Origin of the sequence: Streptomyces sp. CB03238 (assembly GCF_002099185.1) — a bacterium.
Lineage (GTDB): Bacteria > Actinomycetota > Actinomycetes > Streptomycetales > Streptomycetaceae > Streptomyces.
The window spans coordinates 1-56048 of record NZ_NBCN01000038.1; the positions used below are offsets into that span (position 1 = coordinate 1).

The window sequence follows — 56048 nt, forward strand, 5'->3', positions numbered from 1 at the left end:
ACCCGCCGCAAACCCGCTCTGGCCTGCCCGAATACAGCCTTCTGCAACACGCTTTAGATAGGCGCGCGGGTGGCACCCAGGAACGTAACGGCGCCCACGGGAGTATCCGGCGCCAAGCCGCCGCCTTCGGGGGCGGGCTGGTATCGGCCCCGGGGGTGCGGGGTGGTACGGGCTCGGGGGCGGGCTGGTACCCGGCCCCGGGGGTGCGGCCCGGGGCGGTGCCTTGAGTTCACCGTTCCGGGGGTGAGGGGGTGGGAGCCCCCGTCAGGCGGGGCGGCGGCCGTGGTTGGCGCGGTGCTTACGGATGCGCCACTTCCGTTTGCGGGTCCTCTTCGACATGGGCGGTCCCTTCCGACGGCGTTCCTACGGTCGTAGCCGAGGACGGGACCGCCGTCGAGGGGTTACGCGCGGCCGATCGGCGCCAGCACCGCGTCCGTCAGGGCCGCGAGGTCCGACGGGGCCAGCTCGACCTCCAGGCCCCGGCGCCCCGCCGAGACGCAGATCGTGTCGTGCTCCGACGCCGACGCGTCCAGCACCGTACGCAGCCGCTTGCGCTGGCCCAGCGGGGAGATGCCGCCTCTGACGTACCCCGTCGTGCGTTCCGCCGCCGCCGGGTCGGCCATCGTCGCGCGCTTGCCGCCCACCGCCGCCGCGAGGGCCTTCAGGTCCAGCTGGCCGGCGACCGGGACGACCGCGACCGTGAGCTCGCCGTCGACGTCAGCGACGAGGGTCTTGAAGACCCGGTCGGGGGAGACCCCGAGGGCCTCGGCGGCCTCCTCGCCGTACGAGGGGGACGCGGGATCGTGGTCGTACGCGTGCACCGTGAAGGGTGTGCCCACGGCGGTGAGCGCCACCGTCGCCGGGGTACCGTTCGCCTGCTTCTTGGGCTTCTTCGCCAACGTCTCGTGCTCCTCGCGTCAGTTGGGGCTCGTCGGCGCACGGGTCAGGTCCACCGCCGGCAACGACGGCAGGTGCCGCAGCACCGCCGTCTCCGCGCGCAGCAGGTGCAGCTCCTCGCGCAGCCGCGTCGCCGTGTCCGGTGCCTGGAGGAGCCGCTGCTTGGCCGGGGTGTCGAGCACCGCCGCCGCGGCCACCAGGTAGGAGACGACCGACGGCTCGTCCGGCAGTTCCTGACTCGCCGTCATGGACCGCTCGCGCGCTCCCGCCAGCCGCTTCTGGTAGGCGCGGAACGCCCGCAGGACCCCCTCGGCGAGCGCGCCCGCCCCGTCGCCCTGCTCCTCCTCCAGCTCCTCCAGCTCCGCCGTCAGGAACGGTCCGCTCGCGTCGACCGACAGCAGTTTGACCCGTGTCGTCCCGGTCGCCAGCACCTCGAAGCTGCCGTTCTCCCGCTCCCGGATCGTCGCCGCGTCGGCGATGCACCCGACCCGGTGGAACGCCTGGATCGGGTCCGGTCCGAAGCCCGCGGCGGGGCCCTTCTCCGGCAGCGCGGTCTGGTCGGGCATCCCGGGCGCGGTGGGCGCGACCTCACGCCCGTCGCGGATCGCCACGACGGCGAAGCGGCGCGGCTCCGACTCGTCGGTCTTCAGCAGCTCGCGCATCATGGCGCGATAGCGCTCCTCGAAGACGTTCAGGGGCAGCACGAGGCCCGGGAACAGCACCGCGTTCAGCGGGAAGAGTGGCAGGCGAGCGGTGGTCACAGCGGTCAAGCGTAATGGCCGCCCGAACGGCCGCGTCCGGCCCGTCCGCGCAGCGGGACGCTCGCGGCCACCTCCAGGCGTACGCCGTGGCGGGCGTCGAGGAACCGGCCCAGCGGATCGTCGCTTCCCCACGACCACGGAAACGACGTCGCGTACGGGCCGATCAGCCGGAACTGGTCCAGCGCCGCCGCCCACCGCGCCCGGCCCACCAGCACGTACACCAGCACGTTGCGCACCTCGGCCGGCCACGGGTCGGCCACCGCGTACCGCCCGGACAGTTCGATCGCCAGGTCCGCCGCCGCGTCCATGCGGTCCTCCGGTACGGAGCCGGCGTCACCGCCCGCCGTCAGCCGGGCGAACGCCGCCCGCACCGGCAGCGCCCTTATCAGCGACCCGGGCAGCGCGTCGGTCGCGGCCTGCTCGGCGAAGTCGAAGCAGAAGTCGAAGCACTCGCGGTGCGAGCCGCGCCGTTGCGTCGACAGGTACTTCAGCGCGGCCACATGGCATCCGTAGTGGTGCGCGGCGCGGCACACCGCCTGCTCCCACAGCGTCTCGAAGGCGGTGTGCGTGGCGTGCGTGCCCCGCGCGTGGTCCAGCGCCAGCCGCCACGGCACCGGATCGCGCGGCGCGGCCTCGGCCGCCGCGTCGATCAGCGGCCCGAGCTCGCGCAGCCGCTCGGCCCGCGCCGGGGACTCCCACGCCTTGCGGACCGCGACCTCCGCCTTGACCAGCAGCGCGTCCGGGTCGCGCGGCGCGTCCGCCAGCCAGCCCGTCAGCCACGCGTCCCGGCTGTGCGCGAAGGCGGCCAGCCGCGTGACGTACCGGTCACGGCTCTCCCACTCGGCGGCCCCGCGCGTCGCGGCCAGCAGCTTCGCGGCCGGTTCGGGGTCCCCGAGGGCGGCGGCGACCAGCGCAGGTGCCAGCCGCTCGTCCGGCGCGTCGAGCAGCACCGCATGGTCCGGCGGCAGCCCGTCGGCGAGCTGCGGAGTCTGCCGGACCGCACGCGCGGTGCTGAGCAGTGCACGGAGCAATGACATGGTGCGGACCATTGAAAACCGCAGGTCGGAGCCGCGCCAGAGGGCTGCTGTGAAGCTTTGGTAGCGGCGGAATGGTTGCACGGACGAATACCAAGAGAACGTAAAGAAAGCGGTGTACGGGTGTGTCAGCTGCGCCGGAGGAGGCGTGAGGCACCCGCCGCGACCGTAGTGGCGAGGATCCAGCCCAGCAGGATCAGCGCGGTCGACGCCCACTGCCATATGCCTCCCAGCCGCCAGTACCCGTCCTGGCCGAGATTGATCACCGGCAGCAGCAGATCCAGCGCGTACAGGGCCGCGTTCCAGTGCGGATGCTCGCCCGGCTTGATCGCCGGCGGATCACACCGCGAGAAGGCCAGCGTCCCCGCGGCCCACAGCACCGCCATCCACAGCGCGGCCCGGCCCGGCCGGTAGCCGTACGCCACCGTCCAGTCCTGGATGTAGCCCCACATCTTCGCCGCCAGCGGCAGCGTCTCGCGCCGCCGGCGCTGCTTGGCCAGCAGCACCTCCCGCGCGTCCGCGTCCTCGCCGCTGTTGCGCAGCACGGTCGCCAGCCGCTCGTACGGCTCCGGGGCGAACTCCGGGGTCGCCGCCGCCACCCACTCCAGGCGGCGGGTGAGCGGGAAGTGCCCGTACGGCACGAGGTTCTCGTACACGAACCCGCCCATCGCCAGCCCGCCGGGCCCCGGCCAGCTGGTCGACAGGTCGATCAGCGTCACCACCTTCGCGCCGTTGAGCACCACCCGGCCCTCCTCCGGGCGCTCGCCGTTGAAACGCAGCTCAGGGGTGACGATCCGGCGCAGCGACAGCTCCTCCCGCCGCTCCGACGACAGCAGGAACCGCGCGTGGTGGAAGTCCACCGCGTCCCCGAACCGGCCGTCGTCCAGCCGCACCCCGCCCCGGCACTCGAACGGCTGCACACGTGTGCCGCGCATCGGCGTGTTGAAGTTGGCCAGCCCGCCGGGCGGCGTCGCGCCCGCCGCGTTCCCCGTCCGGTCGCTGACCCACGCGTACGTCATGTACAGCGTCCGCTCCACGGTCAGCTGCGGCGCGTTCAGCGCCCGGCGGCCCTCCGCGCCCCGCAGCCGGCTGCCGCGCAGACTCAGGGAGACGCCGACCTTCGCGCCGCGCAGCGAGAACTCGCCGTGCGTCTCGATCAGCTCCGCCGTCAGGTCCTGCGCCACCGACATGCCGTCGGCGACGATCGCCCGGCCGCGCCGGTCCGGCCCCACATGGATCTGGCTGATCAGCAGGTCGGTGCCTATCTGGGCGTCCGTCAGCCGCATGCCGTGGTCGATCCGGCAGCGCGGCAGGTGCAGATCACCCTCCGTGTGCAGCCGCGCCGCCTCCAGCCGCGGTATCGCGCACTTGACCATCCGCAGGGTGGTGAACCGCGACTCCGGCAGCACCACCTCGTTCTCGAACCGGCAGCCGTGCAGCTCCACGTACGGACCGACCGTGCCGCCCGCCAGATCCAGCGTCCCGGTGATCTGCACCCCGCGCAGCTTCAGCGCCGAGACCCGCCCGGCCAGCGCGGGCGGCCCGTCCAGCAGCAGTAACGCCACCTTGTCCGCCCGCACGCACCGCTCCGGCGGCCAGACGCGCGGCGAGAAGGGATCGTCCAGCATCGCGTTGCCCGCGCTCAGGTCATAGGTGGCGCCGATCCGGAACGCCTGCCACATCCCCACCTCGGACGGGGTCAGGTCGTCCGGTACGTCGTCGTCGTGCGGCTCGGTCACTGCCGCCCCCTCCGCTTCCCCTGTTTCGTACTGCAGTTCTTCCCGCTGTGTGACGGACTGAACGCTAACGGTCAGGTGTGACAATCCCGGCCGCTCGTGACGTGTATCAGCCAGTGATACGGACGTCCGGCCCCGGGAAACCGTCTGCGAGAATTGACCTGTGATCTCACGAATCGATCTGCGCGGCGACGCCCTCCCGAAGGGCGGCGCTCTGCGCGACCTGCTGCCCCGTGCCGAGTTCGACGTGGAAGCCGCCCTGGAGAAGGTGCGGCCGATCTGCGAGGCCGTGCACCATCGGGGAGACGCGGCGCTGATCGACTACGCGGAGAAGTTCGACGGTGTGGTCCTGGACCAGGTGCGGGTTCCGGCCGCCGCGCTCACGCGCGCGCTGGAGGAGCTCGACCCGGCCGTCCGCGCCGCCCTGGAGGAGTCGATCCGGCGCGCCAGGATCGTCCACCGCGAGCAGCGCCGTAGCGAGCACACCACCCAGGTGGTGCCCGGCGGCACGGTCACCGAGAAGTGGGTCCCGGTCCAGCGCGTCGGTCTGTACGCGCCGGGCGGCCGCTCCGTCTACCCCTCGTCCGTGATCATGAACGCCGTACCGGCGCAGGAGGCGGGCGTCGAGTCGATCGCCCTCGCCTCCCCGCCGCAGAAGGAGCACGGGGGGCTGCCGCACCCCACGATCCTCGCCGCCTGCGCCCTCCTCGGCGTCGACGAGGTGTACGCGGCCGGAGGCGCCCAGGCCGTCGCCATGTTCGCGTACGGCACCGAGTCCTGCGCCCCCGCCAACATGGTCACCGGCCCCGGCAACATCTGGGTCGCCGCCGCCAAGCGGTACTTCACCGGCCGGATCGGCATCGACACCGAGGCCGGCCCGACCGAGATCGCCGTCCTCGCCGACGACACCGCCGACCCGGTCCACATCGCCGCCGACCTGATCAGCCAGGCCGAGCACGACCCGCTCGCCGCCGCCGTCCTGGTCACCGACTCCGTCGACCTCGCCGAGGCCGTCGAGAAGGAGCTGGAGCCGCAGGTCGCCGCCACCCGCCACATCGAGGACCGGATCGTGCCCGCGCTGCGCGGCAAGCAGTCCGCGATCGTGCTGGTCGACGGCCTGGAGGAGGGCCTGCGGGTCGTCGACGCGTACGGCGCCGAGCACCTGGAGATCCAGACCGCCGACGCCACCGCCGTCGCCCAGCGCGTACGCAACGCGGGCGCGATCTTCGTCGGCCCGTGGGCGCCGGTCTCGCTCGGCGACTACTGCGCGGGCTCCAACCACGTCCTGCCCACCGGCGGCTGCGCCTGCCACTCCTCGGGCCTGTCCGTGCAGTCGTTCCTGCGCGGCATCCACATCGTGGACTACACGCGCGACGCGCTCGCCGAGGTGGCCCACCACGTGGTGACCCTCGCGGAGGCGGAGGACCTGCCGGCGCACGGCGCGGCGATCAAGGCCCGGTTCGGCTGGAAGGTGCCCGGCCAGTGAACGTGAACATCGACGACCTGCCCATCCGCGACGAGCTGCGCGGCAAGTCCCCCTACGGCGCGCCGCAGCTCGACGTACCCGTACGCCTCAACACCAACGAGAACCCGTACCCGCTGCCCGAGCCGCTCGTCGAGCGGATCGCCGAGCGCGTCCGGGACGCCGCCCGTACGCTCAACCGCTACCCCGACCGGGACGCCGTCGAGCTCCGCACGGAACTGGCCGCCTACCTCACCCGCACGACCGGGTACGAGGTCGGCCTCGCCAACGTCTGGGCCGCCAACGGCTCCAACGAGGTCATCCAGCAGCTGCTCCAGACCTTCGCGGGACCCGGCCGCATCGCGATCGGCTTCGAGCCCTCGTACTCGATGCACGGCCTGATCTCGCGCGGCACCGGCACCGGCTGGATCTCCGGACCGCGCAACGACGACTTCAGCCTGGACATGGACGCCGCAAAGGCGGCCATCGCCACGCACCGCCCCGACGTCGTCTTCATCACCTCCCCCAACAACCCCACGGGCACCGCCGTCGAGGCGGACACGGTCCTGGCGCTGTACGAGGCCGCACAGGCCGCCAAGCCGTCCCTGGTCGTGGTCGACGAGGCGTACGTGGAATTCAGCCACCGCCCGTCCTTGCTGCCCCTCATCGAGGGCCGCCCCAACCTGGTGGTCTCCCGGACCATGTCCAAGGCGTTCGGCGCCGCCGGACTGCGCCTCGGCTACCTGGCCGCGCACCCGGCCGTGGTCGACGCCGTGCAGCTCGTACGCCTGCCGTACCACCTGTCGGCCGTCACCCAGGCCACCGCGCTCGCCGCCCTGGAGCACACCGATACGCTGCTGGGGTACGTCGAGCAGCTGAAGACCGAGCGGGACCGGCTGGTCGCCGAGCTGCGCGCCATCGGCTACGAGGTGACCGAGTCCGACGCCAACTTCGTCCAGTTCGGACGCTTCACCGGCGAGGGCGGCGCTCACGCCGTCTGGCAGCAGATCCTCGACCGGGGCGTCCTGGTCCGTGACAACGGCGTACCGGGCTGGCTGCGGGTCACCGCCGGCACACCGCAAGAGAACGACGCGTTCCTGGATGCGGTTCGCGCACTGAAGAAGGAGCAGAGCTCATGAGCCGCGTAGGACGGGTCGAGCGCACCACCAAGGAGACGTCCGTCGTCGTCGAGATAGACCTCGACGGCACCGGAAAGGTCGACGTGTCGACCGGCGTCGGCTTCTACGACCACATGCTCGACCAGCTCGGCCGCCACGGACTGTTCGACCTCACGGTCAAGACCGACGGCGACCTGCACATCGACTCCCACCACACCATCGAGGACACCGCCCTCGCGCTCGGCGCCGCCTTCAAGCAGGCGCTCGGTGACAAGGTCGGCATCTACCGGTTCGGCAACTGCACCGTGCCGCTGGACGAGTCCCTCGCCCAGGTCACCGTCGACCTCTCCGGCCGCCCCTACCTGGTGCACACCGAGCCGGAGAACATGGCGCCGATGATCGGCTCCTACGACACGACGATGACCCGGCACATCCTGGAGTCGTTCGTCGCCCAGGCCCAGATCGCGCTGCACGTCCACGTCCCGTACGGGCGCAACGCCCACCACATCGTGGAGTGCCAGTTCAAGGCCCTCGCCCGCGCCCTGCGGTACGCCTCGGAGCGCGACCCGCGCGCGGCCGGGATCCTGCCCTCCACGAAGGGCGCGCTGTGACAGGTCTTTCGACCATCCTGATCGTCGTCGGCCTCTTCCTGGCGGGAGGCGTGTACTCCTTCAGCAAGCAGAAGATGCCCAAGGGGCTCATCGTCCTGCTGACCATCGCCTCGGTGATGTGCCTGGCGGCGGGCGTCCTGCGGCTTCAGGGAATCTGGGAATGAGTGGCATGAGCACTGCGAAGAAGGTCGTGGTCTTCGACTACGGATTCGGCAATGTCCGCTCCGCCGAGCGGGCCCTCGCCCACGTCGGCGCCGACGTCGAGATCACCCGCGACTACGACAGGGCCATGAACGCCGACGGGCTCCTCGTCCCCGGCGTCGGCGCCTTCTCCGCCTGCATGACGGGCCTGAAGGAGGCCCGCGGCGACTGGATCGTGGAGCGCAGGCTGTCCGGCGGCCGTCCCGTCATGGGCATCTGCGTCGGCATGCAGATCCTCTTCGGGCGCGGCATCGAGCACGGCGTGGAGACCGAGGGCCTGGACGAGTGGCCCGGCACGGTCGGGCCGCTGAAGGCCCCGGTCGTCCCCCACATGGGCTGGAACACCGTCGAGGCCCCGGAGGACAGCGAGCTGTTCGCCGGCCTCGACGCCGACGCCCGGTTCTACTTCGTGCACTCCTACGCCGTGCACGACTGGAGCCTGGAGATCACCAACCCCGCGATGCGCGCGCCCAAGGTCACCTGGTCCACGCACGGCGAGCGGTTCGTGGCGGCCGTCGAGAACGGGGCGCTGTGGGCGACCCAGTTCCACCCCGAGAAGTCCGGCGACACCGGCGCCCAGCTGCTGACCAACTGGCTCAACACCTTCTGACCGTCCCCCTTGAGAATCTAGGACCCGCTGAGATGAGCAAGCTCGAACTCCTCCCCGCCGTCGACGTCCGGGACGGCCAGGCCGTACGGCTCGTCCATGGCGAGTCCGGTACGGAGACGTCCTACGGCTCTCCGCTGGAGGCGGCCCTCGCCTGGCAGCGCGCGGGCGCCGAGTGGCTGCATCTCGTCGACCTCGACGCCGCGTTCGGCACCGGAGACAACCGGGAGCTGATCGCCGAGGTCGCGAAGGCCATGGACATCAAGGTGGAGCTGTCCGGCGGCATCCGGGACGACGCGTCGCTCGCGGCCGCGCTCGCCACCGGCTGCACCCGCGTCAACCTGGGCACCGCCGCCCTGGAGACGCCCGAGTGGGTCGCCAAGGTCATCGCCGAGCACGGCGACAAGATCGCGGTCGGCCTGGACGTACGCGGCACGACGCTGCGCGGCCGCGGCTGGACCCGCGACGGCGGCGACCTGTACGAGACGCTGGCCCGCCTCGACTCCGAGGGCTGCGCCCGCTACGTGGTCACCGACATCGCCAAGGACGGCACCCTCCAGGGCCCCAACCTGGAGCTGCTGCGCAACGTCTGCGCGGCCACCGACAAGCCGGTCGTCGCCTCCGGCGGCGTCTCGTCGCTGGACGACCTGCGGGCTCTGTCGGAGCTCGTCCCGCTCGGCGTCGAGGGCGCGATCGTCGGCAAGGCGCTGTACGCCAAGGCGTTCACCCTGGAGGAAGCGCTCGCGGCGGTGGCCGAATGACCGACTCCGTACGAAAGGTCGTGACCGGCGCGCCCTGGGAGGAGCAGTTCGGCTACTCCCGCGCGGTGGAGCTCCCCAACGGCCTGGTCCTGGTGTCCGGCTGCACCTCCATCGTCGATGGGCAGATCGCCGGCGGGGGGCCCTACGAGCAGGCCGTCAACGCCTTCAACGTGGCCTTCGCCGCGCTGGAGCAGCTCGGCCTCGGCGCGGCGGACGTGGTCCGCACCCGCATGTACATCACCCACGCCCGGGACGTGGAGGAGGTCGGCCGCGCCCACAAGGAGCTGTTCGACGCCGTCCGCCCCGCCGCGTCGATGATCATCGTCGAGGGCTTCGTCGACCCCAGCCTGGTCGTCGAGGTGGAGGTCGAGGCGTACCGGGCCGAGACGAACCGGGCCGACACGAACCGAGGAGGTGCCGCGTCATGACCCTCGCGGTCCGAGTGATCCCCTGCCTGGACGTGGACAACGGCCGGGTCGTCAAGGGCGTCAACTTCCAGAACCTGCGCGACGCGGGCGACCCCGTCGAGATGGCCAAGCTGTACGACGCCGAGGGCGCCGACGAGCTCACCTTCCTCGACATCACCGCGTCGTCCGGTGACCGGGAGACCACCTACGACGTGGTGCGCCGCACCGCCGAGCAGGTCTTCATCCCGCTGACCGTCGGCGGCGGCGTGCGCAGCGCCGACGACGTCGACAAGCTGCTGCGCGCCGGCGCGGACAAGGTCGGCGTCAACACGGCGGCCATCGCCCGGCCGGAGCTGATCCAGGAGATCGCCGAGCGCTTCGGCCGCCAGGTGCTGGTCCTGTCGGTGGACGCCCGTCGCACCGACTCGGGCACGCCCTCGGGCTTCGAGGTGACCACGCACGGCGGCCGCCGCGGCACCGGCATCGACGCCGTCGAATGGGCCCACCGGGCCGCCGAGCTGGGGGCGGGGGAGATCCTGCTCAACTCGATGGACGCGGACGGCACCAAGGACGGCTACGACACCGAGATGATCGCGGCCGTCCGCAAGCACGTCACCGTCCCGGTGATCGCCTCCGGCGGCGCGGGCAAGCTCGCGCACTTCCCGCCCGCGATCGACGCGGGCGCGGACGCGGTGCTGGCGGCGTCGGTCTTCCACTTCGGCGACCTGCGGATCTCCGAGGTGAAGGCCACCCTGCGCGAAGCGGGCCACCCGGTCCGCTGACGCCCCCCGGGAGCCTCAGCCGAGCGGCTGGGCGAGCTGTATGAGGTTGCCGACGGTGTCGTCCAGCACGGCCGTCAGCACCGGCCCCTGCCCCGTGGGCGGCTGGGTGAACCTCACGCCCAGCCCGCTCAGCCGCTCGTGCTCGGCCCCCAGGTCGTCCACCCCGAGGACGATGCACGGCAGCCCGGCCTCCCGCAGCCCCTTGCGGTACTCCTCCGCCACCGGGCTGTCCCCGGGCTCCAGCAACAGCTCCACGTCCTGGCCGGGGGCGGCCACCGTGATGAAGCGCGCCTCACCCAGATCGAGGTTCGTCCGGGTCTCGAAGCCGAGCACGTCCGTGTAGAAGGCGTGGGCCTTCTCCTCGTCGTCGACGTACACGCTGGTCATCGCGATCCTGATCATCGTGATCCTCCTGCCCGGCTGCGCACGAGCCGCGTACGTCCGATGATGCCCGCCCCCACTGACAACGGCCGGTCCACCCCGGCCCGCCGCCGGTGAATCCGGGGCGGTCGGCCCCCTGTCCGCCGCCGGGCCGCCGACGCCTCCGGCCGACGCCTCCGGCCGACGCCTCCGGATGGTGTCCGGCCCGCTGTCCGCCGCTGGGCCGCTGCCGGAGGCATACGGCCGGGCGCCGTACGCCGGGCACGCACCTGGGCCGGACAGCGGGCGCGGGCGCCGTCGTGACCTCGCCCGCGTACCGCACCACGCTGTGGCGGCGGGGCGTCGGGGCGGCCCTCCCGGACGGGTCCTGACGCGGCTGAGCGGCGTCCTGTGCGGCGGTCGGCCCGCGAGTTCCGCACGCGGCCGTCCGTACCGCAAGCGCAGCCTGTGCGCCGCCGGCGGCGGCCCCGGCCCGAGGCGCCCCGGCCCTAGATCCCCAGCTGCTTCGTCCCGTGCAGTCGCTCCACGGCGTCCTTGTCGCCCTCCACCTCGACGTTCGCCGCGTCCTGCCGGCCGAACGCGAACATCGTCAGCTCGCCCGGCTCACCCGTCACCGTCACCACCGGCGTGCCCCGGCGCGCGACCGTCGTCTGGCCGTTGGGGCGGCGCAGGACCAGGCCGACCGGGACCTTCCGGCACAGCATGCGGGCCGCCTTCTCCAGGCGTACCCACAGCGCCTCCGTGAAGACCGGGTCCAGGTCGCGGGCCGTCCAGCCCTGCTGCGCCCGGCGGACGTCCTCGGTGTGCACGTAGAACTCGACCGTGTTGGCGCCCTCGTCGACCTGCTTGATCGCGTACGGGGACATCCGGGGCGGCCCCGTACGGATCAGCTGGATCAGCTCCTCGTAGGGCTTGGACGCGTACTCCGCCTGCACCTGCTCCAGGCGCCCCCGCAGCGGACCCAGCAGTATTCCCGCCGCCGCGTCCGGGCGGCGCTCGCGCACCACCACATGGGCCGCCAGGTCACGGGTCTTCCACCCCTCGCACAGGGTCAGGGCATCGGGGCCCGCCGCCTCCAAGAGGTCGGCGAGCAGGAGCCGTTCACGCTTGGCATGGGTCGACATGGAGGCCAGAGTACGGCCGTCCGGTGTGGTCCGCCCAGTGGACGCACCACGGAGAAGACCCCGTGGTCACGGCACAATGGCGACATGACCAGCAACCTTGACCCGGCCATCGCCGCCCGTCTCAAGCGCAGCCCCGACGGGCTGGTCCCGGCCATCGCCCAGCAGTACGACACCGGCGAGGTGCTCATGCTGGGCTGGATGGACGACGAGGCCCTGCACCGTACCCTCACCACCGGCCGCTGCACCTACTGGTCCCGCAGCCGCCAGGAGTACTGGGTCAAGGGCGACACCTCCGGACACGTCCAGCACGTCAAGTCGGTCGCCCTCGACTGCGACGCCGACACCGTCCTGGTCAAGGTCGACCAGGTGGGGGCCGCCTGCCACACCGGCGCCCGCACCTGCTTCGACGCCGACGTACTGCCGCTGGGAAAGTAGGCGACCATGGATCTCGAGACCTTCCGCAAGCTGGCGGCCGACCGCCGCGTCATCCCCGTCAGCCGCCGCCTCCTCGCGGACGGCGACACCCCGGTCGGCCTCTACCGCAAGCTCGCCGCCGAACGCCCCGGCACCTTCCTCCTGGAGTCCGCCGAGAACGGCCGCTCCTGGTCGCGGTACTCGTTCATCGGCGTACGCAGCGCCGCCACGCTCACCGCCCGTGACGGTCAGGCCCACTGGCTCGGCGTCCCGCCCGTCGGCGTGCCCGTGGACGGCGACCCCCTGACGGCGCTGCGCGCCACCGTGGACGCCCTGCACACACCGCGCGACCTCGCCTCCGGGATGCCGCCCTTCACCGGCGGCATGGTCGGCTACCTCGGGTACGACATCGTGCGCCGCCTGGAGCGCATCGGCGACCACGGCCGGGACGATCTCCGGCTGCCCGAGCTGACCATGCTGCTCACCTCGGACCTCGCCGTGCTGGACCACTGGGACGGCACGGTGATGCTGATCGCCAACGCCATCAACCACAACGACCTGGACACGGGCGTCGACGACGCGTACGCGGACGCCGTCGCCCGCCTCGACGCCATGGAGGCCGACCTCGCAGAGCCGGTGCGGACGGAACCCGTCGCCCTGCCGTCCTCCGAGCCCCCGCCGTACACCGCCCTGTGGGGCGGCGAGGCCTACCAGGAGGCCGTCGAGGACATCAAGGAGCGCATCAGGGCCGGCGAGGCCTTCCAGGTGGTGCCCTCGCAGCGCTTCGAGACCGCCTGTACGGCGAGCGCCCTCGACGTCTACCGGGTGCTGCGGGCCACCAATCCGTCCCCGTACATGTACCTCTTCCGCTTCGACGGTTTCGACGTCGTAGGGTCCAGCCCCGAAGCCCTCGTCAAGGTCGAGGACGGGCACGCGATGGTCCACCCCATCGCAGGCACCCGCCCGCGCGGGGCCACCCCGCAGGAGGACCAGGCCCTCGCCGACGAGCTCATCGCCGACCCCAAGGAGCGCGCCGAGCACCTGATGCTCGTCGACCTCGGCCGCAACGACCTGGGGCGGGTCTGCGCGCCCGGCTCCGTCGAGGTCGTCGACTTCATGTCGATCGAGCGGTACTCGCACGTCATGCACATCGTCTCGACCGTCACCGGGCGCGTCGCCGAGGGCCGTACCGCCTTCGACGTCCTGACCGCCTGCTTCCCCGCCGGAACCCTCTCCGGCGCCCCCAAGCCGCGCGCCATGCAGATCATCGAGGAACTCGAGCCGACCCGGCGCGGGCTGTACGGAGGCTGCGTCGGCTACCTGGACTTCGCCGGCGACTCCGACACCGCCATCGCCATCCGTACCGCCCTGCTGCGCGACGGCACGGCGTACGTCCAGGCCGGCGCGGGAGTCGTCGCCGACTCCGATCCGGTCGCCGAGGACACCGAGTGCCGCAACAAGGCGGCCGCCGTCCTCCGCGCCGTACACACCGCCAACCGGATGAACGGCGCATGAGGGCATAAGGGATAGTGGTGGCGTGAGTGCCGCATCCGTACCCCAGCCCCGTGCCACCCGCGCGGACGAGACGGCGGCCGCTTCCGGCGGCCGCCGCAGCCTCGCCGCCGCCCTCCTCCTCGGCGCCGTGGGCGCGGCCGTCGTGCTGCTCGCCTCCGGCCAGACCTGGGCCGAGGGCACGGTCGCCGTCGGCGGCGGCACCGTGCCGCTCGACGCCGCGGGCGGTGATGTCACCGGCGTACCCACCGCCCTCGCCATCGTGGGCCTGGCGGCCCTCGTCGCCGTCTTCGCGGTACGCCGCGCGGGCCGGTACGTCGTGTCGCTGCTGCTCACCCTGAGCGGGGCGGGCGCGGCCGCCGCCGCGTACCTGGGCGCCTCCGACAGCGCGGCGCTCGACGAGAAGGCCGCCACCACCACCGGTGACGCCGCAGCCCGGGTCGAGGCCCTCACACACACCGCCTGGCCCTACGTCACGGCCGTCGGTGCCCTGCTGATCCTCCTCGCCGGGCTGCTCGCCCTCCGCCACGGCCGGACCTGGCCCGCCATGTCCGGGCGGTACGAGCGCGACGGCGGCCCCCGGCCGCGCAAGGCCGGCCGCGCGGCCGGACCCGCCGACCCGGACCGGCCCGAGGACCTGTGGAAGGCCCTGGACCGCGGCGAGGACCCCACGCGCGACGCCTGACGGGTGCCCTGTCGGCTGATCCGGGGTGACCCCCCGGATCACCCCGCACGCGCGCGTGCGGGACAATGACGCTGAGCGTCCGCACCCGGCGGGGCCGTACACAGAGCAACAGCAACGAGGAGCAATTCATGGCGGGCAGCGACCACGGACACACCCCGGCCGCCTGGACCGGAGTCACCATCTCCTTCATCGGCTTCTGCGTCGCCGGTGCTTTCATGGTGGCGGCCAACCCGCTCGGCTTCTGGGCGGGCACGGCCGTCATCCTGCTCGGCGGTGTCGTCGGATTCGCGATGAAGCTCGCCGGCCTCGGCCAGAAGCCGTCGCCGGAGCTGGACCGGGCGCGCGAAGAGGCCGCCCGCAAGGACCACACGCCGGAGACCGCCCGCGCGGACGTCCACGCCTGACCCGTCCGGGCGCATCCACGGCACGAGGCGCGGTCCGGCACCAGCCGGGCTGCGCCTTTCCGCATGACCGGCGACAATCACCCGGTGGACCCCAAGCCGCCCCCGCCCCCACCCGCCGCCTCCGCCCCGCCGGAGTCCGGCGCGCCCACGCCCATGGATCCCGACGCCCTCACCCCGGCGCAGGGCACCGGTCCCAGCGCGTACGCGACGCGCACGGCGCCGCCCATGGGGCCCGCCCCCGCCCCGGCGCAAGGCACCGGTCCCGGCGCGTACGAGACCCGCGTGGTGCCGGGCACCGGCCGCCGCCCGCCTGTGCACACGGGGCCGGCCGGAGGATTCGGCGCGGCGCCGCCCCCGCCCCCCGTCCCGTCGTCACTCGTGCGGCGGCTGGCGCCGCCCCTGGGGGTGCTCGCCGCGGTCGCCGGGGGGTTCGCGTACGTAGGGGCGGTCGATCCGAACGAGCCCGGGCACTACCCGGTCTGCCCGCTGCTGCGCTTCACCGGGATCCTCTGCCCCGGCTGCGGCGGACTGCGCAGCGCCCACGCGTTCATCCACGGTGACCTGGCCACCGCGCTCGGCGCGAACGCGTTCGCCGTCGCCGGGTACGTGGTCTTCGCGGTGGCGATCGTGTTCTGGCTGGTGCGGGCCGTCCGGGGACTGCCCGTACGGATCACTCTCCGGCCCGCCTGGTGGTGGTCGGCCGGAGCCCTGCTGGCGGTGTTCTCCGTCGTCCGAAACCTTCCGTTGGGCTCCGCTCTCGCTCCGTGAAACCCCAGGTCACGGCGGTGCGGTCGGGCGGATGAAGACTCTGGGCCCCGGTACGGATACCATCAAGGTGACTGATCCTGAATCCAACATCACCGTCCTGGAAGGGGGCCTCTCGCGTGAGTGTGCTCGACGAGATCATCGAAGGCGTTCGCGCCGACCTCGCAGAGCGACAGGCGCGGGTCTCCCTCGACGAGCTCAAGGAGCGGGCGGCCAAGGCGCCCCAGGCCAAGGATGGCGCTGCGGCGCTGCGTGGCGACGGCGTCAAGGTCATCTGCGAGGTGAAGCGCTCCAGCCCCTCCAAGGGCGCGCTCGCCGCGATCGCGGACCCCGCAGGGCTCGCCGCGGACTACGAAGCGGGCGGTGCCGCCGTCATCTCCGTACTGACCGAGCAGCGGCGCTTCGGCGGCTCCCTCGCCGACCTCGAAGCGGTGCGCGCCAAGGTCGACATCCCCGTCCTGCGCAAGGACTTCATCGTCACCGCCTACCAGCTCTGGGAGGCCAGGGCGTACGGCGCCGACCTCGCCCTGCTGATCGTCGCCGCCCTGGACCAGCCCGCCCTGGAGTCGCTGATCGAGCGGGCCGAGTCCATCGGCCTCACCCCGCTGGTCGAGGTGCACGACGAGGAAGAGGTCGAGCGGGCCGTCGACGCGGGCGCCCGCGTCATCGGTGTCAACGCGCGCAACCTGAAGACCCTCAAGGTGGACCGCTCCACCTTCGAGCGGGTCGGCCCCGAGATCCCCGCCGGCATCGTGAAGATCGCCGAGTCCGGTATCCGCGGCCCGCACGACCTGATCGCGTACGCCAATGCCGGTGCCGACGCCGTGCTCGTCGGCGAGTCCCTGGTCACCGGGCGCGACCCCAAGTCCGCCGTGGCCGACCTGGTCGCCGCCGGCGCCCACCCGGCCCTCCGGCACGGACGGGGCTGAGCCTCCCCCATGACCGCCGCCCGTACCGCCGTGGAGCCGACGCCGTCGTCGGTGTCGTCGGTGACCACGTGTACGGGCACCGGCGCGGTGGACGGTTCCACGCGCGCGTACCCCGGTCCGGGAGCCGACCTCGGCATGCGGGCCCCCGCCATGGGCGGCAGCCGCGCGTACCTGGCCGTACCGGCGGCGGACGCCGTCGCGTCCCGCGACCCGTACGCCCGCCTCGCCCGCGGCTGCCGTCCGCGCGGCTGCCGGGCCCCGGCGCGGCGCGTGCACGGGCGTCGCGTCCGGTACGTCATCGGCGACGAGCCCGGCCAGGTCAACGGCATGCGATGGCGGGCGCGCACCGCGCGCCTCCGCCACCGCTGAACCCACCCCCCGTCCCGACGGACGGGGTGGGCAGCGGTCGACCGGTGGCGTCGGCGCATACCGTGACCACCGTCAAGCCGAGACATCCGGGGGCGAACGCCGCCCCCGTAGAGGAGCATGTCGCATGCCCAGCGAGTTCTTCATTCCCGATCCCCAGGGCCAGGTCCCGAGCGCCGAGGGCTACTTCGGCGCCTACGGCGGCAAGTTCATCCCCGAGGCGCTCGTCGCCGCGGTCGACGAGGTGGCCGTCGAGTACGACAAGGCCAAGAACGACCCCGCGTTCGCCGCCGAGCTCGACGACCTGCTGGTCAACTACACCGGCCGGCCGAGCGCCCTCACCGAGGTGCCCCGGTTCGCCGAGCACGCGGGCGGTGCCCGGGTCTTCCTCAAGCGCGAGGACCTCAACCACACCGGCTCGCACAAGATCAACAACGTGCTCGGTCAGGCCCTGCTCACCAAGCGCATGGGCAAGACCCGCGTCATCGCCGAGACCGGCGCCGGACAGCACGGCGTCGCCACCGCCACGGCCTGCGCCTTGTTCGGCCTTGAATGCACCATCTACATGGGCGAGATCGACACCCAGCGCCAGGCGCTGAACGTCGCCCGGATGCGGATGCTCGGCGCCGAGGTCATCCCCGTCAAGTCCGGCAGCCGCACCCTCAAGGACGCCATCAACGAGGCGTTCCGCGACTGGGTCGCCAACGTCGACCACACGCACTACCTCTTCGGCACGGTCGCCGGACCCCACCCCTTCCCCGCCATGGTGCGCGACTTCCACCGCGTCATCGGGGTCGAGGCCCGCCGCCAGATCCTGCAGCGGGCCGGCCGGCTGCCTGACGCGGCCGTCGCCTGCGTCGGCGGCGGCTCCAACGCCATCGGCCTCTTCCACGCGTTCATCGAGGACGCCGACGTACGCCTGGTGGGCTGCGAGCCCGCCGGACACGGCGTCGAGACCGGCGAGCACGCGGCCACGCTCACCGCCGGCGAGCCCGGCATCCTGCACGGCTCCCGTTCGTACGTCCTCCAGGACGACGAGGGCCAGATCACCGAGCCGTACTCGATCTCCGCCGGCCTGGACTACCCGGGCATCGGCCCGGAGCACTCGTACCTCAAGGACAGCGGCCGCGGCGAGTACCGCGCGGTGACCGACGACGCGGCCATGCAGGCGCTGCGCCTGCTGTCCCGCACCGAGGGCATCATCCCGGCCATCGAGTCGGCCCACGCGCTGGCCGGTGCCCTGGAGCTCGGGCGCGAACTCGGCAAGGACGGCCTCATCGTGGTCAACCTGTCGGGCCGCGGCGACAAGGACATGGACACCGCCGCGCGCTACTTCGGCCTGTACGGCACCGACGCCGCCCCGGTCGAGGCCGACGCCTCCGCCGACGACGGCGCCGCCGAGATCCAGACGGACACCGACATCCAGGGGGGAACCAAGTGAGCGGCAACATCCAACTCCTCCAGCACACCCTGGAGCAGGCCAAGGCCGAGGACCGGGCCGCGCTCATCGCGTACCTCCCGGCCGGATTCCCGACCGTGGACGGCGGGATCGAGGCCATCAAGGCCGTCTTCGACGGCGGCGCCGACGTCGTCGAGGTCGGCCTGCCGCACAGCGACCCGGTCCTGGACGGCCCGGTCATCCAGACCGCCGACGACATCGCGCTGCGCGGCGGCGTGAAGATCGCCGACGTCATGCGCACGGTCCGCGAGGCACACGAGGCCACCGGCAAGCCGGTCCTCGTCATGACGTACTGGAACCCCATCGACCGGTACGGCATCGAACGGTTCACCGCCGAACTCGCGGAGGCGGGCGGCGCCGGCTGCATCCTGCCCGACCTGCCGGTCCAGGAGTCCGCCGTATGGCGCGAGCACGCCGAGAAGCACGGCCTGGCGACCGTCTTCGTCGTCGCGCCCAGCAGCAAGGACGAGCGGCTGGCCACCATCACGAAGGCGGGCTCCGGCTTCGTGTACGCCGCGTCCCTGATGGGCGTCACCGGTACCCGTGAGTCGGTCGGCGAACAGGCGGCCGACCTGGTGCGGCGCACCCGCGCCACCTCCGAGCTGCCGGTCTGTGTCGGCCTCGGTGTCTCCAACGCCGAACAGGCCGCCGAGGTCGCCTCCTTCGCGGACGGCGTCATCGTCGGCTCGGCCTTCGTCAAGCGGATGCTCGACGCCGACGACCACGCGGCCGGCGTCGCGGCCGTACGGGAACTGGCGGGCGAACTGGCACGCGGGGTACGGCGAGTTTCGTAGCTCGTACGGGTGGAAGTGGACCGGGGAAGCGCGCGGGCGCCTCCCCGGTTCGTTGCTGTGGGCGTGAGCGAGAAGAACAGTGCAGGAAAGCGGAGCGCGCGAGAACGGCTCCAGGAGGAACGCGAGCGACAGAAGGCCCGCGAGAAGCGCAGGCGCACGCTGATCGTCTCGGCGGCCGTCGTCGGCGTGCTCGGGCTGGCCGCGGTCGTCGGGCTCATCGCCGCCAACACCGGCGACAAGGGCGACAGCTCCGGCACCGGCCCCGTCGCCGCCCCGACCGGCGCCACCGGCAAGGACCAGCTGGCGATCCCCGTCGGCGCCACCGACGCACCGTCCACGCTCACCATCTGGGAGGACTTCCGCTGCCCGGCCTGCGCCCAGTTCGAGAACGCCGTCCGGGACACCATCCACCAGCTGACCGACTCCGGCCAGATCAAGGTCGAGTACCACCTCGCCACGATCATCGACGGCAACATGGGCGGCAGCGGCTCGCTCAACGCGGCGAACGCCGCGGCGTGCGCCCAGGACGCCGGCAAGTTCGTGCCGTACCACGACGTGCTCTACCAGAACCAGCCCCCGGAGCCGGACGACGCCTTCGCCCGGGACGCCAAGCTCTTCGAGCTGGCGGCGAAGGTACCCGGCCTGGACACCCCCGCCTTCCGCTCCTGCGTCTCGGAGGGCACGCACGACAGCTGGGTGAACAAGTCCAACGAGGCCTTCCGCAGCGGCGACTTCCGTGGCACGCCGACCGTGCTGCTCAACGGAGAATCGATCTTCCCGACCAAGGGCAAGGAGCAGATCTCCGTCGAGAACCTGAGGAAGTGGGTGGCCGAGGCGAACAAGGGCAAGAAGCCGGGCACCGCGTTCCCGTCCCCGGCCGCTCCGGCCACGCCCCCGGCCCCCGCGTCTCCCACGGGGCGCTGAGCGCGCGCTGTTATGCACTCTTTGCCGGGCGGGTTGCCCCGTCTCCCGCCCGGCAGGGTAGCGTCGGTCCTGCCATGGACCTTGCCTACATTCCCAGCCCGTCGACCGGTGTCTTCTACCTCGGACCGGTCCCGCTACGCGGCTATGCCTTCTGCATCATCATCGGTGTCTTCGTCGCCGTCTGGTACGGCAACAAGCGCTGGCTCGCCCGGGGCGGCAAAGCCGGCACCGTGGCCGACATCGCCGTGTGGGCGGTGCCCTTCGGCCTCGTCGGCGGCCGGCTGTACCACGTCATCACCGACTACCAGCTGTACTTCAGCGAGGGTGAGAACTGGGTCGACGCCTTCAAGATCTGGGAGGGCGGCCTCGGCATCTGGGGCGCCATCGCGTTCGGCGCGGTGGGCGCCTGGATCGGCTGCCGGCGCCGGGGCATCCCGCTCCCGGCGTACGCGGACGCCATCGCGCCCGGCATCGCCTTCGCCCAGGCGATCGGCCGCTGGGGCAACTGGTTCAACCAGGAGCTGTACGGCAGGCCCACCGACCTGCCGTGGGCGCTGGAGATCAGCACGGGCGACAACCGCGAGGCCGGGCTCTACCACCCGACGTTCCTCTACGAGTCGCTCTGGTGCGTCGGCGTCGCCCTGCTGGTGATCTGGGCGGACCGCAGGTTCAGGCTGGGCCACGGCCGGGCCTTCGCGCTGTACGTCGCGGCGTACTGCGCGGGGCGCGGCTGGATCGAGTACATGCGCGTCGACGAGGCGCACCACGTCCTGGGCCTCCGGCTCAACGTGTGGACCGCGATCCTGGTCTTCCTGCTGGCAGTGACGTACATCGTCGTCTCGTCGCGGACGCGGCCGGGGCGCGAGGAGGTCGTGGAGCCGGCGGTGCTCGCGGACGTGGCGAAGGCGGACGCGGCGAAGGCGGACGACGCCAAGACGGACGCGGCGAAGACGGATGCCGGGGAGACCGAGGTGGCCGACTCGGCCCGGCCGGTCGACGACGGGGACGCGGGCACGTCCGGGGCCGATGCGGGTGCGAAGCCGGAGTCGGCGGAGAAGAGCTGACCCGTCCGTGGTGCGAGGCGGCCGTCGGGACCGGGAGGTTCCGACGGCCGCCTCGTTTTCATGTGCGGTGGGCCCTGGCCAGGGACAGGGTGCGGTGGGCGGCCGCGACGACCGCCGCGTCGACGAACCGGCCGTCCGGCAGGGCCAGCGCGCCGGCGTCGGTGGCGGCCGCCTTGACGATCTCCTCCGCCGCCGCGATCTCCTCGGGCGCCGGCAGGTACGCCTGCTCGATGACCGGCAGCTGGCGGGGGTGGATGGCGGCCCGGCCGAGGAATCCCAGCGCGCGGCCGTGGGCGCACGACGCGGCGAGTCCGTCGAGGTCGCGGATGTCCGGGTGGACGGACTGCGCGGGCGGCGGGAGGTCCGCGGCGCGGGCGGCCACCACGACGCGGCCGCGTGACCAGTCGAGCCCGCTGTCGTCGCCTACGCCCAGGTCGGCGCGGAGGTCCGCCTCGCCGATGGCGATGCCGTGGACGGCCGGGTGGGCGGTGGCGATGGTGTGGGCGTGCTCGATGGCCAGGGCGGATTCGAGCAGCGCGTGCAGCGGGACGGCAGGTGCGAGGGCCGCGATCCGCTGAATGTCAGTGCCGTGTGTCACCTTGGGGATACGCAGAGCAGCGAGGCCGGGCAGCGGGGCCAGCGCTGTGATGGCCGTGGTGTCGTGCGTGCTGGGGAGGCGGACATGGATCGGTACGGGGTGGGGCGAGGAGAGCAGGTCGGTGGTGGCGTCGAGGGCGTACGCCTTGCGCTCCGGGGGCACCGCGTCCTCCAGATCGACGATCACGACGTCGGCGCCGGACGCGAGGGCCTTCGCGACGACGTCGGGGCGGTCGCCGGGGGCGTACAGCCAGGTCAGAGGCCAGGTGACCGGGGTGGTGGGCGGGGAGGTCATAGCGCGCCCTCGGAGCGCAGAGTGGCGATCTCGGCCTTGGTCAGCCCGAGTTCGGTGAGGACCGCGTCGGTGTCGGCGCCGTGGGGGCGGCCGGCCCAGCGGATGGCGCCGGGGGTCTCGGAGAGGCGGAAGAGGACGTTCTGCATACGGAGGGGGCCGAGTTCGGGGTCGGGGACTTCGGTGACCGTGTCCAGCGCCTGGTACTGGGGATCCGCCATGACGTCGCGGATGTCGTAGATCGGGGCGATCGCCGCCTCGGCCTTCTCGAAGGCCGCCATGGCCTCGTCGCGGGTGTGCCGGGCGATCCAGCTGCCGACCGCTTCGTCGAGGACGTCCGCGTGCTGGGCGCGGGTGGTGCCCTCGGCGAACCAGGGCTCGGTGATCAGGTCGGGGCGGCCGACCAGGCGCATCACGCGCTCCGCGATGGACTGGGCGGAGGTGGAGACGGCCAGCCACGCGCCGTCGGCCGTGCGGTAGGTGTTGCGGGGGGCGTTGTTGCGGGAGCGGTTGCCGGTGCGGGGCTGGACGTAGCCGAGCTGGTCGTACCAGAGCGGTTGCGGGCCGAGGACGGAGAGGATCGGTTCGATGATCGCCATGTCGATGACCTGGCCGTGGCCGGTGGTGGTGCGGGCGTGGAGGGCGGTCATCACCGCGTACGCGGTGGCCAGGGCCGCGATGGAGTCGGCGAGACCGAAGGGAGGGAGCGTGGGCGGGCCGTCGGGTTCGCCGGTGATCGCCGCGAAGCCGCTCATGGCCTCGGCGAGAGTGCCGAAGCCGGGGCGGCGGGCGTACGGGCCGTACTGGCCGAAGCCGGTGACGCGGGCCAGGACCAGTTGGTCGTTGGCGGCGGAGAGGTCGGGCCAGCCGAGGCCCCACTTCTCCAGGGTGCCGGGGCGGAAGTTCTCGACGACGACGTCGGCGGTGGCGGCGAGGCGGAGCAGGGTGTCCCGGCCGCCGGGGGTGGACAGGTCGAGGGTGATGGTGCGCTTGTTGCGGCCGAGCAGCTTCCACCACAGTCCGACGCCGTTCTTGGCGGGGCCGTGGCCCCGGGACGGGTCGGGCTTGCGGGGGTGCTCGATCTTGATGACGTCGGCGCCGAAGTCGCCGAGCATGGTCGCCGCCAGGGGGCCGGCGAAGAGGGTGGCGAGGTCCAGGACGCGCAGTCCCTGGAGGGGAGGAGTCCCGTGAACGGTGGTGGTCATAGGGCGTCGATCTCCGTGCGGTACGGCATCGAGGAGGTGGCACCGGGGCGCTGGACGGACAGTGCCGCCGCCGACGAGGCCCAGGCGAGGGCGTCGGGTACGGGCCTGCCCTCGCCGAGTGCGACGGCCAGGGCGCCGACGAAGGTGTCGCCCGCGGCGGTGGTGTCGACCGCCTTGACCCGGGGTGCGGGCACCGTGACGGGCGCGGCGCCCCGGGCCGCGTAGAGGCTGCCGGACGCGCCGAGGGTGATGACGACCTCGGGGACGTGCCGGAGCAGTTCCTCGGCGGCCGCGTGCGGGTCGGCGAGGCCGGTGAGGGCCGCGGCCTCGTGCTCGTTGGGCACCAACAGGTCGGTGGCGGCAAGCAGTTCGGGAGGCAGGGGTTGAGCGGGGGCGGGGGTGAGGATCGTACGGACGCCATGGCGACGGGCGGCTTCGGCGCCGGCGGTGACGGCGGAGAGGGGCAGTTCGAGCTGGAGCAGCAGGGCGTGGGCGGTGGCGATGAGCGTTTCGTCGCCGGGGGAGAGGGAGGTGACGGTGCCGTTGGCGCCGGGGATGACGACGATCGCGTTGCTGCCCTCGTCGTCGACGACAATGTGGGCGGTGCCGGAGGGGCCGTCGACGGTGCGGAGGAGGTCGGTGTCGACGCCGGCGGCGGTGAGACCGGCCCGGAGCCGGGTGCCGAACTCGTCGGAGCCGACGGCGCCGATCATCGACACCTCGGCGCCGGCGCGGGCGGCGGCGACGGCCTGGTTGGCGCCCTTGCCGCCGGGGACCGTACGGAACTCGCGTCCCGTGACGGTCTCGCCGAGCTTGGGGGCACGGCTCACATAGGCGACGAGGTCCATGTTGGTGCTGCCGAGCACCGCGATATGGGTCATGGGCGGTGTGCCTCCTGGTGGGTGAGCCGGTGCGTGAGCCGGTGGGTGAGTTCGGCCAGTGTGTCGAAGCCGATGCCGTCGAAGGTGTGGACGGAGGTGGCGAGGCGGTTCTTGAGGGGGGAGGTCCAGCGGTCGGGGATCCGGTCGGGGTGGCCGGCGAGCAGACCGGCGACGGAGCCGGCGGTGGCGCCGTTGGAGTCGGTGTCCCAGCCGCCGGAGACGGCACGGCAGATGGAGAGGGCGAAGTCGCCGTCGGCGTGGGTGAGCGCGGCGGCGAGGAGGGCGGTGTTCGGGACGACGTGTACCCAGTGGTAGGAACCGTAGGCGGCGTGGAGCCGGTCGGCGACGGTGTCGAAGCCGGTGTGCGCGTGGGCCGTCGCGATGCCGAAGCGGACCGCGCGGGCCAGGCGTGAGTCGGACGGGACGACCGTCAGCCCGGCGGCGAGCGCCTGGTGGACGTCGGCGGTGCCGGAGGCGGCGGTCGCGATGACGGCCGCGGTGAACATCGCGCCGTACACGCCGTTGGCGGTGTGGGTGAGGGCGGCGTCCCGGTGGGCCTGCTCGGCGGCCGCGGCCGGGTCGCCCGGGTGGGTCCAGCCGTGGACGTCCGCGCGGATCTGGGCGCCGATCCACTCGCGGAACGGGTTGCGGTGGGTGGCGGTGAGCGGCGGTTCGAGGCCGGAGAGGAGGTTGCGGTAGGCGACGCGCTCGGCGGTGAAGGTACGGCCGGCCGGGAGCTCGTCCAGCCAGAGGCGGGCGACGTCGGCGGTGGTGAAGCCGGGGCCGTACCGCTGGAGGAGCAGCAGGTTGAGAAGGGGGTAGTTGAGGTCGTCGTCCTCGGGCATGCCGTCGATGTTCTCGGCGAGCGAGGTGGCGGCGGAGCGGCGGTTCCAGGGGTGCGCGGCGGCGAGCGCCGGGGGCACACCCTTGGCGGTGAACCAGGAGGTGAGCGGCCAGTTCCCGGTGGCGCGGGCGAGGGCCCGGATGGCGGAGAGGGGGAGTTTCTCGACGGGCTTGCCGAGCAGACACCCGGCGGCACGGCCGAGCCAGGCGGCATGCAGCCGGGCGCCGAGCCCGGGTGTGACGGCCACTGGTGCGGGCGGGGGATCGGCCCGGGGCGATGCGCCCGCCGCCCGTACACCCTCCGGCGCGGGGCGCGGGGCGCGAGCCGAAGCCGGTGCGGACGGGGGGCCGGCCTGGTGGAGCGGTGCACCTGGGGCCTGTGCTCCCTGTGGGGCGGGGTGAGGGGCGCTGGCGGGCGCTGAGGCCGGCGGCGGGCCGGACTCGTGGGGCGATCGACCGGGCGTGTGGCCCCCGGCCGATGTGTGGGGCGGCGCGGTGGTGAGTGCGGGGCCGCCCCCGGTGGGCTCCGGCGCGGCGGCCGAGCTCGGCGGTCGCGGCGGGCCCGCGGTTCCTGGCGGGGCGCCGGCCGCCCGTACGCCTTGCGGCGTGGGGCTCGGTGTGGCGGCTGGGCCGTGCTCGGCCGGGGCCGGTGGGGGGCCGCCGTCGGGCGGCGCTCCGCGCGGGGCGGCCGGTGGGGTGTCCGGGTGGGCGCCGGGCCAGTGGGGGCACAGGCGCCTGATGTGGGAGAGGGAGGTGGGTTCGGCGGGGGCCAAGGGGGAGGGGAGGGCGGCCAGTTCGTCCAGGAGGTGTTCCGCGAGAGCGCGGAGGTGCGGGGGCGCGGGGGTGGGCGATGCGCCGGCCGCGGTGGGGGCGGGGGTGCCGCCGGCGGCGCGCCAGCGGGCCTCGACGGCCGAGGCGTCGCGGCCGTCCTCCGCGGCCTGGCGCAGTTCGTGGCCGATCAGGTCCTCGGGCTGGACCCAGGTGAGCCGCACGTTCACCGGAGCACTCCGGGGGCGGGGGAGAGGGCGACGAAAACCCGCTCGTGGGCGCGGCGGCGGGCCGTGTCGCGCATGAAGATCTCATGGGTGACGTCGGCCAGCACCGCCGCCGGGGCGTGCAGGTCGAGGCGGCTGGCCTCGGCGACCTGTTTCGCCCAGTCGGCGGGGACCGCGGCCTCTCCGTGCAGGGCGCCCGCGATCGCGCCCGCCATGGTGGCGATCGAGTCGCAGTCCCGGCCGTAGTTGACGGCGCCCAGCACCGTACGGCGGTAGTCGCCCTCACCGACCAGCAGCATGCCGAGGGCGATCGGGAGTTCCTCGATGGCGTGCAGCCGGGAGGGGCGGCGCGCGCCGAGGGAGGGGGAGCGGTAGTCGGGGCCGACCGTGTCGAAGGGGGTGACGGCCTCGCGGAGGGGGCGGAGAGCGGACTCGAAGTCCGTGTGGTGCGAGGCCACTTCGGCCACCGCCTCGATGGCCGACCGGGTGCCGTCCTTGGCGAGGGCGATGGCCGTGTCGACGACCGTGGCCGGAGTCGCGCCCGGCAGGCAGGCCGCGGCGACCGCCGCCGCGAACACGCCGGCCGCCTCACGGCCGTACGAGGACTGGTGCGGAGCGGTGACCTCGAGGGCCTCGGTGTAGGCGGCGGCCGGGTTCGCGGCGTTGACCAGGCCGACCGGTGCCATGTACATCGCGGCGCCGCAGTTGACGACGTTTCCGGTGCCCGCCTCGCGCGGGTCGACGTGGCCGTAGTGGAGGCGGGTCACCAGCCACTTCTCGGCGAGGAAGATCCGCTGGAGGGGCAGCGCCTCGGTTTCGAGTTCGGGGATCCAGCGGGGGGTGGAGATCAGGTCGGGTACGAGATGGTCGGCGACGGCGTACGCGTCGAGGTGGTCGCGGACCGTGTCGTACACCCGGATCAGCGCGTGGGTCATGAGGGTGTCGTCGGTGACGTGTCCGTCGCCCTTGTGGTACGGGGCGATGGGGCGGGCGGTGCGCCAGTCGTCGCCGTTCCAGGGGCCGACGATGCCGGTGACACGGCCGCCGTGGCGTTCGGCGATCTGGTCGGGGGTGTAGCCCTCGACCGCGCCGCCGAGGGCGTCACCGACGGCTGCTCCGACGAGGCTGCCGGTGATCCGGTCCTCGAGTGTAGGTTTCGGCGTCATGTCGGAATTGTCCACCCCGGGTGGTGAGTTCCGTGTGTGCGAGCTGCTCGGCGAGTTCCACGAGGTCGGTGCCCGCGAGGCGGGGCAGTGCGCAGCCCGCGAGGGTGCGGCAGGCGTCGCGCCAGGTGGCGGGGATGCCGGCGCCGCCGCTGAGGGCGCCGGTCAGGGCGCCGGCGAGGGCGGGTGCGGAGTCCGCCACGCGGGAGAGGCAGGCGGCGGCCGGTACCGCCTCGGTGACCCTGCCGTGGGCGGCGGTGGCGAGCGCGAGGGCGACCGGGACGGTCTCGGCGGCGGCGATGCCGTAGCTGTAGACGTGGTCGACGATCTGGTGCTCCAGGAGCGGGACCAGCTCGAAGGCGCTGTCGGCGGCGCGGGCGAGTTTGGTGGCGTGCCGGGCGTTGCGGCCGATCTCGGTGGCGGGCGGGAGCTGGCCGAGCGCGGCGCCCACGGCGTCGTCGACGTCCGCCCCGCCGAGGGCCGCGGCGACGGCGGCGGCCATGGCGCGGGCGCCGTGCACGCCGTCGCCGTCCTGGGTGTACCGGGCGTCGAACTCGGCGAGTTCGGCGGCGGCGCGGGGGTCGCCCGGGTGGGCGACGGCGAGGACGGCGGCGCGGACGCAGGCGGCGTCGTCGAAGTAGTGCGGGTTGTCGTGGCCGGTGGCGGGCGGGCGCAGACCGGTGGCGAGGTTGCCGAGCCCGGCGCGTACGGAGATGCGGGCGCGGAGGGGCAGGACGGCGGACTCGACCTCGGGGGCGCGGTCGGAGGCCGCGGCGATCTCGGCGGCGAGGGAGTTCCAGGCGAGGTCGACGGCGGCGCACATGCGGCGGGCGGCAGGGAGGGAACGGAAGAGTCCACCGGCGGCGGTGAGCAGGGTCTCGGCGGTGAACGCCGCCCACTCGGCGTCGTCGGAGGGGCCGAGACGGAGGGGTTCGGGGGGCTGGTTCAGGGCGATGGGGACGGGGAGGGTGGTGGTGGCGTTCTGCTCGGCGAACGTGTCCAGTTCGCGGGTGAGACGGCGGGTCCACTCGGGCATGCGGGCGGCGCGGTGCCGGGCGGCCGGCCACCCGGCGGCGTCCCCGGCGGCGAGGCCGAGGAGGAGCCCCTCGACGCGGCGGGGTTCGCGGGGGCGGAAGGTTTCGGCGCGGTGCGCGGCCCCCGGCTCCCGAGTCGGGGGCGGGGCCCCGGATCCGGGGGGATGGTCGGGGGCGTCACCCTCGGGGTGCGGACGGGCCTCGTCGGGTGTGCAACCCGGGGCCGTCGGGGGTGTGGGGGCGTGCCCGCCATCCAGGGGCGGGGCTGTGGCCCCGGGCCCTCCGGCCTCGCCGAAGGCGTGGGCCCTCGGGCTCGGACCCCCGGGCCCGAGGGCCCGCTCGGCGGTTCCCGTCCCGGGGTGTGCGGGGGGCCCGTGGGGTTCGGGGGCGGCTCCCGGTCCCGGCCCGGGGGCGGCGGCGGGGTTGGGTGCGTCCGTGGGGGTTGGCGCGGTGGGGCGAGGGGGCATCAGGGGGCCTCCGTATCGTCGTACGGGGTGAGCAGCTCCGCGATGTCCAGGACGTGGTAGCCGCGCATCGAGGGCAGGCAGCTGCCGCGTACGGGGCCGATGGCGGCCGCCCAGTCCGGGGGGATCGCCCTCGCCCCGGACATCGCGCCGGCCAGGGCGCCCGCCACCGCGGCTGTCGTGTCGGCGTCCCGGCCCATGTTGACGGCCGTGAGGACCGACGTACGGAAGTCGCCGCGGGCCGCCGCGAACGCGCCGAAGGCGAGGCCGACCGCTTCCGGGGCCAGGTCCGTCCACGGGTAGCCGCCGATGACCACCGCCGAACGGACGGTCCGCTCCCGGACGAGCGGGTCGGGCTGGACGCGCTGGGCCGCGACGACCGCGCGGCGCATCGAGCGGGCCGTCCAGGAGTCCATGGGCACCACCGACAGGGCGGCCGCGATGACCGAGGCGGGACCGGCGCCCGACATCGCCGCCGCGACGCCCGCCGCGACCGCCTGGCCCCCGTAGATGCCCTCACCGTCATGGCTCACCGTGCCGTCGATGGCCACCAGCCGCGCCGCCTCCGCCGGGCGCCCCGCCGCGAAGACCCCGAAGGGGGCCGCCCGCATGGCCAGACCGTCGCTCCAGGCGTGCCGGTGCTGGGCCGAGATGGGGGCGGCCAGGCCCCGCCGGAGGTTCTCCAGCGTGCCGCGCTCGCTGAAGCCCGCGCCCCGGAACGGCCCCTCGTCGAGGTCGGCGATCCAGCGGTGCCAGGCCTTCTCGACATGTGAGACGGTCAGGGCCGAGCCGTGCCGGGCCAGTAGGAGCCCGGAGAAGATCGCGTACTCGGTGTCGTCCGTGCCGACCGGGTCGTCGCTGACGAACCCCTCGATACGGCCCCACCGGCGGCGGATCTCCGAGGGCCGCATGTTCTCGGCGGGCGCCCCGAGCGCGTCCCCCACGGCCAGCCCCAGCAGGGCGCCCCGCGCGCGGTCGAGCAGGACAGCGCCATCGGACGCGAGCGGGGCGGGATCGCATGCAATCGACTCCATCGCGTGGCCCTTCCGTGCGCACCGATCCGTTCACCGATCCATTCCTGGATCTGTGCCACGTCGGGGGAGCGCGCTGTCCGCGCGGGGCCAGCTTCACCCGGGTGCCCCAGCACCTAGGCACGCCTTACTAAGTAAAGCCTGCCTTGCTGGCGCGCCCCTTACATCGCGCGTATTTTCGAGGGTGTTGGGGGGAGCGGGGTCACCCGGACCCGCTGCTGTACGCAAGGCGTAAGGGGAGAGCTGTGTCCATCATCGAGACCGAGGCGACGCTTCACGAGGCGCACCGCGACAACCACACCCACCGCGATGTGAACGGCGGCTGGCTCCGCCCCGCCGTCTTCGGCGCGATGGACGGTCTCGTGTCCAACCTGGCGCTCATGACCGGTGTGGCCGGTGGCGCGGTGTCCCAGCAGACCATCGTCATCACGGGGCTGGCCGGGCTCGCGGCCGGCGCGTTCTCCATGGCCGCCGGCGAGTACACCTCCGTGGCCTCGCAGCGCGAGCTCGTCCAGGCGGAACTGGACGTCGAACGCCACCAGCTGCGCAAGCACCCGGTGGACGAGATGGAGGAGCTCGCCGCGCTGTACGTGGCGCGGGGCGTCGAGCCGCCGCTCGCCCGCGAGGTCGCCATGCAGCTCTCCAAGGACCCCGAGCAGGCGCTGGAGATCCACGCCCGCGAGGAGCTCGGCATCGACCCGGACGACCTGCCCTCGCCGATGGTCGCCGCGCTGTCGTCCTTCGGGTCGTTCGCGCTCGGCGCGATGCTGCCCGTCCTGCCGTATCTGCTGGGTGCCACCACTCTGTGGCCGGCCGTGCTGCTGGCGCTGCTCGGGCTGTTCGCGTGCGGCGCCCTCGTGGCCCGGGTGACCGCCCGCAGCTGGTGGTACAGCGGCCTGCGCCAGCTCGCGCTGGGCGGTGCGGCGGCGGCCGTCACGTACGGGCTGGGCGCCTTGTTCGGCGCGGCGATCTGATCCGGGGCGGGGTCGGTACGTACCCGGCCGGGCGCCTGCGCGGAAGTCGGTACGTACCGGCCGGGCGCCCTATTCGGCGCCGCCGAACTGATCCGGCGCAGCCACCGTCACGTACCGGCCGGGCGCCCGCCTTCGGCGCGGCCGTCCGATCCGCAAGGGATCGCCCCTGGTCAGGCCCCCTCGGCAGGCGAGCGAGGGGGCTTCGCCGTACCGTTGCCGTACCGTTGAGGAACCGACGAAGGTCTTGTGACGAACCTCCAATAGCCCGATCCGCCCCTGCGATGAGACACTATGCAACGCGGCACATAAGTAGCCGTAACGCGGCGGTTTCGAAGCCCTCGACACGGGGCATGAGCCGTTAGCGCTGCGGGCAATGAAGCCCGCTCCCCACAGGCCGCCGGATGTCGATGTCTCGACGGCCTGTCCATGTGTGAAGCCGCTGAACCACCTCCACCGCCACCAGCGGTGTCCGCATGCTGGAATGAGCTATCCGCTTTCCGAGAAGCACTCCATCATGTAACCTGCACGAAATTTCGCGGAGGGCCAACGTCGTCCCTCTGGCACTTGCATATGCCACGACGACGACGGGAGAGCCGATGCGTTCCGACGCCTGGTCGCCCATGGACGGTCGCCCCGCCCCGCAGGGTATGTACGACCCCCGCAACGAGCACGACGCCTGTGGTGTCGGCTTCGTTGCCACCCTCACCGGTGTTGCCAGCCACGCGCTGGTGGAGCAGGCACTGACCGTTCTGCGCAACCTGGAGCACCGGGGCGCCACCGGCTCCGAGCCCGACTCCGGCGACGGCGCGGGCATCCTGCTCCAGGTGCCGGACGCCTTCCTCCGCGAGGTCACCGACTTCGACCTCCCGGCCGCCGGTGAGTACGCCGTCGGCATCGCCTTCCTCCCCGCCGACGGCTCCGCACAGGCCGTCTCGCGGATCGAGACGATCGCCGCCGAAGAGAACCTGACCGTCCTGGGCTGGCGCGACGTCCCCGTCGCCCCCGAGCTGCTCGGCGCCACCGCCCGCTCGACCATGCCGGCCTTCCGCCAGCTGTTCGTCAGCGACGGCGGTACGAGCACGGGCATCGCCCTCGACCGCAAGGCGTTCGTGCTGCGCAAGCGCGCCGAGCGCGAGGCCGGGGTCTACTTCCCCTCGCTCTCCGCCCGCACCATCGTCTACAAGGGCATGCTCACCACCGGGCAGTTGGAGCCCTTCTTCCCGGACCTGTCGGACCGCCGCTGCGCCACCGCCGTCGCGCTCGTCCACTCCCGGTTCTCCACCAACACCTTCCCGAGCTGGCCGCTGGCCCACCCGTACCGCTTCGTCGCGCACAACGGCGAGATCAACACGGTCAAGGGCAACCGGAACTGGATGCGGGCCCGTGAGTCGCAGCTCGTCTCCGACCTCTTCGGCGCGGAGAAGCTGGACCGGATCTTCCCCGTCTGCACGCCGGACGCCTCCGACTCCGCCTCCTTCGACGAGGTGCTGGAGCTGCTCCACCTCGGCGGCCGTTCGCTGCCGCACAGCGTCCTGATGATGGTCCCCGAGGCGTGGGAGAACCACGACTCCATGGACCCGGCCCGGCGCGCCTTCTACCAGTACCACTCCACGATGATGGAGCCCTGGGACGGCCCCGCCTGTGTCACCTTCACCGACGGCGTCCAGGTCGGCGCGGTTCTCGACCGCAACGGTCTGCGCCCCGGCCGCTACTGGGTCACCGACGAGGGCCTGGTCGTGCTGTCCTCCGAGGTCGGCGTCCTCGACATCGACCCCGCCAAGGTCGTCCGCAAGGGCCGCCTCCAGCCCGGCAAGATGTTCCTCGTCGACACCGCCGAGCACCGCATCATCGAGGACGACGAGATCAAGGCCGCCCTCGCCGCCGAGCACCCGTACCAGGAGTGGCTCGAAAGCGGGATCATCGAGCTCGAGGACCTCCCCGAGCGCGAGCACATCGTCCACACCCACGCCTCGGTCACCCGCCGCCAGCAGACCTTCGGCTACACCGAGGAAGAGCTGCGCGTCATCCTCGCGCCGATGGCCCGCACCGGCGGTGAGCCGCTCGGCTCCATGGGTACGGACTCGCCGATCGCCGCGCTCTCCGAGCGCCCGCGCCTGCTGTTCGACTACTTCACCCAGCTGTTCGCGCAGGTCACCAACCCGCCGCTGGACGCCATCCGCGAGGAGCTCGTCACCTCGCTGCGCTCCTCCCTCGGCCCCCAGGGCAACATCCTGGAGCCGACCGCCGCGACCTGCCGCAGCGTCACCCTGCCGTTCCCCGTCATCGACAACGACGAGCTGGCCAAGCTCATCCACATCAACGCCGACGGCGACATGCCCGGCATGACGGCCGCCACGCTCTCCGGCCTCTACCGGGTCTCCGGCGGCGGCGACGCCCTCGCCGCCCGTATCGAGGAGATCTGCGCCGAGGCCGACGCCGCCATCGAGGGCGGCGCCCGCCTGATCGTGCTGTCCGACCGGCACTCCGACGCCGAGCACGCGCCGATCCCGTCGCTGCTGCTCACCTCCGCCGTCCACCACCACCTCATCCGCACCAAGCAGCGCACCCAGGTGGGCCTGCTGGTCGAGGCCGGTGACGTCCGCGAGGTCCACCACGTCGCGCTCCTCATCGGGTACGGCGCCGCCGCCGTCAACCCGTACCTCGCCATGGAGTCCGTCGAGGACCTGGTCCGCGCCGGCACCTTCGTCGAGGGCCTGGAGCCCGAGCAGGCCATCCGCAACCTGATCTACGCCCTCGGCAAGGGCGTCCTGAAGGTCATGTCCAAGATGGGCATCTCGACCGTCGCCTCCTACCGCGGCGCGCAGGTCTTCGAGGCCGTCGGCCTCGACGAGGCCTTTGTCGAGACGTACTTCAACGGCACCGCCACCAAGATCGGCGGCGCCGGCCTGGACGTCATCGCCAAGGAGGTCGCCGCCCGCCACGCCAAGGCGTACCCCGCCTCCGGCGTCCCCTCCGCGCACCGCGCGCTGGACATAGGCGGCGAGTACCAGTGGCGCCGCGAGGGCGAGCCGCACCTGTTCGACCCGGAGACGGTCTTCCGCCTCCAGCACGCCACGCGCTCCGGCCGCTACGACATCTTCAAGAAGTACACGGACCGGGTGAACGAGCAGTCCGAGCGCCTGATGACGCTGCGCGGCCTGTTCGGCTTCACGTCCGACCGCCCCTCGATCCCGATCGAGGAGGTCGAGCCGGCGTCCGAGATCGTCAAGCGGTTCTCCACCGGCGCCATGTCGTACGGCTCCATCTCCCAGGAGGCGCACGAGACCCTCGCCATCGCCATGAACCAGCTGGGCGGCAAGTCCAACACCGGTGAGGGCGGCGAGGACCCGGAGCGCCTGTACGACCCGGCGCGGCGTTCGTCCATCAAGCAGGTCGCCTCCGGCCGCTTCGGCGTGACCAGCGAGTACCTGGTCAACGCGGACGACATCCAGATCAAGATGGCCCAGGGCGCCAAGCCCGGCGAGGGCGGCCAGCTGCCCGGCCACAAGGTGTACCCGTGGGTCGCCAAGACCCGGCACTCCACCCCGGGTGTCGGCCTGATCTCCCCGCCGCCGCACCACGACATCTACTCCATCGAGGACCTGGCTCAGCTGATCCACGACCTCAAGAACGCCAACCCGGCCGCCCGGATCCACGTGAAGCTGGTGTCCGAGGTCGGCGTGGGTACGGTCGCGGCCGGTGTGTCGAAGGCCCACGCGGATGTCGTGCTCATCTCCGGCCACGACGGCGGCACGGGCGCCTCCCCGCTCACGTCGCTCAAGCACGCGGGCGGCCCCTGGGAGCTCGGCCTCGCCGAGACCCAGCAGACGCTGCTGCTCAATGGCCTGCGTGACCGGATCGTCGTCCAGACCGACGGCCAGCTCAAGACCGGCCGCGACGTCGTCATCGCCGCGCTGCTCGGCGCCGAGGAGTTCGGTTTCGCGACCGCGCCGCTCGTCGTCTCCGGCTGCGTCATGATGCGCGTCTGCCACCTGGACACCTGCCCGGTCGGCATCGCCACCCAGAACCCGGTGCTGCGCGACCGGTTCACCGGCAAGGCCGAGTACGTCGTCAACTTCTTCCAGTTCATCGCGGAGGAGGTGCGCGAGCTCCTCGCCGAGCTGGGCTTCCGTACGCTGGAGGAGGCCGTCGGCCACGCCGAGCTGCTCGACACCGAGCGGGCCGTCACGCACTGGAAGGCGCAGGGCCTGGATCTGGCACCGCTGTTCTACGTGCCCGAGCTGCCCGAGGGCGCGGTGCGCCACGCGCTGGTCGAGCAGGACCACGGCCTGGAGAAGGCGCTCGACAACCAGCTCATCGAGCTGGCCGCCGAAGCGCTCGGCGCGTCCTCCGCCGAGGAGGCCCAGCCGGTCCGCGCCCAGGTCGCGATCCGCAACATCAACCGCACGGTCGGCACCATGCTCGGCCATGAGGTGACGAAGAAGTTCGGTGGCGCGGGCCTGCCCGACGACACCATCGACATCACCTTCACCGGCTCGGCCGGCCAGTCCTTCGGCGCGTTCGTGCCGCGCGGCATCACGCTGCGCCTGGAGGGCGACGCCAACGACTACGTCGGCAAGGGCCTGTCCGGCGGCCGGATGATCGTCCGCCCCGACCGGGGCGCCGACCACCTGGCCGAGTACTCGACCATCGCGGGCAACACCATCGCGTACGGCGCGACCGGCGGCGAGATCTTCCTCCGCGGCCGCACCGGCGAGCGGTTCTGCGTCCGCAACTCCGGCGCGCTGGTCGTCTCCGAGGGCGTGGGCGACCACGGCTGCGAGTACATGACCGGCGGTCACGCGGTCGTCCTCGGCGAGACGGGCCGCAACTTCGCGGCCGGTATGTCGGGAGGTGTCGCGTACGTCATCGACCTCGACCGGGACAACGTCAACTCCGGCAACCTCGGCGCGATCGAGGCCCTGGACGAGACGGACAAGGCGTGGCTGCACGATGTCGTGCGCCGCCACCACGAGGAGACGGGCTCGACCGTAGCCGAGAAGCTCCTTGCCGACTGGGCAGGCGCCGTGGACCGATTCAGCAAGATCATCCCGACCACGTACAAGGCCGTGCTCGCCGCCAAGGACGCCGCTGAGCTCGCCGGTCTCTCCGAGCAGGAGACCACCGAGAAGATGATGGAGGCGGCGACCAATGGCTGACCCCAAGGGCTTCCTGACCACCGGGCGCGAAGTCGCCAAGACCCGCCCCGTCGAGGAGCGCGTCAAGGACTGGAACGAGGTCTACGTCCCCGGCTCCCTGCTGCCGATCATCAGCAAGCAGGCCGGCCGGTGCATGGACTGCGGCATCCCGTTCTGCCACAACGGCTGTCCGCTGGGGAACCTGATCCCCGAGTGGAACGACTACGCCTACCGCGAGGACTGGTCCGCCGCGTCCGAGCGGCTGCACGCCACGAACAACTTCCCGGAGTTCACCGGGCGGCTGTGCCCGGCGCCTTGTGAGTCGGCGTGCGTGCTGGGCATCAACCAGCCCGCCGTCACCATCAAGAACGTCGAGGTCTCGATCATCGACAAGGCGTGGGACTCCGGTGACGTCACGCCGCAGCCGCCGGAGCGGCTGTCCGGCAAGACCGTCGCCGTCATCGGCTCCGGCCCGGCGGGTCTCGCCGCCGCGCAGCAGCTGACCCGGGCCGGTCACACGGTCGCCGTGTACGAGCGGGCCGACCGCATCGGCGGTCTGCTGCGGTACGGCATCCCCGAGTTCAAGATGGAGAAGGTGCACATCAACCGGCGCATCGAGCAGATGCGCGCGGAGGGCACCAAGTTCCGCACCGAGGTCGAGATCGGCGTCGACATCGACGCCGCGAAGCTCCGGCGCCGGTACGACGCGGTCGTCATCGCCGCCGGTGCGACCGTCTCCCGTGACCTGCCGGTCCCCGGCCGGGACCTCAAGGGCATCCACTTCGCGATGGAGTACCTGCCGCTCGCCAACAAGGTGCAGGAGGGCGACTTCGTGGCGCCCCCCATCACCGCCGAGGGCAAGCACGTCGTGGTCATCGGCGGCGGCGACACCGGCGCGGACTGCGTGGGCACCGCCCACCGCCAGGGCGCGCTGTCCGTCACGCAGCTGGAGATCATGCCGCGTCCGGGCGAGGAGCGGAACGCGAACCAGCCGTGGCCGACCTTCCCGATGCTCTACAAGGTCACCTCGGCGCACGAGGAGGGCGGCGAGCGGATCTACTCCGTCTCCACCACCCACTTCGAGGGCGACGAGGACGGCAACGTCCAGTTCCTCCACCTCGTGGAGGTGGAGTTCAAGGACGGCAAGCTGGAGCAGAAGCCGGGCACCGAGCGCAAGATCCCGGCCCAGCTGGTCACCCTCGCCATGGGCTTCACCGGCACCGACCAGTCCAACGGCCTGGTCCAGCAGTTCGGCCTGGAGCTCGACGAGCGCGGCAACATCGCGCGCGACGAGAACTACGCGACCAACATCGACGGCGTGTTCGTCGCCGGCGACGCCGGGCGCGGCCAGTCGCTCATCGTCTGGGCCATCGCCGAGGGCCGCTCGGCGGCGCGCGGGGTGGACCGCTACCTGACGGGCACGAGCGAACTCCCGGCCCCCGTCCGCCCGACGGACCGCGCGCTGACGGTCTGACCCCCGGCCGCCCACCCGAGCGGCACCCGCCCGGCGCCCGGCGAACGCGCCGGGCACCCGCCCCGCCCCGCCCCCGGCGGTCACGGGCACCCCTCATACGTCCCGTACAACGGCGTGCGGAACACAGCAGCGCCTGCCGTGTCCCCGACCGGACCATCGGCAGGCGCTGCGCCCTGTGTGCGCCAGGTGCGCCCTGTTGGGGGGCGGGGCGGGTCTCCTACGATCGGTTACCCGATCGGGGGAGGGGGAGCGCCCATGGCGTCGCCGGAGCGGACCGCGCGGACGAACCGAGTGGAGCGGGCGGTCGCCTTCTGCCTGCGCAACTTCGAGGTGGTCTTCGCGGCCGGGATCGGCCTGACCATCGGCTTCCTGGACATCTTCGGCGACAAGCTCATCGAGTCCGACCTCGCCTCCGGCGCCACCCTCGTGGTCCTCGGCGCCCTCGCCATCGGCTCCCTCTCCGAGCGCACCCGCCGCCCGCACGCCATCCGGGAAGCCATGGAAGGCACCGGCCGCGCCATCGAGGACCTCACCATGGTCTGCTCCCTGGCCGGCAACGAGGTCCGCGAGGCGCTGCGCGAAGCCCGCCAGGGCACCAACCTCTGGTACTTCAAGGGCGGCACCGGCACCTACCTCCGAGCCGTCACGCTCCCCAGTGCGTACGCGCCGCCAAGGAGCACCGCTCCCAGCTCAACGTCAAGATCGAGATACTGAACCCGGCGGACGAACAGGCCTGCAACGCCTACGCCCAGTTCCGCCGCATGTTCTCCGCGAGCCGCCCCCAGAGCTGCGACGTGTGGACCGCCGCCCGTGCCCGCAAGGAGTCGTACGCGACGGTCCTCGCCGCCTGCTGGTTCCGCATGCAGCTGACCATCGACGAGGTACGCGCCCTCTTCGACGCGCTCGCGCTGCCCCTGCCCCGTACCTTCACCGACGCCGACGTCGGCGAGGTCATCGCCAAGGCCCTGCACGCCGAGGACCCCTACGGGAGGTGAACCCCCTGGCCATGGACCCCATGCGCACACACGTGGACACCTACCTGCCCGTCCTGGAGGAGATCGCCTCGGGGAAGCGGGACCTGCCCGCCGTCCGGCACCCGCTGGGCTTCCTGTGCCTGCCGCTGCTCAGAGAGGGACCCGACGGCGTCTGCGTCCACCTCTTCGGCGGCGACGACCGGCACACCACCGACGTCCCGCCGCTGCACGCCCACAGCTGGGAGCTGCGCAGCCACGTCCTGTACGGGGAGGTCGGCAACGTGCGCGTACGGATACGCGACGACACCGACACCCCCACCCACCGCGTCTTCGAGGTGCGCAGCGGCCCCGACGGCGTGGACGAGATACGGCCCACCGCGCGGCTGGTGCGCGGCCAGGAGGGGCCCGTGCGCCGCAGCCCGGCGGGGGAGACGTACGCGCTCGGCGCGGGCGAGTTCCACACCACGGTGGTGACACCGGGCCGGAGCGCCGCCACCCTCGTCCTGGGACGGTCCCTGCCCGGCGGACGGGACCTGTCGCTCGGCCCGCTCGACGGGCCGCCGCGCCGCACGGTCCGCCGGCTGTACGGCACCGAGGCGACCATGCGGGCCGTGCGTACGGCCCTGGGGGATCCATCGGGGGTTACAAGTACGAGGGACGTGGCGGGCGAGTTCTGGCACGTGGTGGGCATGTACCGGTTCCAGCCGGGGGAGTTGGACGAGTACCTGCCGGGCGTGCGCCGCCTCCCGCTCGGGGAGGAGCTGTGACGGTCATCGCATAGTCTCCCCGTATGCCGATCAGCCTGCAGAAGATGGAAGAGACGGCCCCGGCCCTGGTCAGCCTCTACAAGAGCGCGGGCGTGTCGCTGCACAAGCACGGGCTGAGCGGCGAGCGCGCCGCCGTCTACCTGGTCATCGACTACTCGGGGTCGATGAAGCCGTACTACAAGGACGGCAGCGTCCAGGCCCTGGCCGACCGGGTGCTGGGCCTCTCGGCCAACCTCGACGACGACGGGCGCGTGCCGGTCGTCTTCTTCTCCACGGACATCGACGCCGAGACCGACATCGCGCTCGACGACCACCAGGGCCGGATCGACCGGATCGTGGCCGGACTCGGCCACATGGGCAAGACCAGCTACCACCTGGCCATGGACGCGGTCATCGACCACTACCTGGACAGCGGCGCCACCGCCCCGGCGCTCGTCGTCTTCCAGACGGACGGCGGCCCCATCAACAAGCTCGCGGCGGAGCGCTACCTCTGCCGGGCCGCCAAGCTGCCGCTGTTCTGGCAGTTCATCGGCTTCGGCGACCCCGGCAGCCGCCAGTTCGACTTCCTGCGCAAGCTCGACGAGCTGGCCGTCCCCGCCAAGCGGTGCGTCGACAACGCGGGCTTCTTCCACGCGGGCGCCGACCCGCGCCGCGTCCCGGACGCCGAGCTGTACGACAGGCTGGTCGCCGAGTTCCCCGGCTGGCTCGCCGCCGCCCGCGCCCAGGGCATCGTCCGATGAGGGCGCCGCGCGTGCTGCGGGCGGCCGACCGGACGGCGGTGCCGTGGAAGAACGGCGGCGGCGTCACCCGCGAGGTCGCCGCCTGGCCGGAGGGCTCCGGTGTGGACGGCTTCGACTGGCGCGTCAGCCTCGCGGACGTCGGCGCGGACGGGCCGTTCTCCGCGTTCCCCGGTACGGAGCGGATCCTGACCGTCGTCGACGGCACGGGCATGGGCCTCACGGTCACCGGACGGCATCTGCTCGCGGAGCGGTACGCCCCCCGGCCCTTCCCCGGCGACGTCCCCACCCACGGGCGGCTTCTCGCCGGCCCGGTCGTCAACCTGAACGTGATGCACCGGCGGGGCCCGGTCACGGCGGCGGTCGCGGTCGTACGGGGCGGGCTGCCCGTGGCGGTCGCGGTGGACGCGACGGTGCTCGTCGTCGCCCTGGACGGCCCGGCGGAGGTGGCGGGCGTGGAACTGGGGCGGTACGACGCGGTGTTGTGCGACGAGCCCGGGGTGGACCTGCGTACCGACGGGCACGCGGCGGTCGTCACGCTACGCCGGACGGGCTGACCCGGCCGTGTGATCGTGCCCGCCCGTTCGTGACCGGGCGTGTCCGGCGGGTAGGGCTGCACCTCGGGGTCGGCCACCGGACAGGAGACATTCACATGCGCCGTGCAGGTTTCGTCGTCGCCACCACGACCGCGCTCACCCTGACAGCCGCCGGGCAGGGCTGGGCGACCACCTCCAGCGGCGACATCACCGCCAGCTGGGGAGACCGGACCCGCATCGAAGTGACCTGGGTCGACCGGAACTCCTTCCACAACGGAACGCTCGCCGTCGCCGACCAGACGTGCGACGACAAGTCCCTCTACGCCACCCTCACCATCCGCACCGGTTCCGGCAACACCCTCTCGCTGGGCGACAAGCACAACACCGGCGGCTGCGGCACGACCGCCGACTTCCGGAACCTCCGGGCCACGGACGCGAGCGGCATCAGAAGCCTCACGATGACCCTGTGCCGCCGGGGGCCCGGAGCGCCCGACCACTGCGAGACCCGGTACATCGCCGCCAACCCCTACTACGGGTTCTGACACCTGTCAGCGTGTGTACTCCTTCAGGTGACGGAGCACCTCATCCACGTGCGGGCGGGTGCGCTCCGGAACGCCGCGGGCCTCGATCACGGTCTTGTCGCTGGTGCGGTAGCCGGCGGCCATCAGCGCGTGCAGGTTGTCGTGCAGCCCGTTGTCCTTGAAGCGCTGGTCGAGCCAGCACGTGAACACGGCCATGGTCGCGATGGCGTCGGGAGGTGACATGTGGTCCTTGTCCCCGTCCCCGTCGCCGTCCACGGCCCACGCCTGGAACACCGACGGCGTCCACATGGCGATGCCGTACTCCCCCGCCGCGGGCCGGGAGGCCCGCGGGTCGAAGCCGCTCTCGGCCTTGAGCATGGCGGCGAGGAACGCCGGTGTGACCTCGGGGTCCGTGCAGCGCTTGGCGGCGGCGGTGATGGTCGCGCGCAGGGCGACGGGCACGTCCGAGTCCGCCGGAATCGCCCCGGGCGGCCCGGACGCGGGTGCGGTCTTCGCGGGGGGCTTCGCGGGCGGAGCGGCGCCCTTGCCGTCGGACGTCCCGTCGGGCAGCAGCGTCAGCGTGGCGGCCGTGACGGCGGCCAGCCCGAGACCGGTCCCCAGCAGCAGGGCCGTACGCCGGAGGCGCGGCCGGGTACGCGCACCCTCGTGGAGGTCCCGCACACGCCGGGCCAGCTCCTCCGCGCCGAGCGCCGCCCGAGAGGCGTGGTCCGGGGCGAGGCAGGCGCCGATCAGCTCGCGCCACTCCGGCCGCACGCTGTCGTCGAGGCGCAGCTGCGCCGACCCGGCGGCGTAGGCCTGCGCGGCGAGGGCCCGGGCCCGCGCGGTGCCGCCCGGGAAGGGGTGGAGGCCGCCGGTCAGCACCTGGTGGGCGAGGACGCCGAAGGCCCAGATGTCGGCCGTCTGCCGGACGGCGGTGCCGCGATTGCCGGTCCGCTCGGACCACCACTCGGGCGGTACGTGGTCGAGGGAGCCCAGCGGCGGGATGTACGCGTGGGTGCCGTCGAGCTCCACGGTGAGCCCGAAGTCGGCGAGGCGGACGGCGTCGTCCGGGCCGAGCAGGATGTTGGCGGGCTTCAGGTCCGCGTGGACCCAGCCACGGGCGTGCATGTGGGCCAGCCCGGCGGCGACCCCGCCGAGGATGCGCCCGGCGCCGGGGACAGGGGTGCCCTGCCCGCCGGCCGTGATCAGGTCGTGCAGGCTGCGCTCCGCCCGGTCCATGACCAGCGCGGTCACGCCGTCGAGGTCGGGCCGGTCCGGGTCGCGCAGGGTGACCACGGTGCGGGTGCGCACCAGGTTCGGGTGCTTCGCCTCGCTGCTGAACCGCACCTCCTGCCGGATCAGTTCCTCCATGGACGCCCGCTGCCCGGGGGTGAGCAGGTCTGTCCGGAGCAACTTCACGGCGACCGGCGCCGCGTCGGGGGCCGGCGCGGCGCCGGGCACCCGCTCGGCGGCGTAGACGGTGCCCCAGCTGCCGGATCCGAGCAGGGTCGTCACGGCCCAGTCGGCGATCCGGTACCCCGCGGGCAGGTCGAGGGTGGGGGCGTTGTGGTGGGGGTCCATCCTCGAAGGGCCTTTCGGTTCAGCGTCTGACGGGTGGGGGCAGGAGGCGCAGGTGTTCTTCGCGTACGAGGTCGAAGCGGAGCGCCAGGGAGACGAGCCGGCTCCGCTTGGCGCCGCCCGCGGCCGGCTCGTCGGGGTCCTCGCGCAGCCGCAGTTTGGCCGTGGCGAGATAGTCGATGTGGTAGTTGACGGCCGACCGGGACAGGCCGGCGCAGGACGGCAGGGGCCGCAGCCGTTCGACGACCTCACCGACGCCCGGTACGGCCGCGTCCGACGGGGAGCGCAGCCTCGGCTCGCACAGGGCGAGCAGCACCAGGAAGTACTTGGAGGTGGGGTCCAGGGAGAAGGGCGTGGTGGTCGGCTCGCCGGCGGCGGGGTCGCTGCCCGGCTCCCGGTACGCGTGCTGCGGCGCGAACACCTTGAACTCCACCGAGCCCTCGGCCGCGGGCAGGATCACCCGCGACAGCTCGAACGGCACGGGCGCACCGATCCGGCCGGGCGCGACCTTGATGTGCTCACCGGCGCCTTCCATGTTCTCGACGACATAGGTGGCGCCCTCGCTGTGGTTGGACAGCCGCCAGTAGTCCTCGGTGGCGGTGATCTGCCCGGCGTACCGGGAGACGCCGGGGTCGTCGAGGGGAATGGGGAGCGGAGCCCCGGGCGTACCCCTCCCGAAGTCGGCGCTCTGACCCGGGCTCATATGGAGGAGGCGTGGCCTGGGGGGCGGCTCGTCCGGGTACCGGTGAGCCGGTTCGGGCAGCTGGACAGTCACGGTCGTCACGGGGGCATGACAATAGCGACTGCCCACCCACGGACGCATCACCTCCGGCCACGCCGGTCCTGACATCCGTCAGGACCGGCGTGGCCGCCCCGGCCTCTAATGTCGGGCCTCGTAGGAAAGAGGTACCGAAGCAACGGGGGAGCATCGGTATGAAGCGGACGTTCGCCGGGGTCGCCGCGGCAGTGCTGGCCACCGTCGTGGCGACCCTGGTGACGGGGTGCACGGGCGACACACAGCACTCGCGGAATCCGGCCGTCACTGCGGCAACAAACCGTCTGCGGCCGCTCACCGAGGCCGAACAGCTCCGCGTCTCGGACGCCCAGCAGCGGCTGATCAAGGACTGCATGGCCCGCAAGGGCTTCACGTACCACGAGGCCGAGCGGCTGAGCCTGGAGGAGAGCCGCACGTTCGGCTATGTGTCGGACGACGTCGCCTGGGCCCGTGAGCACGGCTACGGCAGCCGCATTCGGGCGAAACACGAACGGGGCAGGACCGCCAACCCCAACGTCGCCTACCGCCAGGGCCTCCCGGCCGAGCGCCGCGCGGCGTACGACAAGGCCCTGGACGAAGGGGTGGACGCACCGGAGCTGACGGCCGGGCTGCCCAGCGGCGGAACGGTCCGCAAGCGGGTGGGCGGCTGCGTGGCCGAGTCCGAGAAGCAGCTGTACGGGGACCCGAAGGCCTGGTTCCGGGCGGAGAAGACCGCCATGAGCCTCCAGCCGCTCTACGTCCCCAAGGTGATGGCCGACCAGCGCTTCGCCGCGGCCCTGAAGGACTGGTCGCACTGCATGAAGCGGGCGGGCCACCCGTACCGGGACCCGGCCGAGGCCCGCCAGGCGGCGCATGCCCTCGCCTTCGAAGCCGAGCGGAAACTCGCCGTCGCCGACGCGACCTGCACCAGGGACACCCGTCTGAGGGTCATCGGCAAGGAGCTGGAGACGCGGTACGTCAACGCGCTGCGCGGACAGTACGGCGAGGCGCTCGACACGTACGACCGGCTGCGGCTCCGGGCGCTGGCCCATGCCACGAAGCTCGTCGCCCCCCGCGCCTGAGCGCGCCCACACACGCCCACGGTCGTCGCCGTGGACCGGCATGCCTCCGACGAGGCAGACAAAAGGAGTGAACGATGCGCAAGTTGGGCACAGCCCTCGCAGCCCTGGGCCTGGCGGTCCTCGGCGTCGCGGTCCCCACGTCCGCCCAGGCGGCGCCCCAGGGTGCCTACTGCGACTACGAGTGGAACCAGCACGGCCGTGACGGACTGGTCCGCGCCTGGAACGGCTACGACTGCACGGGCACCCTGCTGGGGGCGACCCCGGGCGACGACTACGCCTGGGGCGACAGCTCGGGCGCCTTCACGGGGACGGAGTACGCCCAGCCCAAGTCCGTGATGAACAGCGGCTACGTCGGCAACCTGGATGTCGTCGCGTTCTACCGCACCAGCGGCTACCGCTACGAGTACGGCTACGTCTGCCTCTCGCCGTACGAGCTGTACGCCGACGACCTGTCCGACAACTACTACACCAACAACGGTGGCCTGGTGCTCAACAACATCGGCTCCCACCGCTGGGTGAACGCCTCCGGCTGCGCCGCCAACAGCTGGCTCACCTGACCGTCCCCCCTCCCGCACCGACGGCCCGCCTTCCCCCCGGCGGGCCGTACGCGTGGTCTAGGTGTTCTGTCTCGGGAGGTTGTGGACGGGTGAGCCAGGTCTCGGCTGAGGGATCTTGAACGAGTGAGGGCCTTCCGGTTCGGTGTGGATTGCGACGTCTACACCAACAGAAAGGCCCTCGGTGCCCCACCGTAATGCACCTCTGACCGAGACCGGACGCCTGCGCCTGGCCCGCTGCGTGGTCGAGGACGGCTGGCCGCTGCGGCGGGCCGCCGAACGCTTCCAGGTCTCACCCAGTACGGCCCAGCGGTGGGCCGGCCGCTACCGCACGCACGGCGAGGCGGGCGTGGCAGACCGCTCCAGCCGGCCCCACCGCAGCCCTGGCCGCACGCCGACCCGCACCGAGCGACGGATCATCAAGGTCCGCCTGCTGCGCCGGTGGGGACCGGCCCGCAGGACGGATCATCAAGGTCCGCCTGCTGCGCCGGTGGGGACCGGCCCGCATCGCGCACTTCCTGCACCTGGTGCCCTCGACGGTGCACCGCGTCCTCACCCGCTACCGCCTGGCCCGCCTGTCCCATCTCGACCGGGCCACGGGCCGCATCGTGCGCCGCTACGAACGTGACCGACCCGGCGAACTCATCCACGTCGACATCAAGAAACTGGGCAACATCCCCGACGGCGGCGGGCACAAGGTCCACGGCAGAGCCCAGGGCGGCCGCAACAGCTCCGCGCACCGCGACCCCACCCGACCCCGCCCCTGCCACGGCCGCCCCAACCTCGGCTACAGCTACCTGCACACCGCCGTCGACGACCACTCCCGCCTCGCCTACAGCGAGATCCTCCCCGACGAGAAGAAGGAGACCGCCACCGGCTTCTGGCAGCGGGCCCACGCCTTCTTCAGCCGGGCCGGGATCACCGTCGAGCGGGTGCTGACCGACAACGGCTCCTGCTACCGCTCACGCGACTGGCGCGACGAGCTGACCCGGGCAGGCATCCAGCACAAGCGCACCCGGCCCTACCGGCCCCAGACCAACGGCAAGGTCGAACGCTTCAACCGCACGCTGCTGGAGGAATGGGCCTACGCCCGCCCCTACCGGTCCGAAGCCGAGCGCCGGGCAGCATTCCCGCAATGGCTACACACCTACAATCACCACCGCGGACACACCGCGCTGAAAGGCCAACCACCCGCCAGCCGCGTCCCCAACCTCACGGGTCAGTACATCTAGCCGCGTGCCGGGCCCTTGGCTACCGGGCGGGCGGGGTCGGACGACCAGTCGGACCAGGAGCCCGCGTACAGCGCCGCCCGGATGCCCGCGATTTCCAGGGCCAGGACCTCCTGGGCGGCCGAGACGCCCGAGCCGCAGTAGACGCCGACATCTGGGGCGTCGGTCGCGCCCAGGGCCTTGAAGCGGGCCGCCAGGGCCTCGGCCGGCAGGAAGCGGCCGCTCTCGTCGACGTTCTCCGTCGTCGGGGCCGAGGCCGCACCCGGAATGTGACCGGCCACCTTGTCGATCGGCTCCACCTCGCCCCGGTACCGCTCCCCCGCCCGCGCGTCCAGCAACAGGCCCGTCCGGGCCAGCGCCGCCGCCCCGTCCGCGTCCAGCAGCGGCAGGGCGCCCGGCTCGGGCGTGAAGTCCCCGGCCACGGGTGTGGGCGTGTCCGTCGACAGCGCGCCCCGCCAGGCCGCGAGGCCCCCGTCCAGCACCCGTACGTCCGGGTGCCCCGTCCAGCGCAGGAGCCACCACGCCCGGGCGGCCGCCCACCCCTGGCCGCCGTCGTAGGCCACGACCCGCGAGTCGGCGCTTACGCCCGCCCGGCGCATCACCGCCCCGAACTCCGCCACGTCCGGCAGCGGGTGCCGGCCCCCGGCGCCGGGCGGTCCCGCCAGCTCGGTGTCGAGGTCGACGTACACGGCGCCGGGAATGTGGCCCGCCTCGTAGGCCGGACGGCCGGGCGGGCCGCCCATGTGATAGCGCACGTCCAGGAGGGCCGGGGGGCGCTCCGAGGAGAGCTCACTCGCGAGTTCGGTTGCCGAGATGATGGGATTCATGACGCCATCCTCGCGCAGGCGCGGGCGTACGGGTCCCCGTGATGGTCACGGTGAGGATGGGCAACGAATTTTCGGGCATCTTCCTGCGGGATCGCGCCAATTCACGGCGCGGCCGGGGCGCACCGCGCGGCGGGTGATGCAAGCATCTGACGGGGCGTACAGCCGGGCCTACAGCCGGTGGCCGGCACGGCACGCGCGCCCGGTCCCCCGCACGGCCACGACGATGGTCCGAGGAGAGAGTGACGATGACCGAGGCGACTCGGCGCAAACCCGGTACACCCTGTTGGGTGAGCTTGATGGTGCATCACCTTGACGCGACGCAGGAGTTCTACGGGGCGCTGTTCGGCTGGCGGTTCCAGCCGGGTCCGCAACAGCTCGGCCCGTACGTGCGCGGGCTGCTCGACGGCAAGGAAGTGGCGGGTATCGGCCAGCTTCCGGCCGACCGGGACCTGGCGATCGCCTGGACGACGTACCTGGCGTCCGACGACGCCGACGAGACCGCGGAGACGATCCGGTGCAGCGGCGGCACGGTCGCCGTCGGCCCGCTCGACGCCGCCGACGCGGGACGGCTGGTGGTCTGCTCCGATCCGACCGGCGCCGTCTTCGGGGTCTGGCAGGCCGCCGCGCACCTCGGTACGGCCGTCGTCGGCGCCCCCGGCGCCCCGGCCTGGAACGAGCTGCTGACGCAGGAGACGGAATCGGTCAGCAAGTTTTACAAGGCGGTGTTCGGGTACGAGCTCGATCCTGTCGTCTCGGCCGATCTGGACCTGGTGACGCTGAAGGTCGACGACCGCCCGGTCGCCTCGCTGCACGGCGTCGGCACCAGCCTGCCGCGCGACCGGGGCGCACACTGGATGACCTGGTTCGAGGTCGCGGACACCGATGCTTCGGCGCAGCGGGTGACCGAGCTGGGCGGTCAGGTACTGCAGGCGCCGCGCGACGACCCGGCCGGGCGGCTGGCGACCGTCGCGGATCCGGAGGGCGCGGTCTTCACGATCGTACGGTCGGCCGGGCGGCCCTGAGCTACTCGGCCGGGACCGGCAGCACGTCCGGCGAGAGGGCGGCGGCGCGGGCGGTGGCGGCCGTCATACGGCGCCGGTGGTGGCGGCAGAGCACCTCGTACCCGACCTCACGACGTCGTCACCGGCGTTGACGTCGCCGACGACGACCTGGGCGCCCTCGACGACCATCTCGCCGCCGACGGTGCGCGCGTTGTGGGTGGCCCGCGCGCCGCACCAGCACAGGGCCTCGACCTGGAGCACCTCGACACGGTCGGCGAGTTCGACGAGGCGCTGGGAGCCGGGGAAGAGCTTGGAGCGGAAGTCGGTGGTGATGCCGAAGGCGAAGACGTCCAGTTCGAGGTCGTCGACGACGCGGGCGAGCTGGTCGATCTGCTCGGGCGCGAGGAACTGGGCCTCGTCCGCGATCACATAGTCGCAGCGGCCGCCCTTGGAAAGGTGGGCGACGAGGTAGGCGTAGAAGTCGAAGCCCTCGGCGGCCTCGACGGCGTCGGTGACCAGGCCGAGCCGGGAGGACAGCTTGCCCTCGCCGGCCCGGTCGTCGCGGGTGAAGATCATGCCCTGGAGGCCGTGCGCGGAGCGGTTGTGCTCGATCTGCAAAACGAGGGTCTTTGCCGATATCTGGAACTCGCGTGACGACGAAGGCAAGCAGCTCTTCCTCAAAGAATACCGGGTGAAGGTGCAAGTCTACCGAGATCCCGTCCCTGGCCAACTGTTCGGGTGATGGTCGAATTCGGTGATGTCCAGCGTATGGCCAAAGCCCTGCGTGTTGAGATGACCGACGATGTCGCGCATGGGGTCATCACGGTCAACCTCCCCACGGAGCAGCACGTGCGCGACGGCCTGCTGAACGAGCGCCAGCTGCGTATCGCGCTCGATACCGTCGACGCCATCGAGACGGCATTGCGCATCGCCGAAGACGATGCCAGGTAGTCCCACAGGATACTTCTGGGGCCGGCTGCCGCAGATTCTGGTTATGTCCGTCGGTCTGCGGCAGCATTCCGTCGCTGGAGATGCCCGATTTCACAGTGGAGGTGCCTTCGAACCACGTGCAATCCTCGTGCAGTATCCCTGCACAGTGCGCGATTGGTCACGAGATACTTCACGGTGACGCTGCACAGGTCATCTGTCACCTCGACCACGTCGATCCCGCCGAGGTACCGCGCTGCGCATGCGCAGATGTCGGCCTCGTCTCTCTCGTTCCTCTTCCCGTGGTCTTGCTCAGCAGAAGTCGGCCCGTCGTCTCCGCCACCCGCCACATACGTTTCGACAGCTTCCCGGCACGTTCTCCGAGGAGTTCTGCAGCAAGGTGTTCCGCTTCGACGCGCGTGGTGCCCCTCCGAACACGCCTCATTGTTAGTCCGCCCAGTGCTGCGCCGACGTGAAGGACAGTCCTCGCCAAGGCCGCAACCCTGTGCACCCTCTCTGGACGGGGGTACGCCGGTCACCGCTTATCTCCCACTCGTTTCAGCATCGGCGCGGAGGTCCGTCGCGGAGCAGCAGGTGCAGCGCTAGAGCGGCTTGTTGAGGAACGACGCTGTTACCGAGAAGGCGGAGTTGGGAGGCGCGGCTGCGATGTTCGGTGTCGGTGACCCAGCCGTCGGGCAGCCCCATCATCCACTCAACGAAGTCGGCGGACAGCCGACGCGTGCCGGTTGCGGTGGCCATGGGCGCGGCGCGTTTGGTCACGTGCTCCCATCGGCGGATGGCCGGGAGGTAGGCGCCCCACCAGTCGGCAGGCGAGTGACCGTGGTTCTCAGGTTCCTTCCGCCCTTGCGCTTCGGGGTCGTCCCCGCGCCGCCGTTCGCATCTGACAGGTCGGAGTGGGCAGCAGGAACCCGGCATCCTCTACGGGGGCCGGGCAACTGCCTTCCACCGACGAACTGCCCTCGGGATGGCGCAGCAGGGCAGAGGGCGATTCCTCGGCCGTCCCAGCCGGTGCTGCAGTGAGCCCCGCCGCCGTAGAGGCAAGGGTGCGACTGCCGTTGCCGTGCTTCTGATTCGGTGAGCCTTTGGCACCGTCGCGGGCCTTGCGGTGGTTGGGGTGCTGGCAGCCGCCGTTGGTGCCGAGGTTCGCCGTCGGAGTTTTGAGCAGGCGTGGCTGCGGTGTGCCGGGCTCCGGGCCAGGCGGTAAGGAAGACGCGTTCGCGGCGGTGTGGGGCGCCGATGGCAGAAGCGCGTAGGCATGTCCAGCTCGTGTCGTACCCGAGGTCGGCCAGGTCCGCGAGTAGCACGCCCAATGCGCGCATACGGGGTGGATCGGATGGGTCTCCCATACACCGCGTGCAGGGTTCCAGGTGGCGAAGTGTGTGGGTTCCGGCGGGGGTGGAGAGCAGGCCGCGGACATTCTCGATCACCACCAGGCAGGGTCTGAGCGCGCGGATAGCGTCGGTGACGTGTTGCCAGAGGCCGGACCGGGTACCGGCGGCCAGGCCGGTACGGGGTCCGGCGACGGAGAGATCCTGGCAGGGGAACCCGGCGGTGAGGACGCACACGGGGTCGACTGTGGTCCAGTCGACTGTGGTGATGTCGCCGTGGTTCGGGGCCTGCGGCCAGTGGCGGGCGAGGACTTGAGTGGCGTGAGGGTCGTTCTCGACGTGCCAGACGACGCTCGCCCCGAGCGTCCGCTGCACTCCGAGGTCAAGGCCGCCCATCCCGGAGAAAAGGCTGCCGATGAGAAGGTCAGTGGCAGCCATGCGGCCCTTCCCCCGCACAGGTTCGAGACCGGAAGTTGGCATCACGCGCAGGGAACCCTGCCGTTCGGCGTGTGCACGTTGGCCGGTCGGCTGTGGTGGCCCCGCCAGGGCGCGTGAAGACGAGGACATCTTCGTGCTGGACGACGGCCAGGGGGATGCCCTGGCGGCGAGCGTCGCGAACGTTCTTCATCTGGAAGAACGAGGGCCGCGCGACGAGTCGGCTGTCACGGATGCCGGCGAGGAGGGCAACGCAGCGTTCTGCGGGGATCAGGCCGGCGGCTCAGCCGGCGCCGAGGACGGCGGAGGGCAGATCGATGAGTTCACCGCGTTCCCTCCAGGGCCCGGTGGTGACGACGACGGTGCCGCCGGGGCGGAGCATGACGCGACACTGCTCCAGGGTCTTGGTGAAGGCTTCCAGAAGCCGGTCGGTGGAGACGTGGGCAAGGTTGGAGGGGTCATGGCTGTAGCGGTAGTCCTTCTTGGCCACTCCCCGTTCGCCGGTCTCGCGGGTGGAGCGCACCTGTCCGTGCACAGAGTTCCCGTACGGCGGTGAGGTGATCACGAGGTCCACCGTGCCGTGGAGCGCGGCGGGGATGAGTTGGGTGAGCCGGCGGGCGTCGCCGCACTGCACGGCTCCGGTGCCTCCGCCGCCTTGGTGGGTGGCGGCAGCGGCGTTGTGGCGGGCGAGGTCGGCCCACTTCGGTTCGTACTCGACGCCCAGCGCGCTACGGCCGAGGTGGATGGCTTCGACGAGCGTGGTGCCGATGCCGCACATCGGGTCGAGGACGAGGTCGCCGGGGCGGGTGTATGTGGTGACGGCGTGGACGGCGATCTGCGGCAACATCTTGGCTGGGTGGGCCGCCGAGCCGGGCACGTAGCGGCCCTTGCGCTGCGCCGGGGCGGAGGTCGGGGCGGTGTTCCACACGGATAGGGGGAGGGCACGGCGATGTCTCCTCGGTCTTGGTCTACGCGTGGCGGATCGCGGACAGGTCGATCAGGTCGCAGTGCGCGACGCCGCGGGAGGCGTCTTCCGGAAGGGCGGGAACCAGGCGGTCGCCGACCGGATGGCCGTAGACGACCACGATGTGCTGGCGGTAGCGGAATCCTGCGGTGCGGGCGGCGGCGATCAAGGTTTCGAGTAGCTCGGTGAGACGGCTTCCCTCGCGGCGCTGGCGGGTGGCCAGGAGCAGGAAGCCGCCTTCGGGGAGGAGGCGGTGGGCGCGGTGGAAGAAGCCAGGTCAGCCATCCTCGATCGCGCTCAGCACCTGGCTTCCACCGACCGGCAGGTCCTCGGTAGCGGCGGGGAGGGTGTCCGGGTGGAGCTCGGCGAGGAGCATGAACGGCCTCTTTCGGCCGTCCTCGTCGTCGGCCGTGGTGGTGAAGGGAGTGGTCGGGATACGGGCGTCCATGCCGGGTGCCGTGTCCCGGATCGCGATCTTCAGCAGAAGGGCGGGCCTGTGGGCGGGGCGTCCGACGAAGGACGCGACCCGGGACTGGGAAGCTCTCGTGCACCGGGCGCTCACCGCTGGCATCCCGGCACCTCGCATCGCCCAGCTCACTGGCCTCAACCCTCAGGCCATCGGTCCTCTGACTCAGGCATGACTTCATCAGTGCCACCTGGCGGCGCGATGAGTAAAACGTGAGAGGGGCTGATGATTGAGGGGTTGGAGGGTGGACGCGGCATTTGCTTTGGAATCGCATCGGGCAGATGCGCTGCTGCTGGTGGCAGCGTCGGTCGCGTTCTCCCGCGTGTACACGGGCGTGACTATGTCAGCGACGCCCTCGTCGGTGCCGCTCTCGGCCAGGGTGCGGCTTACGCGGTCGGGGCCTGGTGCTCCGCTTGCCCGTGCCTGCTCGGCCACGCGTGGATGCCCCAGCTGAAGACAGCTCTGCCCCGGTCCGAAGCTTCATCGCTGAGGCCGCCTCTTCATGCTCCGCTATCTTTCTCTCCGGTCCGTCCTCCGGCGCTGGCCGCCCCGCTAGTCTTCGCGTAACTCCCCCTAAAGCGTGCGAGGTCGCCGTGGGCCGACTGCTGTTCCTCGGCGGTGAGGTGAAGCCCGGCATCCTCGGTGAGCACGGATGCGGCGGTTGTTCCGTCGCCCAGGCGAATCGCGATGTCCGCGCGCAGCACCAGTAGGCGTAGCCGCTGCACGTGAGTGGGCTGTTCGTCCGGGAGATTCAGCACTCGGTCGATGACCTTCGCGGCCGCCGTCGTGTCGTCCTTCGAGTTCGCGAGGAGGGACGCGTGGTGCAAGGCACGCGCGAAGGTCTCCTTGGGCGCGGGCCGGTGGTGCTGGTTGTCACTGATCTTCTGGCCGATGCGGATCCAGTTGCCGCCAGGGTCGGTCATCAGGAACTGGCGCACACCGTACGACATGTCCTTGAGAGGACCTATGCGTGGCAGCCCACGGGTAGGGACGCGTCCGTACGCGGCCTGAGCCCGGACCGGAAGGCATTGTGGAGTTGGTCGACGTCGTCGGTAAGGACGTAGCACGTGCTGTACGACTCGGCCGGTTTGTACTGCTCCATTGCAAAGAACTGGAACTCGATGGCACCACGTTCCACGACCGCGTACGGGTTGGGACTCTTCTGCAGGAAGGTCACCTCGAAGCCGAGGGCCGTGTAGAAAGTCAAGGACAGGCTGGGGGTTCGGCACGGCAGGATCGGAATCGTTTTCACGCCCATAGCCCCACCCTGGTCAAAATTGAATACGAGTGCCTGGATAGCAGCGTGAGTAGCAGTAGAGACGTCACCATGGCCAGTCAGGCGGACCGCGCCCATGGGTACCAGGTATGACCCGGACAGCAGGAAGATCCCCGACACCGCTCGTGCCATTCATACGCGTGGTCTCAACCCGGTACAGCAGATGCACCCGCCGGCCTCGGCGGGCAGGGAGGTGTCGATCCTGCGCAGCTCGTCGCCCTCGGCGGGCCGAGGCCCGGCCTGTGTCTCAGAGCGGGCCCGCTCTGTAGCGCGGCTCGTCAAGTCCGTCGACCGCCCATCGCCGGAGCTGGGGGAGTTCAGCTCAGAACTGGCCCGCATCGCCGGCCAATAGCGCCCCGTGGCTGGGCTCCGCGTGGTCCCCCTTCGATGCCCGCCGACCGTGACGTTTGAAGGTCTTGCTTCGGTGGTGCAGGCACCCGCGCCGTGGCTGACTGCTGTACCCGGTGGCCGTTGTTGCGAGCCGAGGTGGAGCCGGGAGCCGGGTTGCGTGCCGCGCACTCGTCGGATGAGGTGACGCGTCCAGTAGCACGCCGGGATGCCAAGGCATCACCCGCAGGTGCGGCGGTGGGGAGCGCCGGGGGAGAAGCGTTCCCACTCCTGAGGAGTGAGGTTGCGCGAAACCGTGGCGCACAGCTGTGCGACGGTGCGCTCGGCATCCGTGTTCCACAACACAGTCTTGGTGTCGACGCCGCCTGTTGCCAGCGTCCTGCCGTCGGGACTGAAGGCAAGGGTCCTCACCTGCCGTGTGTGCCCGGTGAGGATGGCTGCCTTCTGGCGGTCGGCCAGGTCCCACAGCACCACGGTGGTGTCCTCATCGGCCGTGGCCAGCGTGCTGCCGTCGGGGCTGAAGGCGACGTCCAGGGCGGAGGAGTCGCTGGTGAGCGTGGCCAGACGGGTGCCGCGGGCGGTGTCCCAGAGAATGACGGTGCGGTCGAGACCTGCCGTGGCCAGCGTGCGGCCGTCTGGGCTGAACGCGACCGCCCGAAGCGATCCCGTGTGACCGGTCAGGGTCAACCGACGGGAGCGCCGGGCGACATCCCACAGGACTGTGCTGCCGTCGTGGCCCGCTGAGGCTAGCGTACGGCCGTCCGGGCTGAACGCCACTGCGTTTGCGCCCCACTTGGCCCGAGTGGCAGGGCCGTCCCCCCGGCCCGTACGGGCCGGCCGCGTCCCATGAGTGAGGGTGGCCAGGCGTGTTTTCCGGCCGGTGTCCCAGAGGGTGATGGAGTCGTCGGCGGCGGCGGTGGCCACCGTGCGGGAGTCAGGGCTGTATGCCACGCGGAGAACTCGATCCGCGTAGCCGGTGAGCCGGGCAGTGCGGCGGAAGGGCGCGGCCGTCTGCCACAGGGTCAGGGTGTAGTCCCCGGCCCGTGGCGGATGTACGGCGCTCCCGGTGGCGGTGGCCAGCTCGCGGCCGTCTGGGCGGAATGCGACCCCGTTCACTTGTCCTGTTCGCCCGCTCAGCGTGGCCACGCGGTTGCGGTAGCGCAGGTCCCACAGCCCCGCAGTGCCATCGTCACTGGCGGTGGCCAGAGCGCGGCCGTCAGGGCTGAAGACGACCTCGTTGACACGGTCGGTGTGGCCGGTCAGGGCGATACGGCTTGGATCCCACAGCGTGATGGTCCCGTTCTCCCCCGTCGAGGCGAGCAGCGGCTTGGGGCCGGGTGCGAAGGCCAGACCGTAGATGTTCGTTCCATGTCCGGTCAGGGTGGCCGTGCGGGTAGCCCGCGTCGCGTCCCAGAGCATCACGGTTCTGTCCAAGCCGCCGGTGGCCAGCATCCGGCCGTCCCGGCTGAAGGCGAGGGCGCGGATTTCTCCCATGTGTCCGGTGAGGGTGGCCGTGCGGGTGCCACGATCGGCGTCCCACAGGATTGCTTTGTGATCGTTGCCCGCAGAAGCGATGGTTTGGCCATCGGGACTGAACGCCAGTGCCGTCACGGCATCGCCGTGGCCGGTCAGGACCGCCTTTCGGGTACCGGTGTCCGCGTCCCACAGTCTCACCGTACGGTCCGTCCCGGCCGTGGCGACGGTGCGACCGTCAGGGCTGAAGGCCACAGTGCTGATGCCATCCTTGTGGCCCTGAAGCGTGCGCCGCTCCAGCCCTTTGGCGGGGTCCCACAGGATGACCCGGCCATCCGTGGAAGCTGAGGCCAGGGTGCGTCCATCCGGGCTGAACGCCAGGCTCTTGACCAGTTCGGTGTGGCCCGCCAACGTGGCGATACGCTTGCGGGTCGCGGCATCCCACAGAACCACCTTGGTGTCGTCGCCGCCTGTGGCCAGCATGCGGCCGTTCGGGCTGAACGCCACGGCTCTCAGCCATGTGTGATGCGCGGTGAGTGTGGCGATGCGCGTGCGCCGCCGCGCGTCCCAGAGCATGATCTTCCGGTCGCGGCTGACGGAGGCGAGCGTTCCCCGTGGGCCGAAGGCGATGTCGGACACGGCGTCACTGTGGCCGGTGAACTCGGTCTGATGGTACTGGTAGGTGGACATTGTCAGCAGCGCACCGCGCGCTTCGGCAGTCGGGGCCGTACGGTATGCCTCCACGCTCAGCAGCTTCGCCACAAGTGGCCGGGTTGGGGCCAGCGCCAGGGCCTGTGCGGCCAGTTGGCGGGAAAGGGTGATCTGTCGCTGGTGGACAGCTTCCTGCCGCTGCTGCACCGCCACCACGCCTGCCCCCGCTGCCACGATGAGGAGCATGGCGAGAGTGGCGGCAAGCATCTGTAGATGGCGGTGGCGGCGGACTTCCGCGGCCCGCTCGGAC

52 protein-coding genes and 4 pseudogenes (1 of these 56 running past the window's edge) are annotated in these 56048 nt (G+C 72.1%); 34 read left to right on the forward strand and 22 right to left on the reverse strand.

What is annotated here, in order from left to right; translation table 11 throughout:
* Positions 1–401: 401 nt before the first annotated feature.
* From ybaK to BKD26_RS36645, 4 genes are all read right to left on the reverse strand, one after another.
* Positions 402–899: a Cys-tRNA(Pro) deacylase gene (ybaK, locus tag BKD26_RS36630; protein WP_084907252.1), complete on the reverse strand. Its 498-nt coding sequence runs from the start codon at positions 897–899 to the stop codon at positions 402–404.
* 18 nt (positions 900–917) lie between these two features.
* Positions 918–1658, reverse strand: coding sequence for an LON peptidase substrate-binding domain-containing protein (locus BKD26_RS36635; RefSeq protein WP_084907254.1), 741 nt, complete (start codon positions 1656–1658; stop codon positions 918–920).
* A gap of 5 nt (positions 1659–1663) precedes the next feature.
* The gene (locus BKD26_RS36640) at positions 1664–2707 is read right to left on the reverse strand and encodes a hypothetical protein (protein ID WP_084907256.1); all 1044 of its coding nucleotides are present in this window, start codon (positions 2705–2707) and stop codon (positions 1664–1666) included.
* 113 nt (positions 2708–2820) lie between these two features.
* Entirely contained in the window at positions 2821–4431 is a 1611-nt protein-coding gene (locus BKD26_RS36645) for an oxidoreductase (protein WP_084907258.1), read from the reverse strand.
* Between the two features lie 160 nt (positions 4432–4591).
* On the opposite strand from BKD26_RS36645, the gene hisD reads away from it, so the two are divergent.
* From hisD to hisF, 8 genes are read left to right on the forward strand one after another with little or no spacing between them, the layout of a single operon-like run.
* On the forward strand, positions 4592–5914 hold the full coding sequence (gene hisD, locus BKD26_RS36650; protein WP_084907260.1) for a histidinol dehydrogenase: 1323 nt from the start codon (positions 4592–4594) through the stop codon (positions 5912–5914).
* Entirely contained in the window at positions 5911–7029 is a 1119-nt protein-coding gene (locus tag BKD26_RS36655; RefSeq protein WP_084907262.1) for a histidinol-phosphate transaminase, read from the forward strand. The genes hisD and BKD26_RS36655 overlap by 4 nt, the downstream gene beginning before the upstream one ends.
* Complete coding sequence (hisB, locus tag BKD26_RS36660) at positions 7026–7619, forward strand: imidazoleglycerol-phosphate dehydratase HisB (protein ID WP_030492957.1); 594 nt, start codon at positions 7026–7028, stop codon at positions 7617–7619. The genes BKD26_RS36655 and hisB overlap by 4 nt, the downstream gene beginning before the upstream one ends.
* Entirely contained in the window at positions 7616–7783 is a 168-nt protein-coding gene (locus tag BKD26_RS40715) for a hypothetical protein (RefSeq protein ID WP_179166843.1), read from the forward strand. Before hisB ends, BKD26_RS40715 begins: the two co-directional genes overlap by 4 nt.
* A gap of 5 nt (positions 7784–7788) precedes the next feature.
* A complete protein-coding gene (gene hisH / locus BKD26_RS36665; protein WP_084907264.1) occupies positions 7789–8430 on the forward strand; it encodes an imidazole glycerol phosphate synthase subunit HisH in 642 nt (213 codons plus the stop codon).
* Between the two features lie 32 nt (positions 8431–8462).
* Positions 8463–9188 (forward strand): bifunctional 1-(5-phosphoribosyl)-5-((5-phosphoribosylamino)methylideneamino)imidazole-4-carboxamide isomerase/phosphoribosylanthranilate isomerase PriA, encoded by a 726-nt coding sequence (priA, locus tag BKD26_RS36670; protein ID WP_084907266.1) that lies wholly within the window; start codon positions 8463–8465, stop codon positions 9186–9188.
* Positions 9185–9616: a RidA family protein gene (locus BKD26_RS36675; RefSeq protein ID WP_084907268.1), complete on the forward strand. Its 432-nt coding sequence runs from the start codon at positions 9185–9187 to the stop codon at positions 9614–9616. The genes priA and BKD26_RS36675 overlap by 4 nt, the downstream gene beginning before the upstream one ends.
* Positions 9613–10377, forward strand: a complete 765-nt coding sequence (gene hisF / locus BKD26_RS36680; protein ID WP_084907270.1) for an imidazole glycerol phosphate synthase subunit HisF — start codon at positions 9613–9615, stop codon at positions 10375–10377. Before BKD26_RS36675 ends, hisF begins: the two co-directional genes overlap by 4 nt.
* 15 nt (positions 10378–10392) lie before the next feature.
* On the opposite strand, the gene BKD26_RS36685 is transcribed toward hisF, so the two are convergent.
* Both BKD26_RS36685 and BKD26_RS36695 read right to left on the reverse strand, forming a co-directional pair.
* Positions 10393–10779 (reverse strand): VOC family protein, encoded by a 387-nt coding sequence (locus BKD26_RS36685; protein ID WP_084907272.1) that lies wholly within the window; start codon positions 10777–10779, stop codon positions 10393–10395.
* A gap of 467 nt (positions 10780–11246) precedes the next feature.
* Positions 11247–11882 (reverse strand): TIGR03085 family metal-binding protein, encoded by a 636-nt coding sequence (locus tag BKD26_RS36695; RefSeq protein WP_084907276.1) that lies wholly within the window; start codon positions 11880–11882, stop codon positions 11247–11249.
* Between the two features lie 84 nt (positions 11883–11966).
* On the opposite strand from BKD26_RS36695, the gene hisI reads away from it, so the two are divergent.
* The 11 genes from hisI (at position 11967) to lgt (ending at position 21198) form a co-directional block, all read left to right on the forward strand.
* A complete protein-coding gene (gene hisI, locus BKD26_RS36700) occupies positions 11967–12317 on the forward strand; it encodes a phosphoribosyl-AMP cyclohydrolase (protein WP_073752349.1) in 351 nt (116 codons plus the stop codon).
* A gap of 6 nt (positions 12318–12323) precedes the next feature.
* Positions 12324–13811 (forward strand): anthranilate synthase component I, encoded by a 1488-nt coding sequence (locus tag BKD26_RS36705; protein ID WP_084907278.1) that lies wholly within the window; start codon positions 12324–12326, stop codon positions 13809–13811.
* 22 nt (positions 13812–13833) lie between these two features.
* Positions 13834–14493 carry a TIGR02234 family membrane protein gene (locus tag BKD26_RS36710; protein WP_084907280.1) on the forward strand — a complete coding sequence of 220 codons (660 nt, stop codon included), beginning with the start codon at positions 13834–13836 and terminating at the stop codon, positions 14491–14493.
* Positions 14494–14621: 128 nt separating this feature from the next.
* Positions 14622–14897: an HGxxPAAW family protein gene (locus BKD26_RS36715; protein WP_073752355.1), complete on the forward strand. Its 276-nt coding sequence runs from the start codon at positions 14622–14624 to the stop codon at positions 14895–14897.
* 378 nt (positions 14898–15275) lie between these two features.
* Positions 15276–15665: a DUF2752 domain-containing protein gene (locus BKD26_RS36720; RefSeq protein ID WP_241519025.1), complete on the forward strand. Its 390-nt coding sequence runs from the start codon at positions 15276–15278 to the stop codon at positions 15663–15665.
* Positions 15666–15781: 116 nt separating this feature from the next.
* Positions 15782–16591 (forward strand): indole-3-glycerol phosphate synthase TrpC, encoded by an 810-nt coding sequence (trpC, locus tag BKD26_RS36725; RefSeq protein ID WP_073752359.1) that lies wholly within the window; start codon positions 15782–15784, stop codon positions 16589–16591.
* 150 nt (positions 16592–16741) lie between these two features.
* Positions 16742–16960, forward strand: a complete 219-nt coding sequence (locus tag BKD26_RS42320) for a hypothetical protein (RefSeq protein WP_084907351.1) — start codon at positions 16742–16744, stop codon at positions 16958–16960.
* A 124-nt stretch (positions 16961–17084) separates the two neighbouring features.
* On the forward strand, positions 17085–18398 hold the full coding sequence (gene trpB / locus BKD26_RS36735; RefSeq protein ID WP_084907284.1) for a tryptophan synthase subunit beta: 1314 nt from the start codon (positions 17085–17087) through the stop codon (positions 18396–18398).
* A complete protein-coding gene (trpA, locus tag BKD26_RS36740) occupies positions 18395–19210 on the forward strand; it encodes a tryptophan synthase subunit alpha (protein ID WP_084907286.1) in 816 nt (271 codons plus the stop codon). The genes trpB and trpA overlap by 4 nt, the downstream gene beginning before the upstream one ends.
* 63 nt (positions 19211–19273) lie before the next feature.
* The gene (locus BKD26_RS36745) at positions 19274–20134 is read left to right on the forward strand and encodes a thioredoxin domain-containing protein (RefSeq protein WP_084907353.1); all 861 of its coding nucleotides are present in this window, start codon (positions 19274–19276) and stop codon (positions 20132–20134) included.
* A 74-nt stretch (positions 20135–20208) separates the two neighbouring features.
* Positions 20209–21198 carry a prolipoprotein diacylglyceryl transferase gene (lgt, locus tag BKD26_RS36750; protein ID WP_084907288.1) on the forward strand — a complete coding sequence of 330 codons (990 nt, stop codon included), beginning with the start codon at positions 20209–20211 and terminating at the stop codon, positions 21196–21198.
* A gap of 58 nt (positions 21199–21256) precedes the next feature.
* On the opposite strand, the gene BKD26_RS36755 is transcribed toward lgt, so the two are convergent.
* From BKD26_RS36755 to BKD26_RS36785, 7 genes are all read right to left on the reverse strand, one after another.
* Positions 21257–22090, reverse strand: coding sequence for an aldolase/citrate lyase family protein (locus BKD26_RS36755; protein ID WP_084907290.1), 834 nt, complete (start codon positions 22088–22090; stop codon positions 21257–21259).
* Entirely contained in the window at positions 22087–23292 is a 1206-nt protein-coding gene (locus BKD26_RS36760) for a CoA transferase (RefSeq protein WP_084907292.1), read from the reverse strand. The genes BKD26_RS36755 and BKD26_RS36760 overlap by 4 nt, the downstream gene beginning before the upstream one ends.
* Positions 23289–24173 carry a ribokinase gene (gene rbsK, locus BKD26_RS36765; RefSeq protein ID WP_084907294.1) on the reverse strand — a complete coding sequence of 295 codons (885 nt, stop codon included), beginning with the start codon at positions 24171–24173 and terminating at the stop codon, positions 23289–23291. Before rbsK ends, BKD26_RS36760 begins: the two co-directional genes overlap by 4 nt.
* Positions 24170–25819 carry an ADP-ribosylglycohydrolase family protein gene (locus BKD26_RS36770; RefSeq protein ID WP_241519026.1) on the reverse strand — a complete coding sequence of 550 codons (1650 nt, stop codon included), beginning with the start codon at positions 25817–25819 and terminating at the stop codon, positions 24170–24172. Before BKD26_RS36770 ends, rbsK begins: the two co-directional genes overlap by 4 nt.
* A gap of 191 nt (positions 25820–26010) precedes the next feature.
* Positions 26011–27177 carry an ADP-ribosylglycohydrolase family protein gene (locus BKD26_RS36775; protein WP_084907296.1) on the reverse strand — a complete coding sequence of 389 codons (1167 nt, stop codon included), beginning with the start codon at positions 27175–27177 and terminating at the stop codon, positions 26011–26013.
* Positions 27113–28675 carry an ADP-ribosylglycohydrolase family protein gene (locus BKD26_RS36780; RefSeq protein ID WP_241519019.1) on the reverse strand — a complete coding sequence of 521 codons (1563 nt, stop codon included), beginning with the start codon at positions 28673–28675 and terminating at the stop codon, positions 27113–27115. The genes BKD26_RS36775 and BKD26_RS36780 overlap by 65 nt, the downstream gene beginning before the upstream one ends.
* On the reverse strand, positions 28675–29706 hold the full coding sequence (locus BKD26_RS36785) for an ADP-ribosylglycohydrolase family protein (RefSeq protein WP_084907298.1): 1032 nt from the start codon (positions 29704–29706) through the stop codon (positions 28675–28677). The genes BKD26_RS36780 and BKD26_RS36785 overlap by 1 nt, the downstream gene beginning before the upstream one ends.
* 242 nt (positions 29707–29948) lie before the next feature.
* On the opposite strand from BKD26_RS36785, the gene BKD26_RS36790 reads away from it, so the two are divergent.
* The 9 genes from BKD26_RS36790 to BKD26_RS36825 all read left to right on the forward strand — a co-directional run bounded on the left by BKD26_RS36790 (position 29949) and on the right by BKD26_RS36825 (position 40845).
* Positions 29949–30677, forward strand: a complete 729-nt coding sequence (locus BKD26_RS36790; protein ID WP_084907300.1) for a VIT1/CCC1 transporter family protein — start codon at positions 29949–29951, stop codon at positions 30675–30677.
* A gap of 596 nt (positions 30678–31273) precedes the next feature.
* Positions 31274–35836, forward strand: coding sequence for a glutamate synthase large subunit (gltB, locus tag BKD26_RS36795; RefSeq protein ID WP_084907302.1), 4563 nt, complete (start codon positions 31274–31276; stop codon positions 35834–35836).
* Positions 35829–37289 (forward strand): glutamate synthase subunit beta, encoded by a 1461-nt coding sequence (locus tag BKD26_RS36800; RefSeq protein ID WP_084907304.1) that lies wholly within the window; start codon positions 35829–35831, stop codon positions 37287–37289. Before gltB ends, BKD26_RS36800 begins: the two co-directional genes overlap by 8 nt.
* 255 nt (positions 37290–37544) lie before the next feature.
* A complete protein-coding gene (locus tag BKD26_RS41825; RefSeq protein WP_241519020.1) occupies positions 37545–38003 on the forward strand; it encodes a hypothetical protein in 459 nt (152 codons plus the stop codon).
* Between the two features lie 47 nt (positions 38004–38050).
* Positions 38051–38284, forward strand: a complete 234-nt coding sequence (locus tag BKD26_RS41830) for a hypothetical protein (RefSeq protein ID WP_241519021.1) — start codon at positions 38051–38053, stop codon at positions 38282–38284.
* Positions 38285–38304: 20 nt separating this feature from the next.
* A complete protein-coding gene (locus BKD26_RS36810) occupies positions 38305–39030 on the forward strand; it encodes a hypothetical protein (protein WP_143662776.1) in 726 nt (241 codons plus the stop codon).
* Positions 39031–39053: 23 nt separating this feature from the next.
* Positions 39054–39770 carry a VWA domain-containing protein gene (locus tag BKD26_RS36815; RefSeq protein WP_084907308.1) on the forward strand — a complete coding sequence of 239 codons (717 nt, stop codon included), beginning with the start codon at positions 39054–39056 and terminating at the stop codon, positions 39768–39770.
* The gene (locus tag BKD26_RS36820) at positions 39767–40324 is read left to right on the forward strand and encodes a HutD family protein (protein ID WP_084907310.1); all 558 of its coding nucleotides are present in this window, start codon (positions 39767–39769) and stop codon (positions 40322–40324) included. Before BKD26_RS36815 ends, BKD26_RS36820 begins: the two co-directional genes overlap by 4 nt.
* 95 nt (positions 40325–40419) lie before the next feature.
* Complete coding sequence (locus tag BKD26_RS36825) at positions 40420–40845, forward strand: hypothetical protein (protein WP_084907311.1); 426 nt, start codon at positions 40420–40422, stop codon at positions 40843–40845.
* A 6-nt stretch (positions 40846–40851) separates the two neighbouring features.
* Here BKD26_RS36825 and BKD26_RS36830 read toward each other — a convergent pair whose 3' ends face one another.
* Positions 40852–42405 carry a protein kinase gene (locus BKD26_RS36830; protein WP_084907313.1) on the reverse strand — a complete coding sequence of 518 codons (1554 nt, stop codon included), beginning with the start codon at positions 42403–42405 and terminating at the stop codon, positions 40852–40854.
* Positions 42406–42424: 19 nt separating this feature from the next.
* Complete coding sequence (locus BKD26_RS36835; RefSeq protein WP_084907360.1) at positions 42425–43177, reverse strand: serine/threonine protein kinase; 753 nt, start codon at positions 43175–43177, stop codon at positions 42425–42427.
* A gap of 158 nt (positions 43178–43335) precedes the next feature.
* Between BKD26_RS36835 and BKD26_RS36840 the strand changes: the two genes are divergently transcribed.
* From BKD26_RS36840 to BKD26_RS36850, 3 genes and pseudogenes are all read left to right on the forward strand, one after another.
* Positions 43336–44238 carry a hypothetical protein gene (locus tag BKD26_RS36840; protein WP_084907315.1) on the forward strand — a complete coding sequence of 301 codons (903 nt, stop codon included), beginning with the start codon at positions 43336–43338 and terminating at the stop codon, positions 44236–44238.
* Between the two features lie 74 nt (positions 44239–44312).
* Positions 44313–44795 (forward strand): hypothetical protein, encoded by a 483-nt coding sequence (locus tag BKD26_RS36845; RefSeq protein ID WP_084907317.1) that lies wholly within the window; start codon positions 44313–44315, stop codon positions 44793–44795.
* Positions 44796–44976: 181 nt separating this feature from the next.
* Positions 44977–46024, forward strand: a pseudogene (locus BKD26_RS36850) (IS481 family transposase).
* Here BKD26_RS36850 and BKD26_RS36855 read toward each other — a convergent pair.
* Positions 46021–46848: a sulfurtransferase gene (locus BKD26_RS36855; RefSeq protein WP_084907319.1), complete on the reverse strand. Its 828-nt coding sequence runs from the start codon at positions 46846–46848 to the stop codon at positions 46021–46023. The pseudogene BKD26_RS36850 and the gene BKD26_RS36855 sit on opposite strands and share 4 nt — an antisense overlap.
* A 245-nt stretch (positions 46849–47093) precedes the next feature.
* On the opposite strand from BKD26_RS36855, the gene BKD26_RS36860 reads away from it, so the two are divergent.
* Positions 47094–47870: a VOC family protein gene (locus BKD26_RS36860; RefSeq protein ID WP_084907321.1), complete on the forward strand. Its 777-nt coding sequence runs from the start codon at positions 47094–47096 to the stop codon at positions 47868–47870.
* A gap of 1 nt (position 47871) precedes the next feature.
* Here the strand turns inward: BKD26_RS36860 and BKD26_RS36865 are convergent.
* Positions 47872–48515: pseudogene (locus BKD26_RS36865) on the reverse strand (thymidine kinase).
* 75 nt (positions 48516–48590) lie between these two features.
* Between BKD26_RS36865 and BKD26_RS36870 the strand changes: the two are divergent.
* Positions 48591–48800: a hypothetical protein gene (locus BKD26_RS36870; RefSeq protein WP_143662777.1), complete on the forward strand. Its 210-nt coding sequence runs from the start codon at positions 48591–48593 to the stop codon at positions 48798–48800.
* Between the two features lie 1749 nt (positions 48801–50549).
* On the opposite strand, the pseudogene BKD26_RS36880 reads toward BKD26_RS36870, so the two are convergent.
* The 3 genes and pseudogenes from BKD26_RS36880 to BKD26_RS40730 all read right to left on the reverse strand — a co-directional run bounded on the left by BKD26_RS36880 (position 50550) and on the right by BKD26_RS40730 (position 52095).
* Positions 50550–51488: pseudogene (locus BKD26_RS36880) on the reverse strand (DNA methyltransferase).
* Positions 51489–51528: 40 nt separating this feature from the next.
* Positions 51529–51693, reverse strand: coding sequence for a hypothetical protein (locus tag BKD26_RS40725; protein ID WP_179166844.1), 165 nt, complete (start codon positions 51691–51693; stop codon positions 51529–51531).
* A 108-nt stretch (positions 51694–51801) separates the two neighbouring features.
* Positions 51802–52095 (reverse strand): hypothetical protein, encoded by a 294-nt coding sequence (locus BKD26_RS40730; protein WP_179166845.1) that lies wholly within the window; start codon positions 52093–52095, stop codon positions 51802–51804.
* Between BKD26_RS40730 and BKD26_RS41835 the strand changes: the two genes are divergently transcribed.
* Entirely contained in the window at positions 52070–52165 is a 96-nt protein-coding gene (locus BKD26_RS41835) for a hypothetical protein (RefSeq protein WP_241519027.1), read from the forward strand. The two genes, BKD26_RS40730 and BKD26_RS41835, sit on opposite strands and share 26 nt — an antisense overlap.
* 325 nt (positions 52166–52490) lie before the next feature.
* Here BKD26_RS41835 and BKD26_RS36890 read toward each other — a convergent pair.
* A pseudogene (locus BKD26_RS36890) lies at positions 52491–53248 on the reverse strand (VOC family protein).
* Positions 53249–53833: 585 nt separating this feature from the next.
* Positions 53834–56048: the 3' portion of a WD40 repeat domain-containing protein gene (locus BKD26_RS36895; protein WP_241519023.1), read on the reverse strand. The gene runs 1535 nt beyond the window's last position; only the last 2215 of its 3750 coding nucleotides appear in the window; its start codon lies beyond the right edge, outside the window; it ends in the stop codon at positions 53834–53836.

What these genes read in the sequence shown, in the direction of transcription:
- BKD26_RS36815 (WP_084907308.1), top strand. Translation starts at nt 39,054, where the DNA reads ATGCCGATCAGCCTGCAGAAGATGGAAGAGACGGCCCCGGCCCTGGTC.
- BKD26_RS36675 (WP_084907268.1), top strand. Translation starts at nt 9,185, where the DNA reads ATGACCGACTCCGTACGAAAGGTCGTGACCGGCGCGCCCTGGGAGGAG.
- BKD26_RS36760 (WP_084907292.1), bottom strand. Translation starts at nt 23,292, where the DNA reads ATGACCACCACCGTTCACGGGACTCCTCCCCTCCAGGGACTGCGCGTC.
- BKD26_RS36755 (WP_084907290.1), bottom strand. Translation starts at nt 22,090, where the DNA reads ATGACCTCCCCGCCCACCACCCCGGTCACCTGGCCTCTGACCTGGCTG.
- lgt (WP_084907288.1), top strand. Translation starts at nt 20,209, where the DNA reads ATGGACCTTGCCTACATTCCCAGCCCGTCGACCGGTGTCTTCTACCTC.
- BKD26_RS41830 (WP_241519021.1), top strand. Translation starts at nt 38,051, where the DNA reads ATGTTCTCCGCGAGCCGCCCCCAGAGCTGCGACGTGTGGACCGCCGCC.
- gltB (WP_084907302.1), top strand. Translation starts at nt 31,274, where the DNA reads ATGCGTTCCGACGCCTGGTCGCCCATGGACGGTCGCCCCGCCCCGCAG.
- BKD26_RS36825 (WP_084907311.1), top strand. Translation starts at nt 40,420, where the DNA reads ATGCGCCGTGCAGGTTTCGTCGTCGCCACCACGACCGCGCTCACCCTG.
- BKD26_RS36705 (WP_084907278.1), top strand. Translation starts at nt 12,324, where the DNA reads ATGGATCTCGAGACCTTCCGCAAGCTGGCGGCCGACCGCCGCGTCATC.
- hisB (WP_030492957.1), top strand. Translation starts at nt 7,026, where the DNA reads ATGAGCCGCGTAGGACGGGTCGAGCGCACCACCAAGGAGACGTCCGTC.
- BKD26_RS41825 (WP_241519020.1), top strand. Translation starts at nt 37,545, where the DNA reads ATGGCGTCGCCGGAGCGGACCGCGCGGACGAACCGAGTGGAGCGGGCG.
- BKD26_RS36830 (WP_084907313.1), bottom strand. Translation starts at nt 42,405, where the DNA reads ATGGACCCCCACCACAACGCCCCCACCCTCGACCTGCCCGCGGGGTAC.
- trpB (WP_084907284.1), top strand. Translation starts at nt 17,085, where the DNA reads ATGCCCAGCGAGTTCTTCATTCCCGATCCCCAGGGCCAGGTCCCGAGC.
- rbsK (WP_084907294.1), bottom strand. Translation starts at nt 24,173, where the DNA reads ATGACCCATATCGCGGTGCTCGGCAGCACCAACATGGACCTCGTCGCC.
- priA (WP_084907266.1), top strand. Translation starts at nt 8,463, where the DNA reads ATGAGCAAGCTCGAACTCCTCCCCGCCGTCGACGTCCGGGACGGCCAG.
- BKD26_RS36785 (WP_084907298.1), bottom strand. Translation starts at nt 29,706, where the DNA reads ATGGAGTCGATTGCATGCGATCCCGCCCCGCTCGCGTCCGATGGCGCT.
- BKD26_RS36840 (WP_084907315.1), top strand. Translation starts at nt 43,336, where the DNA reads ATGAAGCGGACGTTCGCCGGGGTCGCCGCGGCAGTGCTGGCCACCGTC.
- BKD26_RS42320 (WP_084907351.1), top strand. Translation starts at nt 16,742, where the DNA reads ATGGGCGGCAGCCGCGCGTACCTGGCCGTACCGGCGGCGGACGCCGTC.
- BKD26_RS36845 (WP_084907317.1), top strand. Translation starts at nt 44,313, where the DNA reads ATGCGCAAGTTGGGCACAGCCCTCGCAGCCCTGGGCCTGGCGGTCCTC.
- BKD26_RS36820 (WP_084907310.1), top strand. Translation starts at nt 39,767, where the DNA reads ATGAGGGCGCCGCGCGTGCTGCGGGCGGCCGACCGGACGGCGGTGCCG.
- BKD26_RS36870 (WP_143662777.1), top strand. Translation starts at nt 48,591, where the DNA reads ATGGTCGAATTCGGTGATGTCCAGCGTATGGCCAAAGCCCTGCGTGTT.
- BKD26_RS36775 (WP_084907296.1), bottom strand. Translation starts at nt 27,177, where the DNA reads ATGACGCCGAAACCTACACTCGAGGACCGGATCACCGGCAGCCTCGTC.
- BKD26_RS36800 (WP_084907304.1), top strand. Translation starts at nt 35,829, where the DNA reads ATGGCTGACCCCAAGGGCTTCCTGACCACCGGGCGCGAAGTCGCCAAG.
- BKD26_RS36685 (WP_084907272.1), bottom strand. Translation starts at nt 10,779, where the DNA reads ATGATCAGGATCGCGATGACCAGCGTGTACGTCGACGACGAGGAGAAG.
- BKD26_RS40730 (WP_179166845.1), bottom strand. Translation starts at nt 52,095, where the DNA reads ATGCCAGCGGTGAGCGCCCGGTGCACGAGAGCTTCCCAGTCCCGGGTC.
- hisF (WP_084907270.1), top strand. Translation starts at nt 9,613, where the DNA reads ATGACCCTCGCGGTCCGAGTGATCCCCTGCCTGGACGTGGACAACGGC.
- hisI (WP_073752349.1), top strand. Translation starts at nt 11,967, where the DNA reads ATGACCAGCAACCTTGACCCGGCCATCGCCGCCCGTCTCAAGCGCAGC.
- BKD26_RS36640 (WP_084907256.1), bottom strand. Translation starts at nt 2,707, where the DNA reads ATGGTCCGCACCATGTCATTGCTCCGTGCACTGCTCAGCACCGCGCGT.
- hisH (WP_084907264.1), top strand. Translation starts at nt 7,789, where the DNA reads ATGAGCACTGCGAAGAAGGTCGTGGTCTTCGACTACGGATTCGGCAAT.
- BKD26_RS36810 (WP_143662776.1), top strand. Translation starts at nt 38,305, where the DNA reads ATGCGCACACACGTGGACACCTACCTGCCCGTCCTGGAGGAGATCGCC.
- BKD26_RS36860 (WP_084907321.1), top strand. Translation starts at nt 47,094, where the DNA reads ATGACCGAGGCGACTCGGCGCAAACCCGGTACACCCTGTTGGGTGAGC.
- BKD26_RS36855 (WP_084907319.1), bottom strand. Translation starts at nt 46,848, where the DNA reads ATGAATCCCATCATCTCGGCAACCGAACTCGCGAGTGAGCTCTCCTCG.
- BKD26_RS36780 (WP_241519019.1), bottom strand. Translation starts at nt 28,675, where the DNA reads ATGCCCCCTCGCCCCACCGCGCCAACCCCCACGGACGCACCCAACCCC.
- BKD26_RS36695 (WP_084907276.1), bottom strand. Translation starts at nt 11,882, where the DNA reads ATGTCGACCCATGCCAAGCGTGAACGGCTCCTGCTCGCCGACCTCTTG.
- BKD26_RS36715 (WP_073752355.1), top strand. Translation starts at nt 14,622, where the DNA reads ATGGCGGGCAGCGACCACGGACACACCCCGGCCGCCTGGACCGGAGTC.